This window comes from Chryseobacterium sp. HNCC26DJ238, assembly GCF_057180465.1.
Window position 1 is genome coordinate 230,686 of the sequence record NZ_JBXUGI010000001.1, and the last position, 57,671, is coordinate 288,356.

The 57,671-nt window shown below is 37.2% G+C and carries 44 protein-coding genes (2 of these 44 only partly in view); 11 read left to right on the forward strand and 33 right to left on the reverse strand.

Going from position 1 to position 57,671, the window contains the following annotated elements; translation table 11 throughout:
- The 7 genes from AC2A07_RS01035 to hflX all read right to left on the reverse strand — a co-directional run.
- A protein-coding gene (locus AC2A07_RS01035; RefSeq protein WP_484048814.1) for a hypothetical protein crosses the window boundary here: on the reverse strand, positions 1–386 show its 5' portion. Its footprint begins 850 nt before the window's first position; the window shows 386 of its 1,236 coding nt (coding positions 1–386); its start codon is at positions 384–386; its stop codon lies off the left edge, out of view.
- Positions 387–458: 72 nt separating this feature from the next.
- Complete coding sequence (locus AC2A07_RS01040; protein WP_484048815.1) at positions 459–2,513, reverse strand: hypothetical protein; 2,055 nt, start codon at positions 2,511–2,513, stop codon at positions 459–461.
- Positions 2,514–2,527: 14 nt separating this feature from the next.
- Positions 2,528–3,196, reverse strand: coding sequence for a hypothetical protein (locus tag AC2A07_RS01045; RefSeq protein ID WP_484048816.1), 669 nt, complete (start codon positions 3,194–3,196; stop codon positions 2,528–2,530).
- A 69-nt stretch (positions 3,197–3,265) separates the two neighbouring features.
- The gene (locus AC2A07_RS01050) at positions 3,266–3,985 is read right to left on the reverse strand and encodes a DNA alkylation repair protein (RefSeq protein ID WP_484048817.1); all 720 of its coding nucleotides are present in this window, start codon (positions 3,983–3,985) and stop codon (positions 3,266–3,268) included.
- Positions 3,986–3,999: 14 nt separating this feature from the next.
- On the reverse strand, positions 4,000–5,286 hold the full coding sequence (locus AC2A07_RS01055) for a cation:proton antiporter (RefSeq protein WP_484048818.1): 1,287 nt from the start codon (positions 5,284–5,286) through the stop codon (positions 4,000–4,002).
- A 12-nt stretch (positions 5,287–5,298) separates the two neighbouring features.
- Positions 5,299–5,934, reverse strand: coding sequence for a DUF4919 domain-containing protein (locus AC2A07_RS01060; protein WP_484048819.1), 636 nt, complete (start codon positions 5,932–5,934; stop codon positions 5,299–5,301).
- A complete protein-coding gene (hflX, locus tag AC2A07_RS01065) occupies positions 5,934–7,166 on the reverse strand; it encodes a GTPase HflX (protein WP_314493303.1) in 1,233 nt (410 codons plus the stop codon). Before hflX ends, AC2A07_RS01060 begins: the two co-directional genes overlap by 1 nt.
- Before the next feature lie 208 nt (positions 7,167–7,374).
- Here hflX and AC2A07_RS01070 point away from each other — a divergent pair, with 208 nt between their 5' ends.
- Genes AC2A07_RS01070 through AC2A07_RS01080 form a run of 3 tightly spaced genes read left to right on the forward strand, consistent with a single transcriptional unit; the run spans position 7,375 to position 10,818 of the window.
- Entirely contained in the window at positions 7,375–7,851 is a 477-nt protein-coding gene (locus AC2A07_RS01070; RefSeq protein WP_484048820.1) for a T9SS type A sorting domain-containing protein, read from the forward strand.
- A 5-nt stretch (positions 7,852–7,856) separates the two neighbouring features.
- Positions 7,857–10,403 carry a beta strand repeat-containing protein gene (locus tag AC2A07_RS01075; RefSeq protein ID WP_484048821.1) on the forward strand — a complete coding sequence of 849 codons (2,547 nt, stop codon included), beginning with the start codon at positions 7,857–7,859 and terminating at the stop codon, positions 10,401–10,403.
- Between the two features lie 7 nt (positions 10,404–10,410).
- Positions 10,411–10,818 (forward strand): hypothetical protein, encoded by a 408-nt coding sequence (locus AC2A07_RS01080; protein ID WP_484048822.1) that lies wholly within the window; start codon positions 10,411–10,413, stop codon positions 10,816–10,818.
- Between the two features lie 68 nt (positions 10,819–10,886).
- On the opposite strand, the gene AC2A07_RS01085 is transcribed toward AC2A07_RS01080, so the two are convergent.
- The gene (locus tag AC2A07_RS01085; protein ID WP_484048823.1) at positions 10,887–11,252 is read right to left on the reverse strand and encodes an META domain-containing protein; all 366 of its coding nucleotides are present in this window, start codon (positions 11,250–11,252) and stop codon (positions 10,887–10,889) included.
- Between the two features lie 157 nt (positions 11,253–11,409).
- Here AC2A07_RS01085 and AC2A07_RS01090 point away from each other — a divergent pair, with 157 nt between their 5' ends.
- Entirely contained in the window at positions 11,410–13,611 is a 2,202-nt protein-coding gene (locus AC2A07_RS01090; protein WP_484048824.1) for a S46 family peptidase, read from the forward strand.
- A gap of 45 nt (positions 13,612–13,656) precedes the next feature.
- Here the strand turns inward: AC2A07_RS01090 and AC2A07_RS01095 are convergent.
- The 4 genes from AC2A07_RS01095 to AC2A07_RS01110 form a co-directional block, all read right to left on the reverse strand.
- A protein-coding gene (locus AC2A07_RS01095; RefSeq protein WP_484048825.1) for an IS3 family transposase occupies positions 13,657–14,888 on the reverse strand; the annotation gives its coding sequence in 2 pieces (ribosomal slippage) (positions 13,657–14,534 and positions 14,534–14,888; 1,233 coding nt in all).
- Between the two features lie 146 nt (positions 14,889–15,034).
- On the reverse strand, positions 15,035–16,246 hold the full coding sequence (locus tag AC2A07_RS01100) for a right-handed parallel beta-helix repeat-containing protein (protein WP_484048826.1): 1,212 nt from the start codon (positions 16,244–16,246) through the stop codon (positions 15,035–15,037).
- Positions 16,247–16,494: 248 nt separating this feature from the next.
- Positions 16,495–18,030, reverse strand: coding sequence for a YifB family Mg chelatase-like AAA ATPase (locus AC2A07_RS01105; RefSeq protein ID WP_484048827.1), 1,536 nt, complete (start codon positions 18,028–18,030; stop codon positions 16,495–16,497).
- Positions 18,031–19,745: 1,715 nt separating this feature from the next.
- Entirely contained in the window at positions 19,746–20,258 is a 513-nt protein-coding gene (locus AC2A07_RS01110) for a hypothetical protein (protein WP_484048828.1), read from the reverse strand.
- A gap of 1,004 nt (positions 20,259–21,262) precedes the next feature.
- On the opposite strand from AC2A07_RS01110, the gene AC2A07_RS01115 reads away from it, so the two are divergent.
- The 3 genes from AC2A07_RS01115 to AC2A07_RS01125 are packed head-to-tail and all read left to right on the forward strand — an operon-like array spanning position 21,263 to position 22,668.
- Positions 21,263–21,610 carry a tRNA-binding protein gene (locus AC2A07_RS01115; protein WP_484048829.1) on the forward strand — a complete coding sequence of 116 codons (348 nt, stop codon included), beginning with the start codon at positions 21,263–21,265 and terminating at the stop codon, positions 21,608–21,610.
- A 26-nt stretch (positions 21,611–21,636) separates the two neighbouring features.
- Positions 21,637–22,338, forward strand: coding sequence for a 3'-5' exonuclease (locus tag AC2A07_RS01120; protein WP_484048830.1), 702 nt, complete (start codon positions 21,637–21,639; stop codon positions 22,336–22,338).
- Positions 22,339–22,341: 3 nt separating this feature from the next.
- Entirely contained in the window at positions 22,342–22,668 is a 327-nt protein-coding gene (locus AC2A07_RS01125; RefSeq protein WP_264748954.1) for an SUF system Fe-S cluster assembly protein, read from the forward strand.
- A gap of 361 nt (positions 22,669–23,029) precedes the next feature.
- On the opposite strand, the gene AC2A07_RS01130 is transcribed toward AC2A07_RS01125, so the two are convergent.
- Positions 23,030–23,326: a hypothetical protein gene (locus AC2A07_RS01130; RefSeq protein ID WP_484048831.1), complete on the reverse strand. Its 297-nt coding sequence runs from the start codon at positions 23,324–23,326 to the stop codon at positions 23,030–23,032.
- A gap of 94 nt (positions 23,327–23,420) precedes the next feature.
- A complete protein-coding gene (locus tag AC2A07_RS01135) occupies positions 23,421–23,954 on the reverse strand; it encodes a hypothetical protein (RefSeq protein ID WP_484048832.1) in 534 nt (177 codons plus the stop codon).
- 19 nt (positions 23,955–23,973) lie between these two features.
- Here AC2A07_RS01135 and AC2A07_RS01140 point away from each other — a divergent pair, with 19 nt between their 5' ends.
- Entirely contained in the window at positions 23,974–24,108 is a 135-nt protein-coding gene (locus tag AC2A07_RS01140) for a hypothetical protein (RefSeq protein WP_484048833.1), read from the forward strand.
- Between the two features lie 76 nt (positions 24,109–24,184).
- Here the strand turns inward: AC2A07_RS01140 and AC2A07_RS01145 are convergent, their stop codons facing one another.
- From AC2A07_RS01145 to AC2A07_RS01155, 3 genes are read right to left on the reverse strand one after another with little or no spacing between them, the layout of a single operon-like run.
- Positions 24,185–24,661, reverse strand: coding sequence for a hypothetical protein (locus AC2A07_RS01145; RefSeq protein WP_484048834.1), 477 nt, complete (start codon positions 24,659–24,661; stop codon positions 24,185–24,187).
- 5 nt (positions 24,662–24,666) lie between these two features.
- Entirely contained in the window at positions 24,667–34,971 is a 10,305-nt protein-coding gene (locus AC2A07_RS01150) for an RHS repeat-associated core domain-containing protein (RefSeq protein WP_484048835.1), read from the reverse strand.
- 15 nt (positions 34,972–34,986) lie between these two features.
- Entirely contained in the window at positions 34,987–36,318 is a 1,332-nt protein-coding gene (locus tag AC2A07_RS01155; protein ID WP_484048836.1) for a T9SS type A sorting domain-containing protein, read from the reverse strand.
- 481 nt (positions 36,319–36,799) lie between these two features.
- Here AC2A07_RS01155 and AC2A07_RS01160 point away from each other — a divergent pair, with 481 nt between their 5' ends.
- The gene (locus AC2A07_RS01160) at positions 36,800–37,753 is read left to right on the forward strand and encodes a transposase (protein WP_484048837.1); all 954 of its coding nucleotides are present in this window, start codon (positions 36,800–36,802) and stop codon (positions 37,751–37,753) included.
- Positions 37,710–38,018, forward strand: a complete 309-nt coding sequence (locus tag AC2A07_RS01165) for a transposase (RefSeq protein ID WP_484048838.1) — start codon at positions 37,710–37,712, stop codon at positions 38,016–38,018. The genes AC2A07_RS01160 and AC2A07_RS01165 overlap by 44 nt, the downstream gene beginning before the upstream one ends.
- 69 nt (positions 38,019–38,087) lie before the next feature.
- Here the strand turns inward: AC2A07_RS01165 and AC2A07_RS01170 are convergent, their stop codons facing one another.
- The 14 genes from AC2A07_RS01170 to AC2A07_RS01235 all read right to left on the reverse strand — a co-directional run bounded on the left by AC2A07_RS01170 (position 38,088) and on the right by AC2A07_RS01235 (position 54,622).
- Positions 38,088–38,915 (reverse strand): sulfurtransferase, encoded by an 828-nt coding sequence (locus AC2A07_RS01170; RefSeq protein WP_484048839.1) that lies wholly within the window; start codon positions 38,913–38,915, stop codon positions 38,088–38,090.
- A gap of 146 nt (positions 38,916–39,061) precedes the next feature.
- Positions 39,062–39,463 carry an OsmC family protein gene (locus AC2A07_RS01175; protein WP_484048840.1) on the reverse strand — a complete coding sequence of 134 codons (402 nt, stop codon included), beginning with the start codon at positions 39,461–39,463 and terminating at the stop codon, positions 39,062–39,064.
- Positions 39,464–39,497: 34 nt separating this feature from the next.
- The gene (locus AC2A07_RS01180; RefSeq protein WP_484048841.1) at positions 39,498–40,346 is read right to left on the reverse strand and encodes a hydroxymethylglutaryl-CoA lyase; all 849 of its coding nucleotides are present in this window, start codon (positions 40,344–40,346) and stop codon (positions 39,498–39,500) included.
- Positions 40,347–40,538: 192 nt separating this feature from the next.
- A complete protein-coding gene (locus AC2A07_RS01185; RefSeq protein ID WP_484048842.1) occupies positions 40,539–42,059 on the reverse strand; it encodes a TSUP family transporter in 1,521 nt (506 codons plus the stop codon).
- 4 nt (positions 42,060–42,063) lie between these two features.
- Positions 42,064–44,928 carry a TonB-dependent receptor gene (locus tag AC2A07_RS01190; protein WP_484048924.1) on the reverse strand — a complete coding sequence of 955 codons (2,865 nt, stop codon included), beginning with the start codon at positions 44,926–44,928 and terminating at the stop codon, positions 42,064–42,066.
- 145 nt (positions 44,929–45,073) lie between these two features.
- Positions 45,074–46,747 carry an NADPH-dependent assimilatory sulfite reductase hemoprotein subunit gene (locus AC2A07_RS01195; protein WP_484048843.1) on the reverse strand — a complete coding sequence of 558 codons (1,674 nt, stop codon included), beginning with the start codon at positions 46,745–46,747 and terminating at the stop codon, positions 45,074–45,076.
- 18 nt (positions 46,748–46,765) lie between these two features.
- Positions 46,766–48,472, reverse strand: coding sequence for a diflavin oxidoreductase (locus tag AC2A07_RS01200; RefSeq protein WP_484048844.1), 1,707 nt, complete (start codon positions 48,470–48,472; stop codon positions 46,766–46,768).
- The gene (gene cobA / locus AC2A07_RS01205; RefSeq protein ID WP_484048845.1) at positions 48,462–49,307 is read right to left on the reverse strand and encodes a uroporphyrinogen-III C-methyltransferase; all 846 of its coding nucleotides are present in this window, start codon (positions 49,305–49,307) and stop codon (positions 48,462–48,464) included. Before cobA ends, AC2A07_RS01200 begins: the two co-directional genes overlap by 11 nt.
- A gap of 24 nt (positions 49,308–49,331) precedes the next feature.
- Positions 49,332–50,243, reverse strand: a complete 912-nt coding sequence (gene cysK / locus AC2A07_RS01210) for a cysteine synthase A (protein ID WP_484048846.1) — start codon at positions 50,241–50,243, stop codon at positions 49,332–49,334.
- Positions 50,244–50,269: 26 nt separating this feature from the next.
- On the reverse strand, positions 50,270–51,100 hold the full coding sequence (gene epsC, locus AC2A07_RS01215; protein WP_484048847.1) for a serine O-acetyltransferase EpsC: 831 nt from the start codon (positions 51,098–51,100) through the stop codon (positions 50,270–50,272).
- Positions 51,101–51,103: 3 nt separating this feature from the next.
- Positions 51,104–52,342, reverse strand: coding sequence for a sulfate adenylyltransferase subunit 1 (locus AC2A07_RS01220; RefSeq protein WP_484048848.1), 1,239 nt, complete (start codon positions 52,340–52,342; stop codon positions 51,104–51,106).
- Positions 52,343–52,494: 152 nt separating this feature from the next.
- Positions 52,495–53,403: a sulfate adenylyltransferase subunit CysD gene (cysD, locus tag AC2A07_RS01225; RefSeq protein ID WP_484048849.1), complete on the reverse strand. Its 909-nt coding sequence runs from the start codon at positions 53,401–53,403 to the stop codon at positions 52,495–52,497.
- A gap of 8 nt (positions 53,404–53,411) precedes the next feature.
- Positions 53,412–54,125 carry a phosphoadenylyl-sulfate reductase gene (locus AC2A07_RS01230; protein WP_484048850.1) on the reverse strand — a complete coding sequence of 238 codons (714 nt, stop codon included), beginning with the start codon at positions 54,123–54,125 and terminating at the stop codon, positions 53,412–53,414.
- An 80-nt stretch (positions 54,126–54,205) separates the two neighbouring features.
- Positions 54,206–54,622, reverse strand: a complete 417-nt coding sequence (locus tag AC2A07_RS01235; RefSeq protein WP_484048851.1) for an RrF2 family transcriptional regulator — start codon at positions 54,620–54,622, stop codon at positions 54,206–54,208.
- Positions 54,623–54,778: 156 nt separating this feature from the next.
- Here AC2A07_RS01235 and pepT point away from each other — a divergent pair, with 156 nt between their 5' ends.
- Positions 54,779–56,026 (forward strand): peptidase T, encoded by a 1,248-nt coding sequence (gene pepT, locus AC2A07_RS01240; RefSeq protein WP_484048852.1) that lies wholly within the window; start codon positions 54,779–54,781, stop codon positions 56,024–56,026.
- 258 nt (positions 56,027–56,284) lie between these two features.
- Here pepT and thiL read toward each other — a convergent pair whose 3' ends face one another.
- Both thiL and AC2A07_RS01250 read right to left on the reverse strand, forming a co-directional pair.
- A complete protein-coding gene (gene thiL, locus AC2A07_RS01245) occupies positions 56,285–57,349 on the reverse strand; it encodes a thiamine-phosphate kinase (RefSeq protein ID WP_484048853.1) in 1,065 nt (354 codons plus the stop codon).
- A gap of 74 nt (positions 57,350–57,423) precedes the next feature.
- Positions 57,424–57,671, reverse strand: partial view of a thioesterase family protein gene (locus tag AC2A07_RS01250; protein WP_314493371.1) — the 3' portion only. 247 nt of this gene lie beyond the right edge of the window; the window shows 248 of its 495 coding nt (coding positions 248–495); its start codon lies beyond the right edge, outside the window; its stop codon occupies positions 57,424–57,426.

The window sequence follows — 57,671 nt, forward strand, 5'->3', positions numbered from 1 at the left end:
TTAAATTTATCTTTTTCGTACTTTATAAATTTTTGTCTCATTAAGAATTTGTAAAACTCTTCTTTATCCTGTATTTCTACTATAGTATACCATTCAGAAATAGGGCTATTTCTTAAATGAAAAATCTGAAAATAATCGGGTACTTTTATCCCTGACTCACTAAAATCAATCTTCTCCTGACCTTTTTTCTTTTCAGCAAACCATTCAGAGGGATATTCCAGTAAACCTTCAACATACTTCCTCTTTAACTTTTTCATATCAATCAATGCGATAACATCTGCGTTTGCAGGAATATACCGCAAGTGTTTATCTTTATAGAAAAGGAAAAAAGAAACTACCGCCAGAAGCACAACAGCACTAATTAAAACAATATATCTTTTCTTCATTACGATGCTTCAAAATTAAAATTTACCGTATAGATTGTCTGACTACAAATCAAAGAAATGACCATTAACTATTTATAATGACAGCGGCTTTTTATCGGCCTCCATACTTTTGACGATTTCATCGAAGACATCAAAAAAATACATCAGGCTGTTATCCGAAGAATTTTTAATTGTGTAATTTATTTCAGTCTGAATACTCGCGCCTTTAACTTCAGTTTTAAAATACACATCCCCAGCATTTTTTCTAATCAGATTCAATGTTTTTCTTTCAGAAGGGGTATTCAATTCTTTTTCTAACCCGGAAAGCAGTTTTTGAATGTCAAATTTTCCGGAAATAGGATATTTTGCAGCATCTTTCATCCATTTGGAAGAAGCTGAGGATTGGCTTTGTACTTTCAGATTTTCTGTAGAAGTGGTCAAATAAACCAGTCCGTCTTTTACAGTGAAAAATAACTGATCAACATATCCATTCCCTTTCCCTTCTTTAAAAGAATATACATCACCGCTTTTACTGAACTTTTTTACAAAATTTTTATTTGTGGTCAATACATCAAAAATACGTTTCCAATATTTTTCATTTTCTGTTGCAAAAGCAAATGTAAAATCAGGAACCATCACCTCTTTTGTTTTTTTAATCTCTTTTTCATTATAATCATCGTCATAATCATAGTCAGTATATTCCACTTTCTTAGATTTCAGTGTATTCAAAACAAATATTGCGTTTCCCGGCGCAATTTTAGAAATTGCTTCTTCATCCAACACAATTTTAACGGTCTCCATCATCAGCTGCAGTTCTTTCTGATACTCTTGTTCGCCTGCATCTTCAAAAAAGCTGTACATCATATCAAAACACCTGTAACTGTTAAGATTCATTGCATAATATCCGATACTTTGATCATTGATTAAAGCGGTCAGTTTTTTATTTTTCTTTCCTTTATAAACATCAGAAATATGCTTCTGCATTTCAGGATTTTTATGCTGATGATTATTCACCAGTCTTACTTTATCTTTATCGAAATAAAGATTATAGGTCGAATTTAAATTATACATACGGCTTAGATACCTTGTATAATCCAGGTGCCTGAACATTTTACCGTAAACTCCTTCGTTTAATATTTTCCCATAGTCTGTAAAAACATATACATCAGAACCCTGATCTCTGAAGGTCAACATCTCTCCGGGAACTTCTATCTCAAAATTTGAACTAAAATACTGATCAAAGTTATTTTCTGCAAACTTTCTGTTGTTTTTAAAATTCTCGATATGGATAGAATCCATTTGTTTCTGATATAAAGAATCTTCTCCATATCTATTTTCTTCACTGTAATAGTCATCCTGAGAAACAGGCGGCGGCATTACTTCTTCTTTTTTTTCAGAATAGATCGAATCTGCACCATTAACAGTTTCTTTTTTTTCTTCCGGATATCGGTGATGCTTTTCCAGATATTTTATGTCCTTTTGATATTTGACAATCTCTGCATTATTCGATTTGATGTTATCCTTTATGTATTTGATCTCATCTTTTAAATATTTAATTTCCTCGTTATAATCGAATGGTTTTTCTTCCTTCTCATCACCCGTCCAGACACTGTCAGTTTCTATAACTGTACTGTCGGTCACTACATCATCTGTCCAGATATCATCTTTTAAAGGCTTACTGTAATTAATTATCGTAAGATAGGCATGGCTTTCGTTCCAGGCAACAAAAGTATTGTCATCAATATCAATATAAGAGTAGTTTTTTTTTCTGGAAATTTCAAGTCCTTTTCTTTTGGTTGAATTAATAAATTCCTGAAATTTTTCTTTATTGTCTATAATGAAATGAGCATTATACGTTTGCAGAGAGTCATTAAATGTTCCGTAATGATACTGCTTTGCATCATACTTTATCCCCGTTGAAGAATAATCATTCCATGAAGGTTTTTTGTCTTTTTCCTTACTTCTGTTAAGTTCCTGCAAAAATGGGTTGAATTTTTCCCAAATAATTTTCTTGTTAAGCTCCTTACCATTAATTTCCATGTAGAATGCAGTATTCTGTGCAATTCTCATGCTGTTCTGTGAGAAAACAGCGACAAACCCGATGAACAAAAATGCAAGGGTTTGTGTCTTAAGTATAATTGATTTCATAGTTGATTTGGTGATTATTGAAATAAGACGGTGTTTTGTATCTGCTTTTTCTGAAGAATAAAATCCAGGATACTGCCTTCAAGTTTCATGGCTTTCTTATTTGGCGAAAGCTGGTAGGAATTATTAGATTTGGATCTTACTGTGTTTTCAAACTGTAGAACAGAAACATATTTAGCATTCGTAAAAACTTCTTTGTCTGCTGCACTGAGTTTTTCATAGTCAATTCTGAAGGTATTGATCTTATTTCTTGTAAAGCTTTTCTTCTGCAGATCCTGATTGTAAATATTGGCAGGAATCGTTTTGCCTAAAATATTTTTGCTTTTTAACTGTTCAATCCCCTTATTAATATTTTCTATTTTTTTGAAGCTGCAACTGAGTTTAATGATGTAATTATCAAAATCGGCAGATGTTTTTACATTGGAAATTCCTGAAATGCCTCTGAAAATTTTTGCAGCCTCATTAATCTTAGCTTCTACTTCATTTTTTTTGGGAATCTTTTTACCGTTTACCGTTTCCATCTTCGACAGGGAAGCTAATCGGGTTTTACTTTTACTTGCATTGAGAATAAGTGAATATTCGCCACTGCCGTCAGCCCTGATGTATACTTTATCTAAAATATCAAAACAACTTGTCAGAAATAATAATGGAAGCAGTACCAAAAGGCACCTGAAGAAAATTTTCATGATTTTGGTTTAGAAAACAAATTTAATGAAATTTAACTTCATTATCACACAACGTAGAGAATTCATTGATTAAACCCTGCCCTTGAGATAATCTTGCCGCAACTCTTCATCTAATTTCTCGATAGCGTAACGAAGGCATGTTCTTGGCATATGCCGGTAATGCTGATTGAGATATCTGATGAGCTCAGTTTCGTTTTTATTTCCCATTTCTCTTAGAAGCCAGCCATTTGCTTTATGCATCAGGTCATGCGGATGAAATAAATTTTGTGTAACAAATTGTTTTGTGAGTTCAAATGAACCCTTTTTTATGTAGTACATTGTTCCGACAACAGCAATTCTTTTGTGCCACATCTCATCAGAATCCGCAAGCTTTTTCAACAGGTTTTCTTTCTGATTTTCAAAAGCATATCGACCTAAAATCTTGTAACAGCTCGTATCAACCAAATCCCAATTATTGACGAATTGAAGATGATTTAGATAAAACTCTACGATCTCATCTTTTACATTTTGCTCTTTTGTTTTTTCAAATTTTGAAATGAGCATAAACAAAGCAGTCAATCTATGCTCGTGGATTGGTGAAGAAAGCAATTCGCTCAGTTCTTTTAGAGATATTTTTGAGAAATATTCTTTTGCAACTTTTCTTTGTTCAGGAACGATTACTCCAATAAATTGGTCGCCTTCACCATATTCTCCCTTTCCGGTTTTGAAAAATCTTGGAAAAAAAGCGGCTTTTTCCGGAATGGATAAAACAGCCAATGATTCCCGTATATCTTTAACAACCGTTCTCATTGATAGACAAACCATTAGTGAGTTTCATCTAAAGCTATATTCTCCAATTCTTTTTCTTCATCTGCAATCTTCTTAGGATTGGCTACTTTTGCTATGGTAAGTCCCTGAACGATAATGGAAAATACAACTACACAATAAGTAATACTTAAAATAGCGTTGCTGTACTCATTTTTTGGTATTGACATCGCCAATGCAATAGAAACCCCTCCACGAATTCCACCCCAAAATAAAACTTTGATTGTCTGCGGACTGAATCTTGTTCTGAAGGACATAAATTTCGTTGGTCCCCAAATAGAAATAAACCGTGCAACCAAAACAACTACAATGGCCAGAAGACCGGGAATTACATAATGATTCAGATCTTTAATCATCAATAATTCAAAGCCGATAAAAAGGAATAAGACAGCATTAAGGATTTCGTCAATCAATTCCCAGAATTTGATCAGGTAGTCCTGAGTGACGGATTTCATTTTAAATTTAACATTAAAATTACCCATAAACAATCCTGCTGCAACCATTGTCAATGGTCCGGAAACATGCATCTGTCTTGCTACCAGATACCCTCCCATTACTACAGCAAGCGTCACAAGGACTGAAATAATATAATCATCCACTTCTCTCATTAATCTCGAAGTCACCCAGCCTAAAAGAACTCCCAAAAGCAATCCTCCACCGGCTTCTTTCATCAATAGAATTGTAATATTCTCTACACCCAAATCAACTTCGCTGCCTATCGCAAGCTGTAATACTACCGTAAAAACCACAACCGCCATACCATCATTAAATAAAGATTCTCCGGCAATTTTTGTTTCTAGTGATTTTGAAATGTTAGCCTGTTTTAAAACACTCAGAACCGCAACAGGATCTGTAGGAGAAATCAGTGCTCCAAAAACAAGACAGTAGATAAAAGGAATATGTAGCCCAACCAGTGGTAACAGATAGAACATTCCGAAACCTACGATAAAAGTTGAAATAATCACACCGGCCGTAGAAAATATGAGAACCGGGCGGAATTGTTCCTTAAGATCATTAATATTAATATGAATCCCTCCTGCGAAGAGAAGAAAATTCAGCATTGCTCCCATTAAAACTTCAGTAAAATCAATGCTGTTCATAAGATCATTCAGGTGGCTGAATGTCTTGGGAAGAAAATTCTCTCCGAACAAAACCAGAATAATAGATACGACAATAGCAATAACCATGATTCCGATAGTGCTGGGAAGTTTTAAAAACCTGTAATTAATATAGGCAAAAATAGATGCCAATACGATGAGCGCTGAAAATGAATAATATAATTCCAATGAATGTGTTTTTTAAAAAATTAAGTCTAAATAAAGTACTTTGATATAAATAGTGATATCCTCCTTTTTCCAGGAGTCAATAACACCGTCTTTCAGAGGTTTGGAAACCCTGTTATAATCCTGCCCAATATTCATTACGTTGAGAAAAATATATTCATCCCCAACGCTGTTAACCTGATAAGCAGTTTTCTCTGACTTTCCGTCTCCTGAATTTTTGATTGCCTCTGTAAGAAGCCTCAACTGCGCTAAGTGATGCGTGAAATTCCCTATATCTTTCATCTGATCATAGGCACGGAGTAAAATAAGGATAATATCAAGATTGGTAGGATCTTTAGCATAGAGGATTTTTCCAAGTCTTATACATTCCGGAAAATCATTATTTTTAAAAGCTTCTGCTAAACTTTTGAATTCTTCCCCTGCCTGAGAAACTCTATCTTTTCTGAAATTTCTGCCGTAATACAAATGCTTTGCTTCTATACTGTCCAATGACTTTGGAAGACCTTTATATTTAAATATAAGTTTTTCGTAATTGTATGCAGAATCTGGGTTGCTGAGATTCTTCCCGATATTTTTTATATCGGGTTTTGTTTTCTGGCCCAACGCAAAAAACGGGAGAATAATGAGAAAGAATATGATTCCGTATCTCATTAATCTTCTTTTTCAGTTGCCTGATCCTCGTCGTTATCAAAATATTCGAAAAGAAAATCATTGTAAGGGAATCTTGAAATATGGATTTTCATCACCTCATCATAAATCAGTCTTTTCATTTCCGGGAAATTTTCTTTCGTTAAAGCGGAAATAAATACTGCAGGATGCTTGGATTTTGCCATCCATGTTCTTTTCCATTCCTCCAGGGAAACATTCTTGCTGGAGCCCGGAGTAAGATCGTCTTCGTCTTTTTTCTCATAGCTGAAATCATCGATTTTGTTGAAAACCATGATCATTGGTTTCTGATGGGCATTGATTTCCATCAGAATCTGATTGACAGATTCGATATGATCCTCAAAACTTTCGTGTGAAATATCAACCACATGAATCAAAAGATCTGCTTCGCGCACTTCATCCAGAGTAGATTTAAAAGATTCTACCAACTGAGTCGGCAATTTCCTGATAAAGCCCACCGTATCCGTCAGGAGGAAGGGCAGATTACCGATCACTACTTTTCTTACGGTTGTATCAAGCGTTGCGAAAAGTTTATTTTCAGCAAAAACATCAGATTTAGATATTGCATTCATCAATGTAGATTTCCCTACGTTGGTATATCCTACCAAAGCTGCACGTACCACCTTTCCACGGTTATTTCGCTGAGTAGCCATTTGTTTGTCAATCACTTTCAGCTTATCTTTCAACAGAGATATTCTGTCACGGATAATCCTTCTGTCGGTTTCAATTTCCGTTTCACCGGGACCACGCATCCCGATTCCCCCTTTCTGTCTTTCCAGGTGGGTCCACATTCTTGTTAATCGGGGAAGTAAGTATTGGTACTGCGCCAACTCTACCTGAGTTCTTGCATACGAAGTCTGGGCTCTTTGGGCAAAAATATCAAGGATAAGATTGGTTCTGTCCAGAATTTTCACTTCTATTTCTTTTTCAAGATTCTTAAGCTGAGAAGGAGATAACTCATCATCAAAAATAATAGTTCCTATCTCATTTTCTTTTACATATTCTTTAATTTCCTGTGCTTTTCCGCTGCCTACAAAAGTTTTCGGATCCGGTTGAGTTAAATTCTGAGTAAAGCGCCTGTCTATGGTAGCACCTGCCGTTAAAGCTAAAAACTCTAACTCGTCCATATATTCCTGTAACTTATCAGCATCCTGATTCTGGGTAACAACGCCCACCAAAACTGCCTTTTCGTAACTGTGTTGTTTCTTTTCTAACATTAAATTCTGTATAACTTATAAGATTTACAAGATAACATTTTTAATTTATAAATGCAAATCAAGTCGTCAGATCCAGTGATTTCCCCTTTTTAATTCCAGTTCTTTTCCTCTGGTTTCCAGCTATCGCTTCCTGTTACCTTTACATCACAAAACCCTCAATAACAGGAAACAACCTCAAATCCTTCAATAACCCAAATTTATGTTTATCATGAAAAGAACTTTTATCTACGTTTTATTTCTGAATGTCTGCACTGCATTTCCAGTCAATGCGCAAAAGACAGTTCTCACTGCAGGATCAGACCTGACAGGAAGCAGCGGCTCTGTCTCCTACAGTATTGGGCAGACTGACTATATCGCTAAAGGAAACAATCAAATTTTAGAAGGTGTACAGCAAGCATATGAAATCACAACCTTATCTACAGCAGAGACTGAAGATTCAGGCAAAAAAGAAATTGTTTTGTATCCGAACCCTTTCAAAGATTTTGTATTTCTGGATTTTGCTGCAAATGATTATCGAAATTCGGAATACCAACTGTATGATTCTTCTGGAAAACTTGTCCAGACAGCACCTGTAAAAGAATCAAAATCAGAATTGAATTTTTCAGCCCTTCCTTCGGCGATGTATATCATCAGAATTAATCAGAACGGAAAAAATATTAAAACTTTTAAAATCATTAAAAAATAATTCCAATGAAAAAAATTTTACTAACCGCAGGCATGATGCTGGGTCTACATTTAATTGATGCCCAGGCTCCGGAAAAGATGAGCTATCAGGCTGTGATGAGAAATGTATCAGGCCAGTTGCTTGCCAATCAGAATATAGGCGTTAAAGTCAGCATACTGCAGGGCTCCCCGGCAGGAACAGCTGTTTATTCTGAAAGATTAACCGGAACCACCAATATCAATGGACTCATCAGTATGGAAATCGGAACAGGAACTGTACTTTCAGGAACTTTTTCAGCCATTAACTGGGCTTCCGGAAATTATTATTTAAAGACCGAAACCGATCCATCAGGAGGAACAAGTTATACCATTTCCGGAACAAGTCAGTTATTAAGTGTTCCTTATGCGATGTATGCAAAAACATCAGGAAACTCCGGGGGAGGCTTTACAATACCTTACACTGCGACAGCAAACCAGACATCCAATTTATTTTCCATTACCAACGACGGAGACGGAACATCGCTGGAAGGAATCAACAATGCGACCACATCAAGCATCACTGCCGCAAAAGGCGTTGTGACGAATACAGCTCCCGGGGGTTTTTCTTCCGGTGTCCGTGGAATTAACAATGGGACGGGAGGTTTAGGAATCGGAGTCTGGGGTTCGCAGGCAGGAAGCGGATGGGGAGTATACGGCGTAACCCCTAACGGCCTGGGAGTGTATGGTAATTCTTCCGGATCAGGATACGGAGTATATGCCAACAGCACTTCAGGAACCGGATTGAACGCAACCAGTACAAATGGTACCGCTGCTAACATTTCAATATCCAATAATGCAAATAACAGTAATGTTCTCGCTGCGAACACCTTAGGAAACGGCACTGTCATTGATGTGACCACTTCGGGGTCGGGTGCCGGTGTAAAGAGTTTTACAGGATCCGGTTTTGCGATACAGGGAAATACATCCCAGCAGACTTCTGCAGGAATATATGGTGAAAATACGGGAAATGGAGAAGCTGTTGTCGGCATTACCAACAGTGGAATTGCGGGTGCTGTAGTTGGAAGAAATAATGGTGCAGGATATGGAGTCAGAGGTTTTGTTTCCGGAAATACTTCAGGAACAAGTGTCGGCGTTTTCGGACAGGCAGGCCTCAATTCAGGCACAGGGCGGGCTGGCCGGTTTGAAAACACCAATGCTGCAAATGACAGAAACACTTTTGAAGTTGAATCAAACAGTACTGGAAATATTCCTGACAATACCTTAGGAAATGTTGCCTCTTTTCTCTCAAGCAATACCAGCAGCGTAAGTGCTGCAGTTCGGGGGGAAACCAAGACCATCTTCAGAAATTTCGGAGCCGCTGGGATTTTTGGGGTCGCCTCTGGCACCGGTGGGTTCGGTGGATTATTTTATTCTTCAAACATCAATGGAAACGGAAGGGCTTTAGTGGCACTGACTGATGGTAACGGAGACGCTATTGTGGCTAACGCAGGCAAAGACGGGGATGCTATTGAAGCTAACGTTGACGGTTCCGGACGAGCCATCTATGGCTGGATTCCTACTTTCAGCAGCGGTAAAGCTGCCGAATTTAAGAACTTTAACACATCGAATACATCAACAGCTTTAAGTGCGACCACCGTAGGAAACGGAATTGCCGGAGACTTTTTCACAGACAATGCCAATGGTACTTCACCGGCTGTGAAAGGAAAAGTAAATTCCATATTTGCCAACTTCGGAACTGCCGGCGTTTATGGTGAATCCGCAGGTACAGGTGGCTTTGGTGGTCTGTTTTATGCCAGCAATGCTGCAGGTAATGGTCCGGCATTAATAGCACTGGCCAATGGGAACGGAAACGGAATCACAGCCAATGCAAAAAATGCAGGAGACGGTGTCGAAGCAACTGTAGACGGAACAGGAAGTGCCGTGTATGGCTGGGTTCCCAACTTCGGAACAGGACGGGCCGGATATTTCAGAAATTTCAATACCGCAAATTCCCAGGCTGTACTTTCGGTCACCAATGCAGGCACAGGAACCGGTTTTTTTATTAATCACACAGGAGCTTCAGGGAACATCGCCGTTTTTCAGAGTGCAGGAGCAAACGTTGCAAGAGTAAATAAAGCCGGAACAGGCTTCTTTAACGGAGGAACCCAGAACAGCGGGGCCGATGTTGCAGAAGTTTTTGATGTCGAAGGAAATATTTCAGCTTACGAAGCAGGTGACATTCTCGTTATTTCCACCACCAGCGACAGAGCTGTGGAAAAATCAGCGAAGGCCTACTCTACCCTGGTGGCTGGAGTGTACGCTACAAAACCAGGCGTTTTACTGACTGAAGAAAATGCAGATGCTGATCTCTCAGGTAAAGTTCCTATGGGTGTTATCGGAGTAATCCCGACTAAAGTCTGCCTGGAAGGAGGAATGATCAGACGGGGCGATCTGCTGGTAACCTCGTCCAGGCAAGGAGTTGCCATGAAAGCCAATCCTAAAAAAGTCAGAACAGGACAGGTCATTGGAAAAGCGCTTCAGGATTATGACCAGGACTCAACCGGAAAAATAAAAGTATTAGTTAATATTAAATAAAATTATCATGAAATCATTTTACATCATTCCTTTTTTATTCTTATGCATGATTACCTATGCACAGGAAAAAAAACCAACAGAAGTTCAGGATCAGGAAAAAGTTTTAAAAGAAGCAAAAGAATCTGAAATGAAAATGAAAAAAGAAAGCGAAACGAAAAGTCAAAAAAAAGAAAAACAAAACAGGCTGGCGTCCGAACAGGTGGAGGAGAAAAAAGAACAAACTGTAAAAACTCAGAGTCAGAATGACCCGGGAAAACTACTGCCAGACACCGCAAGTTTTGAAGAAGTCTTAGCATTGGTTCCCAACAGACAAAATATAAGGAAGCAAAAGATTTCAGCATCTGATTCTAAGGTTCGGGGATTACCGAATACCGCGACTTTAGAGGAAATCAGGAAAACAATCCCAAAAAACTAAACCTGGAATCATTGTCTGACAAAACAAGTCCGTAGCTGCTGCGGACTTATTGTTTTATATCCGGGGAATTAATCCCAGTCGGCAGCAATAAATTTCATTTTGTTCCCATCTCTGTCAGAAAGGATTAACTGGTGTCCCACAATGGTATAACGGTTCATTTTATCGAATTTTCTTAAAAAAGCATCTTCAAGACTGCTGTTCTTACAAGCCATCTCAGTACTCCCGAGACCTGAGATTTTCAACCTTCCGTTTTTTTTAAATTCTGTCACAAAAAGAATTTTATTACATCCCATTGAGGCATTACCTTTTATCTTATTATTGCCTGTTTTTTCACCTGTTAAATTAATTTCAGCTTTATTTTCAATCAATTGTTGTCTGGTAAAATTATCAAACTCAACAAGCATCCATTCCCTTTGATAATGCAGATTATTCATTGGAACAGCAGAGCAGTTTAAAACCAAACATAAGATGAAGAAGTTATAAACAAATGACAAAATGTTTTTCATACCACTCAGCCACCCATTTCCATACCAATAACTCATGGATTATCGTAAAAATTAGTAAATTAGCCCCACAAAAATTATTTTAAAAATGAAAAGAATATTTTTACTATTCACTTTCTTGTTGGGTTTTGTCCAAATGAGGGCAGACGAAGGGATGTGGCTGTTGATGCTCATCAAAAGGCTTAACGGCGTAGATATGCAGAAAGAAGGTCTGCACTTGACTCCTGAAGAGATTTATTCTGTTAATAATTCAAGCCTTAAAGATGCGATTGTAAGCTTTGGCGGATTCTGTACAGGAGAAATCGTATCAGACAAAGGATTGATCTTTACCAACCACCACTGTGGTTACGGTGCGGTTGCAGCAGCTTCCACTCCGGAAAAAGACTACCTGAAGAATGGTTTCTGGGCAATGAAAGACAAGGATGAGTTCAATGCAAAAGATCTTTATGTTAGATTTCTGGTGAGAATGGATGACGCTTCCCAGAGAATCAATTCTAAACTGAACAACAACATGACTGCAGCAGAAAGAAAAGCTGTAATCGATGCTGAAACAAAAGCAATCCAGTCAGAAAATTCTGAAAACGGAAAATACACAGTTGTTGTAAGAGATTTCTTCAACGGGAATGAATTTTATTATTTCGTTTATCAGGATTATAAAGATATCAGGCTGGTAGGTGCACCTCCATCTGCTATCGGAAAATACGGTGGTGATACAGACAACTGGGAGTGGCCGAGACATACAGGAGACTTTACTGTTTTCAGAGTGTATGCTGATGCTGCAGGAAACCCTTCAGAATTCAAGCCAACAAATGTTCCTTTAAAACCTAAGCATTTTTTACCTGTCTCTATCAAAGGAATCAAGCCAGGTGACTTCTCAATGATCTTAGGTTACCCGGGAAGAACAAACCGCTACCTTACTTCATACGGGATCAATCAGATGGTTTCAAAAGACTATCCGGCATGGGTAGAAACTTCCAAACTGGCAATGGATGTCATGAAGAAGTATATGGATAAAGACAAAACCACTCAATTGGCCTATGCTTCTCAATATGCTTCTGTAGCCAACTACTGGAAAAACAGGCAGGGAACAATCGATGCTGTGATAAAAAACGGAACGATTGGTGATAAGCAAAATATCGAGCAAAAGTTCAGACAGTGGTCTGCTCAGTCAGGAAACGAAATGTATAACGGGGTTTTAGAGCAGCTTGAAACATATTACAAGCAGGTTTCAGACAGAAATGTTGAAAGAAATTACGCTTCCCTTCTTACAAGAAATGCAAAATATATTGCTTTGGCTTATCAGCTGGCTCCGGCTCTTGATGCTTACGCAAAGCAGGATATGGCAGGAAGACTGGCCATGAAACCAAAAGTTGAAGCAGCCATTAAAGAAGCATATGACAATATCAATACTGCTTTGGAAGGAGAAATGCTTAATTCTTTAGTTAACCTTTACCAGACGAAAGTTAAAGCTGATGTAGCTTCGCCTACGATTATGGCATTAGATGCAAACACATTATCCAATGTAGCATTCTCATCTATCTTTGCTAACAAAACATCCGTAACAAACTTTGTTCTGAACCCGGACCGTTTGAAACTGGACGCAGATCCGTTGTTGAAAATAGCAAGAGGAGTTGCAGAAGACCAGAAAGCATCAGGTGAAAGATTTGTAAAAATCGATGACAATTTTGCTAAAAACAACCGTCTTTTCTTAGCCGGCCTTATGAAAGCAATGCCTGAGAAAAAATTCTACCCGGATGCCAACTCAACCATGAGATTAACTTACGGACAGATTGATACGCTTCCTATCAGAACCGACAGAAACTATTTCGGGGTGACTGATAATTACTATACAACAATGGAAGGTTTAGTAGGTAAGTACAAAGCAGGTGACGAAGAATTTGATCTTCCACAAAGGGTAATTGCTCTTCAGAATGCTAAAGACTATGGTCAATATGCTGATAAAGCAGGTTACCTTCCGGTAAACTTCCTTTCCAATAATGACATTACGGGTGGAAACTCCGGTTCTCCTGTAATTGACGGTGACGGAAACTTGATCGGTATTGCATTCGACGGCAACAGCGAAGCACTAAGCGGTGACATCGTTTTCGAAGATCAGTGGCAGAAAACCATCAGCGTAGATATCCGTTTCGTTCTCTGGACGATTGACAAATATGCAGGTGCAAGAAGAATTGTAGATGAGCTAAAATTAGTGAGAGATGAAAATACTCCTGCTGATACAGGTGCATCTAAAATCAAAACTGCAGCTCCTGCAAAAAAGAAAAAGAAGTAATCTTTTCTCTATGACTGGTCCTAAAATAGGTTTACAAGTTATTCATTAAAATACTAATCCGGAAGATGCTGATTTTCCGGATTTTTTATGGATCATTTCCGGGGTTTTCATCTTCAGACTCAAGTGTGATCTTTTGTTGTTGTAAATATAAATACTTTCTTTAACCATTTGTTTTAAATCATGAATGTTTTTGCATTTATAAATTAAAAATTCCTGTTTCAATATCCCATTTATTCTTTCTGCTAAAGCATTTTGATAACAATCATAGCCATCTGTCATGGAGGGAGTTATTTTATTCTCACTAAGCACTTTTTGATAAGTTTCAGAGCAATATTGCAAGCCTCTGTCTGAATGATGGATAAGCGGAAGACCAGTGGTTCTGCTTCTGACAGCCATTTTTAGAGCCTTTACCACATTTTCAGCATTCATGTTTTCACTCACTTCATAACCCATTATTTTTCTGCTGTAAGCATCCGTGACCAATGATAAATAACAGACCTTGGTCTTGGTTTTCACATATGTGATGTCGCTTACAAATACCTGTTCTTTTCTTTTGAGATAGGTAGTTTTCAAAAGATTGGGATGTTTTCTGAGCCAATGCTTGGAGAAAGTTGTTCTTGTATATCTTTTCTTGGGATAAATAAGAAGATTTTCTCTTCGCAGATAATCGAACAGTGCATCTCTGCCTATTTTTATATTTTCCAGCCTAAACTTGTTTTTAAGCAAATAATAAAGCTTTCGTGTCCCTATTCTTGGCTGTTCCAGACGGATTTCCTCAATGAGCTGTTTTGCCTTCTGTAATTCTTTTTCCCGAATACAAATCCTTTGACGCTGTTGGTAAATGGCCTGTCTGCTTATCCCAAACAATCTGCAGATTTTAGATAAACTCAACCCTTCTTCTTGGAGGAGTCTGACTGTTTGGGGATACACTTTTTTCGGATCTGTGTGCCGTATTGCTTATCGGAGATATCGATCATCATATTGAGAATCTTGGTTTTCAGCCTCTCATCAGCCAGTTCTTTTTCTAATCTTTTGATCTTTTCGGCAGGGGTTTCTTTGGATTGTGTCATGGTATGGATAATAGGTTTGCTCCAATCTAAATTACCATATTTTCTGAGCCAGACCAAAACCGTACTTCTGCCCTGAATACCGTAATGTTTCTGCGCCTGTCGGTAAGTAAACTCCCCTTTTTCTATCCGACTGACAAGGCCTAATTTAAAGGACATCGTATAATCTCGCTGCGTGCGTTTTGCTTTCTCTCTTTCTTGCTTTTCCATAATAAGTCTATTTTCTGTAAACTTATTTTAGGACGGGACACTATAATAGTAAAAGCCGTGGAATAAATTCCACGGCTTTTTTTATTCAAAAGCAAGATCTTTCCTTTTAAATTATTTTTTTTTAAGATGGAACATTTTAAAATTAATTAAAGACAGACTAAAACATCTGAAGATGTTTCATAATAGTTACTGTCGTTGTAATATATATTTGCGGTATTTCCAGCAATCAAGACAGCAGGTTTATCTCCACCTGGAACGAAATCCTTACCATTTAAAAAGCCATTTCCAACAAAATTAAGATACTTTTTTTCATTTGTATTAGATATGATATAAATCGATGTATAAATAGAATTATTTAATCTATTAAAATTGTTCCCAATAAAATTAGCGGTTCCTCCAGACTGTAGAGTATAGTAAACATCTACACCATTTGATGTCCCCTCGAAATAATTATTTATTAGATTTAAGCCTACCTTTCCATTAGATCCATTAAAAACAGCTTCAAGAGCGTTTCCACCATTACCTTCAAATCCACAACCATCAAATTTAACATTATGCAAATTATATAATTCAACCCCTTTTACAGAATTTGAATTGAAATGACAGTTTATAAAAGATAATAGATTTGGATTGGTAAGAGCATCAGTTGAATTTACCATTGCACTGTAGAAACCAATATCCCCCCAAGCTGCTTTTACATTTTCAAAGAGTGATGAACAATTATCCATTACCTGAATACCTATATTGTATTTAAAGGTTTCAACATCTCTTATGGTTATATCCATAAGTTTATTTATATATATACCAACACCTCCTGATGAAGAGGGTAAATCTGGTCTTCTTATTGAGAATCCAGACAAAGTTAAGTAGTAAGGACTAAAATTATCAGATAAAAATTTCAACCCTCCTGTCTGACCAATAGACTTAATAATAGTTAAATTAAGGCCTGCTCCGGTAAGATGAAATCGCCGAGAAACATTTAAATTTCTCATATCACATTCTATTGTTTTTGAAATGACAATTTCACCAATGGGCAATATTAATTTCCACCCGTTTTTTCCACAAAAATCAAAAGCTCGCTGTAGCGCATCGGAGTCATCTGTAACTCCATCTGCAACAACTCCAAATGTAGTTGCTTTTAATTCTGATTTTGATAAAATTTGAGTATTCACATAGAAATCATTTCCTTTCTTCCTATATATTATACCATCGTATTGATTAGTTATTAACGTGCCATCAATCCATGTTGATGTTTTTAAAAAATTAACGTTCTCTTTAGTAAAACTATCTACTAATTGAACTAAGTCACCATTTGGATAAGAACTGTTTGCTGTAAAAAAATCTTCTGTATAGATCATTGTTTTATTTATTTAAAATTATTATTAAGAATATTACTTCAAGTTTCATATTTTTTAAAGTTGTTATTTTAACAATAGAATTCCCAATTTACATTTCAAAGCGCTCTCGCTTTTACTTATTGCAGCAAAGATCATTATGGATTACGACAAAACTTGACGTATTATAAAAAAATATTAGTATTGAAAATAATAAGAGGTAATTATTATCTACAGTGGATAAAAAAAAATAATAAAGAAACAATAAAACCTTAAACATTCCAGAATTCGCGATCCAGGCTCCTGTACTGGATCGCTTCAGAAATATGATGAGAGTGTATTTTTTCAGACTCTTCAAGATCAGCAATGGTTCTGGCAACCTTTAAAATCCTGTCATAAGCCCTCGCTGAAAGATTTAGTTTTTCCATTGCAACTTTGATGAGGTTGAAACAGCTGCTGTCCAGTTCACAAAACTTCTCCAGTTCGCGGGAACCAATCTGAGCATTATAGCTGATTGACAAATCTTTATATCGCTCATTCTGTATCTCACGGGCAGTCAGAACCCGCTTTCTGATGTCTTCACTTTTTTCACCTTTCCTCTTTTCCGCCAGCTGTTCGAACTCGACTTTCTGCACTTCCACATGAATATCAATCCGGTCTAAAAGTGGTCCCGACAGCTTATTCATATACCGCTGCATTTCAAAGGAAGACGAAGTATTATTAGGATCATCCGGAAAATAACCGCTCGGACTTGGATTCATTGATGCAACCAGCATAAAGCTTGATGGATAATTGATGGTAAACTTTGCTCGTGAAATAGTTACCTCCCGGTCCTCCAGAGGCTGCCGCATAACTTCGAGAACCGTTCTTTTAAATTCCGGCATTTCATCTAGGAACAGGACTCCGTTATGGGCAAGAGAGATTTCTCCGGGCTGAGGGTAACTTCCTCCGCCTACAAGTGCTACATCTGAGATTGTGTGGTGAGGCGACCTGAACGGACGAACGGTCATCAGAGAAGTTTCCGTTCCCATTTTTCCGGCTACAGAATGTATTTTAGTCGTTTCTAAAGCTTCCTTTAAAGTAAGTGGGGGCAAAATACTCGGTACCCTTTTCGCCAGCATGGTTTTTCCGCTTCCCGGTGGTCCGATGAGAATAATATTATGTCCGCCTGCTGCGGCAACCTCCATTGCCCGCTTTGCCGTTTCCTGACCTTTTACTTCTGAAAAATCAAACGGAAAACTGTTAATTTTCTCCTGAAATTCTTTCCGGGTATCCAAAACAACTTTTTCAAGCGGTATTCCTTCATTGAAGAAACCGATGACTTCACTGATATTTTCAACCCCATACACATCAATATTATTCACGATGGCAGCTTCCCTTGTGTTTTGTTTCGGTAAAATAATTCCTTTAAAACCTTCTTCACGGGCCTGTATAGCGATGGGCAAAACTCCTTTGATCGGCTGCAGGCTACCGTCAAGGGACAGTTCGCCCATTATGACATAATCCTGTACATTTTCAGCCTGAATCTGATCAGAAGCAATTAAAATTCCGATGGCAATACTCAGATCATACGCAGCTCCTTCTTTTCGCAAATCTGCAGGAGCCATATTAATTGTAATTTTCTTTCCGGGAATTTTATAGCCTACGTTTTTCAGTGCAGCAGAGATTCGGTAACTGCTTTCTTTGATGGCATTGTCAGGAAGACCTACGAGATGGTATCCTACTCCGCCAGTATCAATATTTACTTCTATTGTGATGGTCTGAGCAGACACTCCAAAGATGGAACTTCCATAAATTTTAATCAGCATTGTCTTGTGTTTGAAGTAAAATTAAAAAATTTCTGCTAAATATCAAAGACTATGCATTCCTAAATTTACGAGATTTGTTTTGAATCGATATTTATACCCCTTGATTTTCAGACATTCTTTCACCTTCTCTGAACTTCTTCTAAAAAACTATTTGAATATTGCGATTATGGAAAGATTACAATAGCTACATTAAATAAAAACAGCAACCCTAAAAATTAAGAAGACATTTAAGATTAACGTTGAAATTGATTCATAAAAATATAGATGCCTGATTTGTTTCAGGAAAGTTTGTTTAATACTACTAGATTTTGAGAAAGTTAAATAATAAAATAAGATTTCAAAATACACATCTTATAAAATATCAAAATATTTCCGTTTTAGTGTAAAAGAAGGTTTCATAGCGTCTCCAAAAATTAGCAAAAGATAAAAGAGTGAAATTTTATCTTTTATATAGAATCATCTTCTGTCACAAATTTATTTTTTGCACATCAACAACACCAACTATTTTCATATATACTTTTGAAGTCAATTAGTTTTAGAGTAATTCACCAAGGTACATCCTAAGAGAATTTACTTTTTGATGATATTCAATGTGAAATAACAAAATAGTGAAAATTTATCTTTAGTACATGCACGGGGTGCGTCACAACTTTATTTTAGATAATACAATATTATTACAATCCTTTATTCATAGGGTTTACAAAGAATTGTAAAATCATGTCCTTTCAGATGAAACAATGAATTTACAAATTTGAGCTTTGATTCTTCTTCTAGTTCTGGAGAAGTAATTAAGCAAAGCGGATTTTTTTAAAGACGATAGTACTTTTGGTAAAACCGGGAATATTTATAAAGAACAACAAATAAAAATACATAAATCATGTTTCAAAAAATTAAAATTTTCAAACCCATACATGTCGTGGTTGTGGGGATAATAGCAGCAGTAGTTATGTTTGCTATTTATAACAAAAAGAACGTATCATTAGAGATACCTGAATACTTTATTTTCAGAGCAAGTGACTAAGGTTGATCTAAGCCTTTTTCTTTGCTTCGATGAAGTTGCGTTCAATTACACTTTTGATGAGTTTTTATGGATGTCCAGCTGCCTATGGTGGACATCCTTAAAGACTTTATCTCAGATTTTAAACCATTTAAAATGAATGATCAAAAAGAAAAATAATTTGATAATATTCTCAAATTAGATATAGAGGATGGTTTTTATGATTAACCTTGAATTCATTCATGGTTTTCAGATATGATTGAGATAGTTCTCCTAACTACACTGGATCAAAGTCAGAACTTTACTTGACTGTTAATGAGATCAACCAGATTCATCGGCTGAAAGATTTTAATCTTGCGGAAAAATGTGGAATGTTGAATGTTTGAAGAATGTGCTGTCAGACTACCATGGCAACTATCTTAACTAGGCAGAAACACCTGAAGCAAAACTCTGGAAAGTCCAGAACTAAACTTTACATAAACCCCGGTAATATAATAAACTTTGTGAATTGTTCTCAGAATGCCAATTCGATTACATATTTTATTAACAACTGGACATACTGTTCCTGTGTAAAAGATACTGCAGCATTGAAAAAAAATATATTTAAGGCTAAGAAATATTTCTGATAATTCAAATACCATCAAAAACACAACCCCACCGCAAAGCGGTAGGATTGATATTTATAATTGCTCACTAAGGAAATCCTCTGAAAAACGGATTAACCTAAGCCTAGTGCATTTAAGTAATACCCTAAAGAAATTTCATTTACTGCAATCTCTTTTGCTAAACGGTACCTTTCATCATCAGACAATCTTTTAATATTTGCATTGCCAATTTTTAATAAATTGTTTAAAAAATCCTCTGAAGAATTACATAATACACAAATTATTTCAAAATAACCATCAATGCAATATATTTCATTAGATTCTTTATGGATGGATATAAGTTCTCCTGATCCATCTGATCCAAATACAATAAAATTTTTGTCAGATAATAAATCATCATAATTATAAAACCCTATCATACCAATATCAAAATTATCCATTATATAATTTTTAACCAGATCGATAATAGGATCTTCATCGAAAGTGCAAGGTGCGTCTCTTCTTTCCAAAATTAAACTCATTCTTAAACTTTCTTCTGCTACTTCATTATCAGGATTTTGCTGGACTCCTTCTTTGTAAAGATTTTCTGCTGCCTCTACAAATTTTTCAGTAATAATATTTTCCATAATAACCTATTCACAATTTTTGGACTTGCAAAACTGTAAGTTTTTCATTTTTTATTTCGCCATTATACGGAATACCTGCTCCGACTCCACGATAAACACCTTTTAATAAAACCAATTATCTTTTTTACAATTTTATGTATGCTCTCCCAAAAACTATTTTTATAATAGAAATCTACAAAATTGTCCTCGATCATAACATTGCATATTATTCTACGCATGTCATGCCGCCCAAGATTTGGATTATTCTGGATTGCATAAAGTTAGTTTTTTCGTTCTTGATTGCTTGTGAGCTGAACAAGTTTACCTTTAATTTCATTAAATGTACTCATTATATAAAATTAATTTATAATATAGAGAAAAAACAATGATATATAGAAAAGTATACTTTCACTATCTAGTGCTTTTGAAATTAAACCCTAATGAAATTCAGGCAAACTAAATTAATACCCATATAAAACTTTTTATACGATATAAATATTTTCAATAAGCTAAAAAATAATTTTATACGATAAATAATTAAAACTCTTTCAGGTCATCGAGTTTAGAAAAATTATAAACGATAGTAGTGACCAAATCATTTTATAATAATTGGTGTGATCAAGATGACGAAATCTGAAAGTATTACAGGTCATCAAAGAATTTTCCGTTCACTTTTATCAGGCTACAAAATAGATTTAATAATCCCAGATTATTCAATTACGACTCCCTAATTTCATATACCATACTTTCTTCTCCTTAAAAATTTAAAAATAATTGTCGTGAGAGAACTCTACTTTAAAATAATAAACAGATCTGATAGTCCGGTAATTCGTAACTCCGAAATCCTGTACCTGTTTTAAAAATATAAGTGATCGATTTTGAAAAGAAAAAAACCACAACTTCAAATTACATTCGAGTTTCTTAATATTTTAATACATTTGTTGCACACTGATGGTGTATTGCATATTATCAGAACGCACCATAGGGGATCAATATCGAAAACAGCACTTCATAATGAAATGACAATGAACGTAAAACCTGAAATATCCTGGACAGATTTTGAAAAATTAGACATCCGATGTGGAACCATTATTTCCGTTAATGATTTTGAAAAAGCAAGAAACCCTTCTTATCAGCTTGAAATCGATTTTGGAGATTTGGGAATCAGAAAATCAGCAGCCCAGATTACTACGCTTTATAACAAGGAAGAATTGATTGGAAAGCAGATTTTAGCCGTGGTGAATTTTCCTAAAAAACAGATTGCCAACTTTTTTAGCGAATGTCTGGTTTTGGGGGTCTATGGTGAAGATGCGAAAGATGTTACGCTTGTATCACCTTCTCTTCCTACAAAAAACGGACTGCAGGTTGGATAATTTAATGAAAAAATTCAAACACAAATATGATACAAAATATTCCTTTCGAAAAAGTTTTATTCCTTGATATTGAAACGGTTCCGCAGTACGAAAACTGGGAAGAAATTTCAGAAACAGAGCAAAAACTTTGGGATAAAAAGACAAGATATCAACGCAAAGATGAAATTTCTGCTGAAGATTTTTATGATAGAGCAGGAATTATGGCCGAGTTTGGAAAAATCATCTGCATCAGCATTGGAATGCTTGAAAAAAATGAAACTTTAAGAATAAAAAGTTTTGCCAATGATGATGAGAAAAAACTGTTGCAGGAATTTGGCGAACTGTTCAACAGCCCAAGGCTTCGTGATGTGATTCTTTGTGCCCACAATGGAAAAGAGTTTGACTTTCCATGGATTGCAAGACGTTTTCTAATTAACGGAATGCAGCCCCCGTCTCCTTTCCAGATGTTTGGAAAAAAACCATGGGAAATTCCACATCTTGACACGATGGAATTATGGAAATTCGGAGACTATAAAAGCTTTATTTCTCTGGAATTATTAGCTCATGTTTTCGGAATTCCAACGCCAAAAGATGACATCGACGGCTCAATGGTTTCATCAATCTACTACATAGAAAAAGACTTGCAGCGAATAGTTAACTATTGTGAAAAAGATGTCTTAACTTTGGCAAACATTTTCCGACGAATGCGTCAGGAAGATTTATTGCACAGAAATATCAATTTAGATTAACAGATGAACTTTACAGACGATCAGATTGCCGACATCGGTGAAGAAATTATAAGAGTACTGAAAACCGTTTATGACCCGGAAATTCCGGTGGATATTTACGAATTGGGATTGATTTATGACGTTCAGATTTCGGAAGAAGCCGATGTGAAAATCATTATGACCCTAACAAGTCCTAACTGTCCCGTTGCGGAAAGTCTTCCGCAAGAGGTAAAGGACAAAGTAAAAGAAGTGGAAAACGTTAAAGAAGTGGAGTTGGAACTTACTTTCGAACCGACCTGGAACAAAGATATGATGAGTGAAGAGGCGAAGTTTGAACTGGGAATGCTTTAAGATTTAAAATTTATAAGTAAATCCGGCTGTCTAAAGACAGTCGGATTTATTTTGGTATTCTAAGATCAAATGAAGTATCCAGAAATCTCAATACTATTAATCCGTATAAAATTTTCTTTTGATTTCTTCAAGTTGGTTAATCAAATTTTTTATTAATTATAAATATTTTAAATTGAAAGCAAATTATGTGATTTAGCATCAAAATAATATTCTCTTTCTCGGTAAAGTCTTCTTCATTATTCTCCAATAATCAAAAATTATGATTAATACCGGTTTAAATTTTCATTGTGATATATCTTATTTCAAAATCAGAAGATTGTAAATAAAGTTCCCGCCTAGTGGCGGGAACTTTATTTGTATACTATTTTATTTTATTTGTAAGGATTAGCAAATATTTTCGAAGATTTTCATCAACAAAATATCTTTTACCATCTATTTCAATAACTCCAATACCTGAACAAAAATCTATTTTTTTTGAACCATTATAGACTGAACCGTACACTCTTGCATCTATATCCAAACTTCCTTTTATTGTTTTTAATTTAGTAAAAAGTTTAACCAATTGATTATTTTTTTCTTCAGATAAAATAAGTTGTTTCTTATTTGGATGAAGTTTTAAATCATCACAATCTATAGACCTGATGGGGCTAATTGCCAAATTAATATAATCTATTTTACCTTGTTACTTCTGACAACTGAAGAATACCGAAAACATAATAATGAGAAAGATTGTTTTATGTAAATTTTTCATATTATTTCTTCTTTTTTACTGTAATTATTACTTCTTTTATTTCGGTTGCCGGTTCTTTTGTAGTATTGACACCCGCAGTATCATACATTTCACCTCTGTGATCTGTTCTGGTAATTTCTTTTCCTTTAATTAACCCCAGTTTTCTAGCTGTTGACTGCTCACTTCCTTGGATTACTCTCATTTCTTCAGCATTGTCATAGCTATCCCCTGTAGGTTTAAGAACATTAAGTATATGTTTGTCTGGATCTTTAAAATAATTTTCTGCATGGTCGAATTCATGATCCAAAACGGCAGTTGGAGTTAATTCCTTCCCATTTGTAGTCCTTAATCCTCTTGTTGGCTTCCATTGAATTCTATCTACATTATCGAAGTTAGCTTCGTCCTTACTATTATACCCTTTATCTGTTACATACACTTTCTCTTTTCTTGCATCTAATGCTTTAAGATTTCCTCCTGCACCAGATTTTATTAGAGCATTAGCTGCTCTATAAAACGCAATCAAATATTTATTTCTACCCGTATAAGCTCTTGACAAAATCGCTAAACTTTTCTCAATGACTATTGACCAAATTGTAAATTATGAGGGCGATGTCACAACCGAAGTAACGATTGAAAACAAAGATTTGAACGAACGATTAAAACTTATTGACCAGCTGGAAAAGATAAAACGCCATCTACCGCATTATTAATGGGATGCTCACTAAATCTAAATTTAAAGACTTCTTTAATAAAAATGTGGCAGCGTTATAAAAACAAAAAACCAACTCAATGAGTTGGTTTTTTGTTTAAACTTTCTTCGTATTTCTTAACGATGTAATCATAACCATTTGATTTTTGGAAAATACTATCTAAATATTTTTCATCTCCTACAAAATAGCTAGAATGTTTTAGCATTTTTTTATTGGGCAATTCTAAAGTCCCACTGCTTCCTCCGTCAAGATATATTTTATTCTCTTTATCCAAATATTTCGTGATAAAAATCTTTTCATTATTATCCGTATATTGCTCCAAATCTATAATCTTATCTGGTCTATATTTGCTGTAAATAATTCCATCTTTCGGAACATAGAATGTGATTTTACCCCATTCTTTTTTAAATTCCCCTCTGTTATAATCTTGGTCATAAAAAATCCAGATTTCTCCTCTGTAGGATTTTGGAATAATTAAAACCTGCTTACTAAACTTATTAGAACTGCAAGAACTTAAGAGTAATAGAACTCCAATGATTAATATCTTTTTCATCTTCATTACTTTTTAAAATTAGCCTGAACTTGTTTATTCCAATCATTTACAGGGACTACTTTATTTCCCTGTCTTACTCCAGTAAAGTTTCCGTTTTTATCAAACTTTACATTCATATTAACTTGGAAAATGTTTACATCTGCTCCTCCATATAATGTTCCTACATTACCTTGCTCCTTGCTTGCTCCTAAAAACAATCTCGTTCCAGATTGGTCTTGTATAAAAGCTTCAGTAGAAGGAAAGTTATCGCCCATAAAACTGGCATTGATGGAAAGATTGTCTCCTGTTTCTTTCATATCGAAAGATGCCCATATGTCAAGAGCGGGAGTTCCAATTTTTGGCGTTAACGGGTCTTTAGCTGTATAAGAGAATTCTAATTGACCAGCCTTATCATTCTTATCATAATTGAGGATTTCATAGGATGGTTCTGGGTTTTTTTGTGCTGCAACTTTACCCTCACTATTATATCTAATTGTTGCATCCGCTCCAATATTAAACTTACTATACTCTCTCGTATCTCCATCATAAGTAAAATTAAATTTGGTTCTGGAACTGGAAGAAAGATTACGACCGACATCAGCAGTAGAAGGTCCCCTATTGTCGCCTCTGAAATTTTTTCCTAAAGGGTCGCTTCCTGCTCTTGATGCAGAGATAAAACTCCTTACCCAAACTGGCCAAGGCCAAGCTCCGTCTGGGTCAACAAATCCAATAGGATTATTGAACGCATAACTGTATGGAGAATATTGTGGACCTTTCTCCGCTAGTGGGTCAACCCCAAACCAAATACTTAACCTCGGATTATAATACCTTGCACCATAATAATACAGTCCGGTCTCTTCATCCAGTTCCTTGGCATTGAATTTATATGGATTATTATAAACTCCGGTCATTTGCTCTGCCATAGTTTCCCCGAAAGGTAAATTTAGGAAAAATTGTGTTGCTTCTCCATGATGTTCAGTAACAAATGTTGCTGTTCCCAAATGGTCACTATGCATATAGTATACACCATCCTGTTGCTGCGGGCCTTTTGCTAATTCGGTTGTTAGCTGACTTAAATCGATTCCTGCTTTCTCAAGGTATAATTTCAGATCCCTTTTGTTTTCGTCTTTCTGTTTGTTGCCCAGACCAGAACCTGCCTGCTTCATTACAGAAAAATCAAAATCCATGATTCTGCTTGCTACTCTCTGAGTACCCGCATAGTAATGTTTTGTCAGTTTATTATCCGAGTTCTCTACATGATAGGCATTAGGATATACTTTATAGTTGCTTACGTAAATCGATCCCGGATCCATCACCTGACCATTTTGATAAAGCTGTGCTCCCTGCTCAATGTTTGACTTTATAATTCTTTCACCAGCATCATCATACACATAGTATTGGAAGATCCCCGCACTTTCTTTATTTACTGCCTTCAAACGGTCTGCCTCATCCCAGTAAAGCTGGTCAATTTCTCCGTTTCTATCGTTATGAATAACATTTCCATTAAAATCATAGCTAAACTTTTCGTAATAACCGGTAGCCGGATCATCAATATAATTTACCTGGTGTGTCCCAGCATTGTATTGATAGGTATTATAATATGTATTCAGACTGTTGGAACCACCATTTTGGTTATGAATCTGATTTTTTTCAACAATTCCACCAGCCTTATTGTAGCCCATATTCATATCATAAACAGAGGAAGTATCTCCGTAAGGAGAATTAGAATCCCCTATAAAATTTCCTGATGAACTGGATAATCTGTTCATACGGTCATAATCATAACTGAAATTATAACTTCCACCCAACTTATTGTATGCACCCGCAGCATTTTCAAATCCTACAATATTTCCTACATAATCATACGTATAGTTATTATTAAGAAGATGTGTTCCTGAACCGTCTTTAAGAATATGGTTGTTCAGCTTTCTGTCTGCCGGAGCATACGTAAATTCAGACCTCATATTGTTTCCGAAATCAATAGATGTTCTTTGCTCATAATGGTCATACGCAATGTTTTTAACATATTCATAGCCATCTTTACTATAAATTCTTACGAGATTTCCACCTAAATCGTAATCGTAGCTGATCAGTTCTCCGTCTGCATAAATAAGTTTCTGAATCCTGTTCCAGCTGTCGTATTCGAACTGGGTTGTAAACTGCATAGTCGGAATTCCGTATCCGGAAACGGTTTTTGTCTCTCTGACCACTTCACCCATATTTCCATACTCATATTGGGTTTTTCCGGCATTATCGGTTTTATGGATAATTTTTCCTGAATTATTTCCCACCCCTGGTCCTTCATAATCATAATGTACATTAGACGGGTTATTGCCATTCTGCAAATCAGGGAATACGATATCAGTCAATCTGTTGATATTATACACATAGTGGATATATTTCTGATTAGGACTCGTATTTTCCATATTGGCAGAAAATAATCTGATCAGATTTCCTGCCGGATCATATTCGTATCTATCTAAACCATGATCCGGATGCTCTCTACGAAGTCTCCTTCCCGCCAGATCATATGAATAATAGGTTTTAATCCCTTCAGGATCTGTACTGTTTAGAAGTTCTCCAATGGTATTAAATTGGAATTTGGTTGTCAAGACCTGTCCCGAAAGATAATTATTCACCTGTATTGTTCTTCCTTCAATACTTTTAAATGTTTCTGTTTTAAGCATCGTACTGCTGTTCTGAAGAAGTTCCTCAATACTTTTTATCATATTATTTTCTATAGTATATGATGTAAAAGCAGTGTGGAATAGCTCATCTGTAGTAGTCTTTACTCTGTCTTTAACGTCTTTTTCTACAGATGAGTAATAAGTGGAGAAAGAAGTGTTGTTCAAAATTCTATTGGAATGATTTGGGTCGTTAGGCAGATATTTATCTTCAAACATCGGATGATACTGTGAAATTGCCCTTCCGATAACATCATGAACCGCTCTTCCTGATACAGACATTTTTTCTATACCGTTCAGTAAGATATCTTTTTTTGTCTGAACCACTTTCCCCCAACCGTCGGCTATGTTAATTGTTTCTATCGGATTGGAAGGATCCTGCGGATTGTAATTCTCCGTTACACTTACATAATTATTACTCGTATGCTGTGTAAGAATATGAGGCGTACCGTGCGTATGATAAGAATATCTTACCGTATATTCCGCACCGGCCTCTTTTTCTTTTGGTGCCAAAATCTTAATGATACGTCCTTTATGATCATATTCATATTCTGTTGTATTTCCTGAAACATCTGTTGCACGTGTTACAACATCAAACTTGGGATCGTATTCAGCTGATGATTCATACCCGAATATATCATTGGTATGCACGACGTACTTTTGAGTATCCGGATCGTACTTATAGTTTAAAGAATATCGATCTCCACTTTCATTCTCCGGGTAGGTCACCGTTGTTAAATTACCTATGACATCATAACCAAAATCAGTATTTGCAAACTCAGACCCATTCAATTTCACGGATATTTTGTTCACCAGACCTGTTACAGGATCTATTTTTGTATACCTTTCACGGATAGGGGTTGAGGTTGACAGTCCTTCATAAACCTTAACGGATTCTGGTGAAGTTATAATGTTATTCGGAGACGGATAATCATGATAATCAATCGTAGTATTATAGTTGGAGGTAGGACTCAGGTGCATAAATCTTGTCACAAGACCTTTTTCATTATAAGTAAATGCCTCTGCCACCTGGATATATCCACTCGCTTCAATTTCTCTTTTTCTTGTTATTCCTAAAAGAGCAATCCCCATTTTTCTACCCTCTTTTCCGCCGGTATCATAATCTTCTCCTACAGGATTGTCAATATCAATTTTTGTATTGTTATCCTTGTATTTGCATACACTATATTCAAAGTCTGTTGAGCCGTTCAGAACACTGGTTCCCGTATAAGATTCTGATCTTTTCGGCTTACCGTTTAAGAAGTAGCTTTTGTTGTGATAATAGGTGATCTGCGAACGGTATACAGCATTACTGTACCACATATCGTTGCTGGTTACTTTTCCGTATCCGAAAAACTCACGCTCACGTCTGTCAAATCTTCCTTGCTCATATTTAAATGTTTTTACGACATCCACATTATTTGTCGGAGAAAGGTAGGTTGGTGAAAAAATATCCGGATTTACAATTCTTACTTCCTTCATGACCAATCTTCCATGTGCATCGTCATAAGTTGGTTTTGTAAATTCATAATCTAAACTGAATACGCTGAACGGTGCTTTATCTTTGAAATTGATAACCGATTTCAATTTATTTGTTCTGCCAACAGTTGAATAATTGACTTCGAATCCGTCATTTTTAGAAACAATCAAATCCGGGAAACCATCTCCGTTCATATCTTTAAAAGACTTGTCCACTTCAGCAATCGAAAGTCCGATACTTCCTGATACCTGGCCTCCGATCTTCAGATAAATCAAAGGGATTGGAGGGAATGGCCACCAGACGATTGGAAACGTATAGTAATACCCTCCTCCCACTGAGATTCCTCCTCTATATGTTTTTGCTTCATTATTATAGTCTAATCCACTACCGTTTTTGAAAAGTTCTACAGGATCAGAGAATCGGTTTCCGAGATTATATTTTACGTAGGTATTAGAACTTCCAACAATTAAAATATCCGACAAACCATCAGCATTAATGTCTTCAAAAGTTGTTTTTGATGACCCTAAAGCTGCCGATGCATTAGCACTTACACTAACTGCAAGCCCACTGCTTCCGCCAAAGTCGAACCCTCCACTTAATCCAACAGATCCTACTGGGCCAGAAGCAAAAGTTTCAGCATTTTTATAGCTGTAGCCATCATCTAAACGGTACCCCAGATTAAGCTGATATTTCATATTGTTTGTACCGCCTCCTGTCACTCTGTCTGCTAATCCATCCCCGTTAACATCCATCCAATAAGATTCTCCTGTATCTTTAGAATCATAATTCACAGAAGCCTGACCGGACCATGAAGCAGAAGTTTCGATTCCGCTGTTCATGGCAACATTAGGAGAATAAGAATACATGTTGGTATTGCTTCTCACTTCGCCGTTTCTGGATGAAGCACCTGTCTGAATAAAGGCCGCTGCTGAATATTGCGGAGATAACGATTTCGAATAACTATCAGTATTAGAGATATAAGCGTTTACAAAAGGATTACGAAGTCCTCCGTGACCCCCTGTTGAGTTGGTAAGCTGTACCGCATCCTTATAAACTGCATCCGGATAGCCATCACCATTCATATCTAAAAAGTCCTGAAGAGCAATATTACCATCTCCTACTAACACAGAACTTGCATTTTGAATTCCAAAATTGAATAAGCTTCCGCTTAATGTATTCGTTCTTGATTTGCTGTAATATTTTTTGTTGATCGAGAACATTTTGGTATCTACATTACCCTGAAGAAGAAGACTGTCGGGCACATCAGGATTGGCAGTCTGCGGATCGAAGAAACCAGTTGACGATTCATTATCTTTAAATGAATCTGCTTTTGCGTACTGTTCCGGACCAATACCAATCCACTTTTCGTTATAATCTGTATATGGATTATCTTTTGGACCATTTGTTTTGTAGATCGCCGGGGTTAATAACGTAATCGGCTTAGGAGCGAAATTGGCCGGATTCTGGTAGAAGCCGGTATTGCTAATCTGCTGGGCAATACATTGAGCCGTTTCATCCTGTGTAGGAAGGTTATTGCACATCGGAAAATTAAGATTCACCGGAATGTTTACTTCTTCCATAGAGCTAAGGTTGATCACACGACCATAATTATCAGCAGGTGTTGCCGTATTCAGCATAAAGCCTTCCGGCCCGCCTGTAGGTACTACATCAGCATATTCATTATAGAGGAACTGTCCCCAGTTTTTATAAAACTGGCTTACATTCTCTAAAGATGCCGAGTTGATTGAGGTATGCTTTACAGAAGTCCAATAAGTATCAGCTCCGTAATAAATATTAAATGGCTGATCCTGGAATACAGCACTGTATGCCTTATAAAAGTCGTAATCTGCTTTAGTTTTACAATATACCTGGATATTAATTTTGCCCATAAATATTGTATTATCAGACAAATCTCCTGTATAGAATGCTGCAGGAGAAACACCGTTGATTGTCTGGTTGTTTGCCATGTTGACTTCCACTATACCTCCCGAACTATTAATCGGAGCAATAATTCTTCTTTTGGTTACAACCCTTCCGTTTTTCTTTACGATATAATAAAAACTACCGGTAGGAAGCCCTGAGTTCGCAGGAATATTTTTGTTGATTCCTACTTTATAGGTTAAATTACCGGTTGGTGCACCAGAAAATTGCTTTATATCCACAATTTGGCTGAACTCGGTGATAAAATGAGATGGATAATCTGCTACAGCTGTGTAATTCTGAGCATTTCCACCTGTTGGATAATAATTGACATTAATTCTGTTCCAGTTGCTGTCCTTAAATGCGGTATGAGAGTCTGACTCCACAACAAATTTTAGAACGGACGGTACATCATTCGCAGTAAAAGACAGATTAGTAACATTTGCAATACCGGATAATGCAGTTGTAGTAAATGCATTATCATTCTGAGGATAAGTTTGTGAATATACTATATTTTCAGCACCCGTATTGGTGTTGATCCTAACAATTTTAAAAGTAATATCATCATGTGAATTGGGAAAACTTACGCTTGGAACCGTAATATTTACCGTTCCGGGAAGATCAATTGAAATAGGTTTTGCATGATTGTTTAAAAGGAAATTATCCCCATATGAACCATTATTGAACCTGAATCCATCCTGATACAGTCCTACTCCTACTGGTTTAGGAATTCCTACGTAATTTATGACAGGATTAGACAGTACTTTAAAACTGTAATTTTCATTTTTATGTAACCTGACGAATACTTTCTCTCCAGACTTTACATATAAACCTCCCGGATTATTTATCGCTAAATGATCAGTTGTAGTAGGTGTAAGACCCTGTATCTGCGAGTAATAACTGTTGAAATTAGTAATAATTATGTTCTCAGGGGCCATCCCGGCCGTAAATTCCTTCAGATATATTCTTCCGTTTTTGTCGGTTGTTGTCGGATTTTTTATTTCCACAGAATACTGTGCTTTTGCATTGGGAAGATTTTCTACCTGGACGGTATCTACAAAATTGATATATCCATCCATTGGAGCGACCCATACTTTAACGACATCATTTTTGGAAACATCCTGCCAGCTGCCTTCCAGCGGAGAGAAATGTTCCATCATCGTATCTGCAACAATCACCATATTCTCGGTATTATCGCTGTATTGGGTCATTTCAACATTTCCGTTGGTCGGGTTGATTCTTCCAAAAAGCACTTGCCCGTCCTGAGCAACATCCATCACTCCATCGGAGTTCGCATCCAAAATAAAAGATGAGGTTTCACTTTTACTGTTGGTCCACATCTGGGAGAAATTGAACCCAATATTGAACACCTTTATACCGGCATCATATCCAATATTCTGTGTTTTTGTCTTTGTAAGGGAAAAGTTACTGTTCAGATACTGAATTTTTCTTTCCGGTCCGAAGTTGATGTTTCCACTTGCCAGAGATCCTGAGCGAAGGTAGAGGCCGCTGCTTGGTCTTCTGTAAATCAGATCAGGGATTCCGTCTCCATCAAAGTCCATCAGTTCCTGAGCTTTCTTCGCTTCAGCTTCTGAGTGACCAATATTAAAGGAAGCCATTACATGCCCGTATGATCTTGTAGGGCCAGGAAGCAGAAAATCGAGACCTACTCCAGGCACTCTTCCGTTTACACCCCATTCAAATGTATTATTGGCTGAAATTTTTGAAGGCTTAAGAAAATTAGGAAGTATAGGAAATGCATCACCTCCCCCTGCACCATTGATATTTACCGTATTACCAAAATTTACCGGAGAGCTGGTTGGTGTGCTTTTGATATCATCAAAATATTCAAAATTAAATTCTTCTGTTAATAAGTTATTATATGCAATATCATTGGAAGTATCTGTATGTTTTACATTGCTAAGCAATGTTTTAAAAAATTGTCCTTCTTTATATGAAAAGGTATACGTTCTGATCAGTTTATCATCATACTTTACATATATTTTTGAGAGTTTATACGGCTCTACTTCCTTTACCCCTCTTTTCGCATTGATGCTTATATCCTGTCTGGTGATCCTGCCTTCTTTTTCGAACTCTACCGTATAATATTTGAGATTTTGCCCTTCCGCTTTGGTGTAGTTAATTTTCCTGATATGGAAGTAATTCCCTCCGTTTAAATTATCATTTTCACCGGTAAGCCCCTGAACTCTGAAATTTTCATATTCGTATTCAATATAATTTTTGTGAACATCCTCTTCTTTCCATACTCCCCATTGAATAATGTTGTCATTGTCATCTTTTATGACGGTATTGTCTATAACACCAGATTCATTACCACCATAATATACCTTTCCTCCTCCGGTATTCGTGACAATCCATCTGTAATCTTTAGTCGTAGTTCCATATCTTTCAATTTTTGAAAAGTTATGTCCCTTTCTCAGGAAGAAAACTTTTTTATTATCAGTTAAAAGGGTATCTCTTTTTTGTTTTCTTGTAGTAAATATGGTGCTGGTTTCGCTGATATCATTATGTCTGTGAGGCAAATAATTACCATCATAAACCAACATTTCGCCATTTAATGAATACAGCTCTGTTTCTGTATGGGGATCAAAACTTGGAGATCCCCAACGAACATCTATACTGATCGAAGACACACCACTTATATCCCATCCTTCACCCAACCAGCCGTTAGACTTATTACTGTCATAGGAAACACTGATCCCTGGCTGCATTCCTTTTCTTCCGGAAGGGATGACAATAGGATAAGAAACATTCGCAGATCCTCTCTGATTAACAGATGGTGGAGAAATAAAATTCCTTGCTGCCGCAGCATCACCAGCTTTCAAACCACTTATTCCGGTAGGATTAGAAGCTCCCAGCTGAGGAGATTCCGGTACAGAAATAACTCCGTTGATGTAATCATTATCTCCGTTACTTTCAACAGTTACCGTTTTAGTCTCCGTATTTACTGCCGAAGTCGGGTCTGCAATCCACTTTTTTGAAGTATAATCAAAATAGAAAGCTTTAATTTCTTTAGGGGATTTTGTTCCAAGCTTCTTCTCATCATAAGGAATGGATAATTTTACCTTTTTTGTAAAGTTGCCAAATTTAGTATCTAAACGGTATGCTCCTGAATTGATGGTAAGATTTTTAACTTCTCCCGAAACCGCAGGAAAATCTTTCTTTCTGAGTTTTACGATCTGAATCTGCCCAGCATCTGCCACTGAGTTTTTTTCAATACCTACGATCGCATTTTCATACTTTTGATTGTATTCAGAATCTTTTGAAATATTTACCGTCAAAGGAGTGAACTTAGATTCGTTTAAAACTTTAAAAGCAGAGGTGTTTTTAGAAAAAGAATATTGTTTTACCCCTTCAGAAGATGAAATGGAAATAAATCCTCTTTTTTTATCTTCTGCGGTAAGTTTAACAGTAGTTTCAAACTCTCCCCTAACCGTTGCTACTGTTAAACCGTTTATATTCACATTTTGAAGGTCTGAATGATTATCAGCCCCTTTAACATACAAATTATCACCGGAAAGAAGCGTAGAAACACTTGTCTGGTGACCAAAGTTTTTTTCAAATACAATCCTTACATTTTTTATTCTGTATTTTATACCGTTTAATGAAGAAGTAAATAGAATACTGTTTTTACCTTGTTGTAATGATTGTAAACTGATTTCTTCTTTCTGTGCAGTCCATTTATTGCCAGGAACGATAACATCTCCTCCAAAGGCTACATTTTTATTGATAGACCGGGAAACAGATTGGTAAGAATCAAGGCCAAATAAATCATACTGCAAATAAGCTGTAACATTTTGGGTTTTAATTTCCGGAATATTTATAGTAAAAAAGTTATCCGCAGCATCATCAGATTCATCATCTGAGAACTCACCTATAACTCCTTGTTTTTCTATTGATTCAAATATATTTGAAGGATTTTCAATACCCGTAGAAATTATTCTATTGGATTCTTTCTCATCAACAGCAAGAGCTTCAGTACTTTTGGTATAATTACCAAAAGACAGATTTTCCAAGAATCTTGTTGAACGACCTGTATTGCTTGGTGATGAAGTCATAGTATTATCATCATTGATGTGATAATACTTTTCCATTAATTTTAGTTTGAAAGCACGTACTTTCTGTCTGTCCTCTTTTGTAAAGCTTGCAAAAGTAAATATTGAAGCAAAGAATACTAAGGTAAGAAGATCTTTTCTTCTTATCCTGATGTTTAATCTGTTTTTCATGGTAAAGAAATAGGACTAGTTAACAATTACTTTAAAAGCCTTGATTAATTTTTTGTTTTGAGTAAGTACGACCAGATATGTACCTTGTATACTGAGTTTGTGCTGATATACCACAGCTTTTGAATTTATTTTTTCACTAGAAAGAATACGACCGCCTCCATCATATATTGATATTTCCAAATCTTTTGTTTCCGGGAATTTCACAGTAAACAAATTATTCATTTTAACAGGATTAGGATACAGTAAATACTGGAAGTCTGAAGTAGCATCTCCCGGTCCATTTGTCTTTACAGGATGATCATTTTTAGCTGGTGTTTCTTTATCTCCCGTTATGTTGGTAGCGAAGGTAAAGATTGAAGAGCTTCTTTCTTCAGCAAAATCCACAGCATATTCTATCACATGATTTTTATCTTTCCCTTCTATTTTCTGAAAAGTTCCGTCATTATTTTTAATAAGAAGCCAATAATGTACAAGTGAATTTTCCGGATTCATAAGATTTTTAGCTATTTGCAAAACATATCCTTTTTTAGGAATAGAATTTCCTATAAAATTGATCTCCCAATTTCTCTTCATTATCTTCAAATCCTTTTTTTCTTCGAAACTGAGGTCTTTATCATTATCAGACCATATGGCAAACATATAATTGTCTAACTGAGAATTGTTATCAAAATTCGTTCTTGCAATACTTTCTCTTCCGATACTCACGATTTTATCCTCCTGATTACTGGATTGTTTTTGATAAAGCTCATTTCCATCATCCCTTCCTATACCTGTAGGCCTTTTTTGAAAATCTTTATGCTTTTCGGGATCCCAGATAACATCTCCTTTGCTGTTAAAATATTTTACCCCCTCCAAAGAAATTCCATACTTTAATGATAGATAAGAATGTACTTTTTCGAGATCGTTTTTTTTAATCTTTCTGGGAATAAAAACGGCTTCATAAAGATTTTTATCTTCTAAATTAACATTCAGATGGTCTTTAGTGGTTTTAGAATTTTGTCTCGATCCCAGATATGAGAAAATACTGGGCTTTTTCTTAAGTTCAATAGATTGATTATTACCATTGCCTCTAAATGAATTGCTGTTAAGCTCTGCAATAATATCTTTATTATTCCAGATATTTTCATCTTCCCGAGAATTATGCACGACAACCAGAGACTGCCCTTCGTTTTTACCGTAGGTGATGGGAGCTCGAAAATGTTCCCTTATGTTACAATGAAAGTTGAGTAATGTTCCGTTATCACATTTTTGGATATCTCGTGATGTTTCCGGTTTTGCTTTTTCCCAGGTTTTATTTTTGTAATCAATAATTTGTGCGTTACTGTAGAATGTTCCTAAGTATAACATTATACAAAAGCTCACCTTTAAAGGATAGCCTGTTTTCATTCTCATATGAAGTATTTGGTTTTTTAGTTTTATTCACCGGTAAAATTAACACATTTTATGACATTATTCTTAAAAAATAATGAATTATTTTTCACCTGTTTACAAAAACACCCTTATGATTTGTGAATTATTTATTAAATGCTATACTGATAAGTATCACCTATAAAACTGACAATGAGATATATCCCTCAATATTGTATTAATCATCAAACATTATTTTTTTGAAAATTTATATGACACAAAAAATATTTTTTTCCCAATATATTTTTTAGATTTAATAAAAAAAGGCAGCTTGTTTGGCTAGTCATGGTCGGAAGATTTTTTCTTCCGATTTTTTTTGTTTTTTTTAGAAAAAAAACAGTGTTAATCAATTGATTTCCAATATATTAATTTGTTTATTTGTATTGGTTTTTGTATCTTTATAACTGGTAATCAAATAGTTATGTCTGTTTTTAAAGATCACAAAATCTCACTCAAGCAAGTCCTGGAATTTATCCCCGAAGCGCTTTTAAGTCATCTTTCCGCAAGTACAAAAGTGGATTACTACAGCAAGGTGCTTCACGGAAAGAAAATGTTTTATCTGCTCCTGTTCTGTATTTTCGATAATGAAAAATTAAGCCAGAGAACTTTGGAAGACACCTTTAATAGTAGCGGTTTCAAGGCTTTATTTGGCTTAGGTGAAGACGAAAAAGTGCGAAGAAGTTCGATCTCTGAAAGGCTTTCCAAAATCGATTCTAATTATTTTAAAGAAATCTACGAGCAGATGTACGCAAGATTTTCGGAACTTTATTCCAACACCGAAATCGAAAAATACAATTTGATAAGGGTTGACAGCACCATTGTTGCCGATACCTGCTCGAAACTCAAAGAAGGTATCGACCAGAAAAGTGGGAAGAAACTGGTAAAATTCAGTTTTTCTTTTGATGGCATTTTACCTTCCGGAGTGGAAGTTTTTACGGATCAAAAATATTCGTCAGAGGAAAATGCGCTTCCAGAAGCCATTCTTAAACAAGTGAAAAAAGAGGAGCATCATGGCAATATTTATGTGATAGACAGAGGTCTGCAATCTACAAGGGTGATGAAAGATTTTGATGAAAAGTCAGTGAAATTCATCATCCGAAGTAAAGAAAACCGAAAGTTTGAAGAAGCAGAATCTTTCCTTGATGAAAAAAAATCTCAAAAATGGAATGATTGGAAAGTGGTAAAAGACAAAAAAATAAAGCTTTACACCGGAAAGCCCATCCAAAACAAGCGTGGAAATCTGCATTATAGTGAAGAAAAAGTAGAAACTTATTTTCGTTTGGTGGTCATCAAAAACGAAAAAACAAATAATGAGTTTTGGTTTTTGACCAATGAATTTGATCTCTCTGCAAAGGAAAATTTCAGATTATTATAGAAAAAGATGGGATATCGAAGTGTTTTTCAGGTTTCTTAAGCAGGAACTCAATCTAAGCCATCTTGTTTCTGTCAATCAAAACGGCATTGAGGTAATGGTTTACATGACGATGATTGCATCGATGTTACTTTTGATCTATAAAAAAGCAAACGAATTGGGTTATAAAACTTCCAAAAGACGCATTGCAATGGAGCTTCGAGACATGATTACCGCTATTCTGATTGTTTTCGCAGGCGGAGATCCTGCTAAAGTCTTTAAAACATAAAAATGGTCGGAATTTTCTTCCGACCATGACTACTTGTTTGGCTACCTCTTTCAGATTTCATAATTATTTTTACTTTTTTCTATTTCTTTTCCTTCTGCTCCACTCACTCCATGATCCTACGTAAAGATTTGGAATTTCAAACCCCACATATGCTAATGCCAAAACTGTATGACATGCTGTAACTCCGGAACCGCAGTGAATAATTAATTTCTCAGGTAAGTTTTCTAAAAGTTTTAAATATTTCTTGTGCAAAATTTCCGGTTTCAGGAAATTACCATTTTCATCTAAATTTTCAGAAAAAGGAATATTAATTGCTCCCGGAATATGACCTGCAACCAGATCAATGGGTTCAGATTCGCCATTGTATCGATAAGAATCTCTTACATCAATAACAGTTGCAGAATCGTTAGTTATTTCATCTTCAACATCTTCCAAAGTTGAAATTGGAAGAAGCCAAGCTTTTCCTTTAATGATTTCAGCTTTTTCAAATTTTTCTTCAATTGATGAAAATTCTAAACCTTCTTTTTCAGCTTCCTGAAATCCATCATCTAAAACCTGTACGTTTTTTAACCCAAAAGCTTTTAGCATCCACCAAGTTCTTGCTGCCGCATTTGCGCCATTTTTATCATCATAAATTATAATGTGAGAATCTTCAGCAATTCCAAGATTTGAAAGTGTTTTACTAAACTTTTCAATACTTGGAAGCGGATGCCTTCCTCCAAAAGCAACATCTTCTCCAATTTCAGCCAAATCTTTATCTAAATCAATAAATCGTGCATTTTTAATGTGTTTATTGAGGTAACTTCCGTATGCACCTTTTCCTGTCCTTGAATCAAGAATGATTAGATTTTCAGTTGAAAGACTCTTTAATTGTTTTGATGAAATGATGGGAAGCATATGTAAAATAAATTTTTCTCACTGATTTTGCAGATTGCATTGATTTATTTAGAATTTTAAAATCTGCTAAATCAGTAAAATCTGCGAGAGATAATAATGTTTAAAATCTTAAATAAAAAAACCGCAGAAAAACTGCGGCAATTATTTTATTGATAAATGAAAATCATCGTCTGAATCAACTCCGGATGAAGACTTCTCGCTACGGGACAATTATGAGCTGTTTCTTCGATGAATGCTTTTTCCTTATCTGAATAAGAATCAGGAAAAATAAAATTACAAACGATTTCCCCAATTCTTCTTGGTTCGGTTTTCATAATTTTCTGCAATGTGCAATACGCTCCGTCGATATTGATATTTTTGTCTTTGCCTAAAATGGCAATGGTTGTCAACGCACATTCAGCTAAAGAAGTCGCACAAAGATCAGTCGGTGAAAACTTTTCTCCTTTTCCGTGATTGTCGGTTGGTGCATCACTTTCAATGATGGTTCCGGACTGTAAATGTTCTGCTGAACACCTTAACCCGCCGATATATGTTATTTTTGAAGTCATAATTTTTTAAATTAAAAATAAAAGAGACGATGTCTCAAAAATGAAAAATATCTTTCGCTCTGTTATACGAACTTTCGAAATTCAGTAAATTTAATTTGTGTTCCGCTTTTTCTACGCTCATAAAGTTAATGACCTGTTCTGTAGGCATATTTCCCACCAAATCATCTTTCGCCATTGGGCAGCCACCAATTCCTTTGATGGCAGAATCAAATCTTCGGCAGCCTTTATCATAAGCAGATTTTAATTTAGAATAAGAATCTTCGTAACGGTTATGGAAATGCGCGCCAAAATCAATATCTGGATATTTGGAAGGGATTTTTTCAAATAAAACAGAGATCGTTTCAGTCGTAGCAACTCCCGTAGTATCAGATAACAAGATATTTTTAATTCCAATTTCAGAAAATCGGTTTGCCCAGAAATCTACGTCTTCCCATTTCCACATTTCACCGTAAGGATTTCCAAACGCCATTGAGAAATAAAGATTCAGTTCTTTGCCTTCACTTTTGGTCAGCTCAAGCATTTTAACAACATCATTAAAAGCTTCTTCCTGGTTTTTATTGGTATTTCTGTGCTGAAAAGTTTCAGAAATCGAAAAGGGAAAGCCCAATATATCCACTGACTGATGCTTCAGTGCTTTTTCAGCTCCCCTGTAATTTCCAATAATTGCAGAAACTTTTGTTCCGGACAAAGATTTGTCAATATTTTCAGCCACCTCAGCAGAATCAGCCATCTGCGGAATAGCTTTGGGTGAAACAAAACTCAGGCAATCCAATACATCAAAGCCAACCTCCATCAGAGAATTGATATAATCTATTTTTTTTGCTGTAGGGATAAATTCTCCCCAGCCCTGCATGGCATCTCTTGGACATTCTGTAAGAAACATTTTCACTTTTGATTTTATCAAATATAACAAAACTAAATAAGTTTATAAATAATCGCGACAAAACTAAAATTATTCTGATTTTCAAATACTTATATCATATTTTCATTTTCTGTCAACTATAAATGATTCCTGATATACCCTTGAAAACCATTAAAATTGTTATTAACGGTAAAAAAGCAGTATTTAAGGGAGTCAGGTTAATGATTTCACGATGGTGACCAGACTCATCACAATCACTACGAAACCTACAACAGCAAACATTTTTCTGGCAGGAAGCCTGGATGTAAACATTGCCGAAAAAGGAGCGGTGAATACTCCACCAAGAAGAAGTCCCAATACGATATTCCAGTGATGAATCCCTATCGTAAATATAAAGGTCAGCGCACTTACAACAGTTAGTAAAAATTTTGCCATGGTTGAGGTGCCCACAACATATCTTGGTGTTCTTCCTTCTTTGATCAATGTTCCGGTAACCAGCGGTCCCCAGCCTCCTCCGGCAAAAGAATCGATAAATCCTCCTGCCAGTCCCAATATTCTGAGATTGGTTCTCTTTTTCTTGACATTTCCTGATCTTTTACTCTTTCCCCTGAAAGCATTTTTAAGAATATTAATTCCCAGATATAAGGTATAGCATGCAATCACAGGTTTTACGATATGGGCATAATATTCTCCGAAATGCGAAAGAGCAATGGCACCGGTAAAAGCTCCGACTGCGGCTACAGGAAATAAAATCCATACCATTTTTTTGTTGACATTCCCTAATTTGTAATGACTGATGCTTCCTGCTGCAGACGTAAATGATTCTGCAGAATGAATGCTTGCGCTGACGACAGGCGGAGGAACATTAAGCAGCAGGAGAATGGTGGTACAGATTACTCCGTACCCCATCCCCATTGATCCGGCTACAACCTCAGCCAGAAATCCGGCCAACAGCATCCAGTAAAAAATGTATCCGTCTTTACTGAGAAAATCCTGAATCTCTCCGGACAGGTTAAATTGATGAATGGTGAATCCTAATATTCCTATAAGGATCATTACCCCTATAATTCCCAGATAGATATTGGCCCGCCTCTGTACTGTTTTCGTGACCGTAATCAATTTTTCAGTCTCTTTTGAGGCAGCATTCAGACTGCTGTTTTCATCCAGATAGTCTGTTGTCAGCCTGTTCAGCTCTTTAACTTTATAAGTAAAATCACCCTTCAACTGATTTCGGATGTTATGCATATTATTCAGAAGTCCTTCCATATCTTCATCTGGAATCGTTTCCGTTAAAATTTCACGTAATCTTTTGGCTACCGTTGGAGATTTTCCATTGGTAGATACTGCAATTTTAAGATCTCCTTTCCTGACGATTGAGCCCAGATAGAAATCACACAATTCGGGTTTATCAGCAATATTGACCAGGAGATTATGTTGATGCGCCCTTACACGGATACGCTCTGCTAAAGAAATATCATTGACCGCGACGATGGCAAGATCCGCACAGTTAAAATCATTATCCGTGTAAGATCTTTCATGCAGGGTAAGATTGGGATAACCCTGCTTCATTTCTTTTACCTGCTGGCTGATTTCCGTGGCAACCAACTTGATCCTTGCCTTTGGAGAATTGGCAAGAACCGATTCCAGTTTTTCCAAAGCAATGTTTCCTCCGCCAATGATCAGCAGTGATAATTCTTCAAGCTTTAAAAATATGGGATATAAAGAGTTACTCATTAAATTAAAGTTTTAAATCATAGGTAAAAGCTAAATAATAGAGTCCTCCGATCTCAGGCCCGGCTGCATATTGAAAATAGCGTCTGTTGAGCAGGTTTGTCGCTCCTATTTTGACGCTTGCCTTTATTTGAGGAATCCGCCATGTTGCCTGTGCATCAACGGTATAGTAGGCAGGGATATTTCCTGAAGCTAAAGGACTTTCCCATAAGAATCCGTCCTGCCATCTTGCTGAAACCGTAAATCCTATATTTTTGATAATTTCTCTGTTTCCTATACCAACATTGACTGCCCATCTGGGTGTATTGAAAGCTGTAATAAAGAGATCCGAAGTATTGGCTGAAACCAGGTCATTATAAGAAACGTTTGCATTCACATTAAAATTCTTTACAAGGTTATAACGGATTCCGACCGATGTTCCCAGACTGTTATATTTACTCGTGCTGTTGGTATAAACCCGGTATCGATCCTGTTTGCTTCTGTCAAGCATTGCCAGAACTGCATTATCAGTTCCTATATTTTCACTTTTAGGAACCGCAACTTCTACCTGTCCCAGAAAACCGCTGTAGATATTGTAATAAAAATCCCAGTCGATCACCAGTCTGTTGTTAAACAATGCTGATTTGTAACCTATTTCAAAAGAGGTTACTTTTTCAGGCTGCAACTTCGGAAGATTCGCAGCTTCCAGCAGGTTCCTGTTATTAAGTGCTGCAAGATTCTGGCTGACTCCATTATCTACATCCCTGTTGACAGCAGAAGTAAACCGGTCTATAGAAGCCAGCGTATATGAATTTTCCAGATAGCCCAGCCCTTCATTGGCTCTGGATAGTCCTCCTACCCTTCTTACGTTCCCGTTATTAACAAATGACAGTGCTTCAAACAGGGAAGGAAAACGATAACCGTTCTGAAAAGATATCCTGAAATTATGCTCATTAACAGGAGAGTACACAACGCTTAATCTTGGATTTAATTTTGTTTCAAATTCAGGGTTTCTGTCTGCCCGAAGCGCCAGATTTACCTTTAATTTATCCCCGAAGAAAAGTTTGGTAACCTGAGCAAAAGCTCCATATTTACGATAAATTACATTATTTCCAAAAGTTCCGTCAGACAGAGGGATATTTCTCTCACTTACCGGTCTTTCAAAATCAACAAAATTGTTTCCGTCAGGCGTAATGCTGTAAAGACGGTAATCAGCTCCGACAAGAAGATCAAAAATCTTTACAAATCTTGTAAGGTCATAGGTAAACTCTCCCTGATAAAAGCGGGATTTCTGTTCAAGTTTAGCTCCACCGGTAGCAGGTGCTCCGGCAATTCCTGAGTTTGCGGAATCCCAGTTATTAATACCTGTTATCGTATTTTTAAGCTGTTCGAAAGCCGCCGTTCCCGGAATCACCCTGTTCTTATCCGCTTCCTGTCTGGCAAGAACAAATGCATCATTCAGATTTACCCCTGAATTAAGCCTGTCCTGAAGTGTTGTCTGAAAAATATTCCGCCAGTTGTTGTTGGAAAGGTTTGTAAGATCCAGGTTATCCGCCAAAGGCTTAAGGTTATAAGAATCTCCTGTATTTTCTATGGACATATATGCCCTGAAGGTAAGTTCCCTTCCTGTAAGTTCTACTTTGTGATTCTGAACTGTCGCATTCTGAAGGCGGATCTTGTTTCCCCTCTGAAAGGTACCATCCAGTAATCCATAGCGGTAGACGTATGAGGTTCTCCACTGATCTCCAAAGCGGTAATACAATCCTGCATCGAATTTTATATTTTTCACTTCGGGACTGATCAGATCTTTTTCATTATAACCGGTTCTTGAAACATTGAAGGTTGTCGGCTTTCCGTTATAATTCACCTGTACGGAAGTACGGTTATTCCTTTCGTCACCATATTTATTCCAAAGATCTTCAGCAGGATTTCTGCTCAGTGAAAAATTAGGGTTGGCAGTCACTGATGAATTCGGATTCTGATCCGTACGGTTGTCAGAAATCCAGTCGACACCGCTCAGATAAGAAGCATTCACTTTTACCGCAAAGTTTTTATTAAATACTTTAGCAATCCTGAAAGCACTTTCTCCAAGAGTAGATGTCTGATAATTCTGACGGTCTACATGATTCACACCACCCTTGAAATAAACACTTATTCCTTCTGACGTGAACGGATCTTTTGTCTGAAGGCTGGCCAATCCGTTGACTGCATTCATTCCGTACAGTGCAGAAGCAGCTCCGGGGGTAATTTCCATAGATTGAATATCCAGCTCTGTGGGACCTATCGCATTTCCCAAAGGAACGCCAAGAGTGGCAGACTGCACATCAACACCGTCTACTAACTGCATAAAGCGGAAGTTATTGGGAGAATTGAAGCCTCTTGAATTGGGAACCTTCAATGTAAGGCTTGAAGTCAGCAGCTGCAGCCCCTTGACATTTTCCAGTGTTTCATAAAAGGAGGCGGCAGGACTCTCCCGAATTGCTTTTATATCAATTTTTTCGATGGCAATTGGCGACCTCAGTATTTTTTCAGGAACACGGGAAGCAGAAATAACAACTTCGTCAATAATCGTGTTCTGAGGATTCAGGTCAACCGCAACCTTATTGGACAGTGACAGGATCTCGGTAGTCTGACTGACAAAGCCTGCTTTGGTGATCACCAGCCTGAATGGCAGCTTTACTCTTGTGCGTAAAATAAAGTTTCCTTCCTGATCAGTAACCGCTGCATCATGGGTATTTTCTGAAAGAACTTTTGCTCCTGCAACGCCCTGATGAGTATCTGTATGCCTGATTATTCCGGTCACTTCAACCAGCTGTTGTGCCTGAAGAAAACCGGTAAATAAAAAAGTAATCAGTATAAAATATATTTTTTGCCTGATGTTTTTATGTTGTATAAAATTCACTTGTGTATAATTTTAGGGTTGAATAATGATTTGTGGGTGGTCAGCAGATGAACAGCACATACACATTCGTATTCCTAAAAGATGATGATAATGTTTCCTGGCTTTTCTTTGCCTGTAGAGAAGATTGATCATATTTTTATTTTAAGGTTTGTAAATAGCGGTAAGAAAAATCACCAAAGGTTTCCTGTCCATTTCTTCCTTTTGAATAGTTCCCGAAAAGGGTATCAAGAGTTTCAAGGATTTCTTCTTCTCCAATGTTTTCTTTAAATTTTGTATTAAGACGCATTCCCAGCCTGTCCCCTCCGATATGAAGATTATATTTTCCGTAAGCAGTACCTACAAGACCGATCTCTGCATTTGGTGATCTTCCGCAGCCGTTCGGACATCCCGTCATCCTGATTGTAATATCTTCATTCTGGAGTCCGTATTTTTCAAGCACCGGCTCTATTTTAGTGACTAAAACAGGTAAATACCGCTGGCCTTCAGCCAAAGCCAGTGAACAGGTATTGAATGCCACGCATGCTACAGAATTCTTACGAAGTGCACTTGCTTCATCCGTATAAGCAGAAATTCCATATTCTCCGAGGAGATCTTCGATTTCAGCTTTATCATTTTCTTCAATATCTGAAAGAATAAGATTCTGATTACAGGTGAAGCGGAAATTGACTTTTCCTGTTTCGGCAATTTTCAGCAATCCTGATTTTAAAGGATATGCTTCTGTATCAAGGATTCTCCCATGCTCTGCAAAAACCGTATAAAACCATCTGCCTTCAACGTTCTGCATCCATCCGTAACGGTCTTTTCTCTGTTCAAAATTAAATTCCCGGGCTGGTTCAAAATCAAATCCGCATCTTTTTTCGACTTCAGCCCTGTATCCTTCGACACCAAGCCTGTCAATCGTATATTTCAGCCTGGATAATTTTCTTTCACTTCTGTTTCCGAAATCACGCTGTACGGTAATAATTTCATAGACTGCTTTCAGGGCTTTTTCTTCTGAATCTACAAAACCTAAAACAGATGCCAGACGTGCATAGGTTGCGTCATTTCCATGGGTTGCACCCAGCCCGCCTCCTGCGGCAATATTGTAGCCTGCAATTTTATCATTCTCAATAATGGCAATCAGAGCAATATCATTGATAAAAACATCCACATCATTATTGGGAGGAATGGCAATCCCAATTTTAAGTTTTCTCGGAAGGTACCGGTCCTGATACAGAGGATCTTCCTCTGTTTTTCTGTCGATTATCAATTCGTCATCGATCCAGAGATCATAATATGATTTTGTCTTCGGAAGGCACATTTCGCTGATTTTCCCTGCTAATTCAAAAACCTCCTGATGCAATGGTGATTCTGAAGGATTTGAGGTACAGGTGACGTTTCTGTTTACATCACCACATGCTGCAATAGAGTCAAGATGCTGCAGATTAAAATTCTGGATGGTCGGCTTAACGTGAGATTTTAAAATTCCATGCAGCTGAATGGTCTGCCTGGTGGTAATTTTGATCACACCGGTTGAATGATCTTCTGCAATTGCATGAAGACCTTTCCATTGTCCGGATGTTAAAAAGCCTCCGGGAAGCCTCAGCCGGATCATATAAGAATACAGCCATTCCAATTTTTTTGCGACCCTTTCCTCACGCCTGTCCCTGTCATCCTGCTGATACATTCCATGAAACTTGATCAGGGTCTGGTCATCTTCCCTGATGGCTCCGGTGAAATCATCCAGAAGACTTTCCTTCAGAGTTCCTCTGAGACCATTACTGTCGGTTTTTATTCTTTCTACCGGCGAAAGATTATTTTTATCTGTCATATCCTATCCGTTTTATGATTAATACACATCTTTTACATATCGTCCATTGAGTTCAAGTTCTTCAAGATACCCCCTGGCTTCTTCCGGGCTTTGTTTTCCCTGATCCTGAATGATGTCCAGGATAGTTTTCTCAACATCTTTACTCATGGGTTCCCTGGCTCCGCAGACATAGAGTGATGCTCCGCTTTCCAGCCAGTGATAGAATTCCACAGCTTTCTGTTCCAGTTTGTGCTGCACGTATACTTTTTCGGCGGTATCTCTTGAAAAAGCAAGATCAAGATGGGTCAGGGTTCCTGTTTTCAGGAAGTCCTGAAGTTCTGCCTGATAAAGGAAATCAGAAACGAAGGTCCTGTCACCAAAGAAAAGCCAGTTTCTGCCTTCGGCGCCCAAAGCGTCTCTTTCATAAAGAAATGACCTGAAGGGTGCTATTCCTGTTCCGGGTCCTATCATAATGATGTCATGATCCGGTTTGGGAAGTCTGAAATGCTTAGCTTCCTGGATATAAAATTCTATGTCTTCACCTTCTTTAAACCCTGCCAAAAATCCGCTGCATAATCCGTTCTGTTTTCTGTCATTGATCAGAAAGTCAGATTTCGCTACCGTAATATGAATTTCACTATCCCCGTGAGCCTCCGGTGATGAGGATACAGAATACAAACGCGGTGACTGGCCTGTCAATACAGGAATAATCTGTTCAAATTCTTCTGCATTTTTTACCGGATAGATTATCAGCAGATCAAGAAGACCCAACCGTACCTCCGGAATCTTATGTCCTGTAATCTGCGCATATCTGGCAACGGTTGTTGTAAGCAGATAACTGATATTGAGATGCCTGTAGAGAAGTTCCTTTGCACCGGCAGTCAATTTAGCAGTTGTAATCTGCTTTTCAGGATCAATTCCAGTCAGGCGGATAATTTCATTCACTTCCTTTTCCGGATTGAGAGCAATGACGCCCAATGCATCCCCAGGATTATAAACAAGAGGTTCTTCGGTTTCTATTTCTATATGATACGTCTCTTTATCAGAGTAAATATCATTGAGATTGATAATGGTTGCAATTTTTCCGCGGTATTTTCTCCTACCTGTGGATTCTTTAGCAGCCGTCCCTGTTTTCTGGCTTTTTTCTGCAGTTTTGTAAACAACATCAAGAATGTGGTCTGCCCATTGATGAGCCTCCTTTTCATAATCGATATCACATTTTTTCAAAGGAAGAACTCTTTGCGCACCCAATACTTCAAAGCGGAAATCGATATCTTCACCTGTTTTACAGAACATTGGATAACTGCTGTCTCCCAGAGCCAGGACTCCATACTGCAAAGCATTTATATTCAGTTCATTTTCATGAATGAAGTCGTAAAATTTCTTTGCAAGAACCGGAGGATCTCCCTCTCCCTGGGTACTGATAATGATAAAGAAAAGATTTTCTTTGACGAGGTCTTTCGGTTTATACTGGGAAAGGTCTGCCAGTTTTACCTTCACTCCTTTTTTCTTGATGATTCCTGCCAGCTCTACAGCCAGTTTCTTACTGTTTCCTGTCTCAGTCCCGTAAGCCAGGGTAATCTTCCCGGGAGAACTATTTTCTGTATCGATTCCGGAAGAAAAAGGCAGTGAAGAAGAAGACTTTTCCGCTAATCCAGCAAGGAAACCACTTGCCCAAAGGGCTTCATCTCTTGAAAAACCACCTGATATCTCTTTCAGAGCTTTTAATTTTATTTCAGACAGCATATTCTAATGTATTTTGAAGGTTTGTCACTAAAGTTCCATTGGATACCGATTTAAAATAAATCCCTTCCTGATCAGCGTTTTCGAGCCATGAAAATTCTTCGTGAAGATCAATTACTTTTCCGATGACAACCAGTGACGGAGAAAGAAAATCTTTAGTTCCCAAATTTTCATGAAAGCCTTTCAGGGAAGAAGTATATACTTTCTGATAAGGCGTTGTTGCCTGCTCTATCACCGCTATCTTTTTATCATCTGACGTGCCTGATGATAAAAATTTCTCAACCAGACCATTCAGATTCCCTTTTGACATATAAAAAACAAGGGTATCATCTGAGGTGCTTAATTCTTCCCAATATGCATTACTAAGTATTTCTGTTTTATAATAGGTCAGAAAACGAACAGCGGTTGCATATCCTCTGGCAGTTAAAGGGATTCCTGCATAAGCGGCAGCTCCTGAAGCGGCAGTAATTCCGGGAATGATTTCAAATGCGATCCCGTGTTTTTTCAGAGTTTTCAGCTCATCCAGAACATTGGAAAAAAAAGAAATATCTCCTCCTTTCAGCCTTACCACTTTTTTTCCCTGAGAGGCATAATCCACAATCAGTGTATTGATAAGGGACTGCGGTGTAGATGCATTTTTACTGCATTCTTTACCCACATAGATGATCTCTGCATTTTGATCTGCATAACGATCTATAATTTCAGGACTTACAAGACGGTCACATAGGATGACATCAGCATTTCCGATGACTTTTACTGCTTTTACAGTGATCAGATCTGGGTCGCCGGGTCCTGCACCTACAAGGTAAACCTTGGGTGTATTATTTATTTTTTTCATTTTAAAATCTTCTTAGGTGGGTATTCAGAAAAGCCCTTCGATGGATAAGTATCTTTCTCCGGTATCGTAATTTATCGTCAGGATAGTAGATCCTGGTGGAATTTCAGACAGCTTTTTCGCAACTGCAGCCAGAGAAGCTCCCGTAGAAATTCCTACAAACAGTCCCTCTTTTTTGGCAGCTTCCTTTGTAAACTCAAAAGCTTCATCCTTACTGATCTTAACAATTTCGTCCAGGATTGCTGTATCCAGGATTGAAGGAATAAATCCTGCTCCCAGTCCCTGAAGAGGATGCGGAGCGGGAGATCCGCCACTCAGCACCGGAGATAACTCAGGCTCTACTGCAATGACTTTTATACCGGGAAATTTCTGTTTCAGCACCTTTGCTATTCCTGTAATATGCCCTCCGGTTCCTACACCTGTGATCAGATAATCCAACCCATCCGGAAAGTCTTTGAGAATCTCCTGAGCTGTGGTTTCCGCATGCACCTTGACGTTGGCAGGATTGTCAAACTGTCTGGGGATCCATGAATCCGGAGTTTCCTTTGCCAGTTCCTCTGCTTTTTCAATAGCGCCTTTCATACCCTTTTCCCGTGGAGTCAGGACAAACTCTGCTCCATAAGATTCCATAATTTTCCGGCGTTCCAAACTCATACTTTCCGGCATCACGAGAATCAGCTTATAATTTTTTACCGCGGCTACAAGCGCAAGCCCGATACCTGTATTCCCACTTGTAGGCTCTATAATAGTACTGTCTCTGTTAATTAATCCTCTGTTTTCAGCATCTTCAATCATGGATAAAGCAATCCTGTCTTTAATGCTTCCGCCGGGATTAGACTTCTCCAGTTTGATCCATACTTCATGTTCTGTATCAAAAAGCTTGTTAATTTTTACGACCGGGGTATTTCCGATGGTTTCTAATGTGTTTTGGAACTTCATACCTATTCAATTAATTTTGTTTTTTTTTATATCACAAATGTTAAAGATTCGGGAAGAGTCCCGCTATCTTTTATTTTTATCTCACTTTTATGATAGACCAGAGAACCGGAAGGGACATTCTGTGTGATCCAGACATTTCCTCCTATAATACTGTCTCTTCCTATGGTCGTATTTCCTCCCAAAATAGTCGCTCCGGAATAGATAATAACATGATCTTCAATATTGGGATGCCTCTTCTCATTGGCCTTATCTTTTGAAACATATAGAGCTCCCAGCGTCACGCCCTGATAGAGTTTTACATGATTTCCGATGACAGCAGTTTCACCGATGACAACGCCTGTCCCATGATCAATAAAAAAATATTCCCCGATCACAGCGCCTGGATGGATATCGATTCCGGTTCTGCTGTGTGCATATTCTGAGATCACCCGCGGCAGAATTTTCACGTCCTGAATCCAGAGCTGATGAGAGATCCTGTATACATAGGTCGCAAAAAAGCCGGGATAGGACAGTAAGATTTCGTCAAAAGACTCCGTTGCAGGATCAAATTCTAAAACAGATTCAGCATCCAGGATCAGTGTATTGTAGATCTCAGGAAGTACGGAAAAGAAATCATCGGTCTGCTTTTCAGCGAAAACCTCATCTTCAGAAGTATTTCTGATCAGATCATAAAGAACATCCCGCAGTACTTCAAATTCAATATGAATCTGATTATCAGCATCAAAATCCTGTGAAAGGAACAGAAGATCATACAGCTGAATGACAAACCCCTCCATCTTATTTTTATCAAAGAATCTTCGGGAACCGCTTTGCTTTTTTTCAAGGATTTTCCTGATAAACTGATCTGACACTTTCATTGTTTACTGAATTATACAGGCTGCAACGGTGGCATTAGAGGTTTCATCTACCAAAATCGCTGATCCTGTTTTTTTATTGTTTATAAAATAATCAAATACCAGAGGTTGGGCAGTCCGTATCATCACTTTTGCAATCTCGTTCAGCTTTACGCCTCCTTCAGAACTTTCTCTTTCAAGACTGTTCACATTGATCTTGTATTCCACATGCTTTACAACTGCTTTCAGCTGTCTGCTGTGATGCTGTAAAAGATACTTATTACCCGGCTGCAGAGACTTTTGGTCCAGCCAGCAGAGCAATACCTCCACTTCTTTTTCAACTTTGGGGAGTTCATCTGCCAGGGCGAAGAGATCTCCCCTGCTGATGTCAAGATCATCGGTAATCCGGATTAAGACCGGCTGACCTTCAAGTGCTTCATGTACCTCAATTCCATTCACTTCAAGTGATGCAATTTCAGTAATTATACCGGCAGGAAGTATAGCTATTTTATCGCTTTTCTGAAGACGTCCGCTGATAATCTGTCCTGCATAACCGCGATAATCATGAAGCGCTTCAGTCTGTGGACGGATCACATACTGCACCTGAAAGCGGCTGCCTTTGTTGTGCTGCTCATTAATCTCCGCTTTTTCAAGATATTCCAAAAGGGAACTTCCCTGATACCATCCTGTGGCTGAAGAAACGGAAACAATGTTGTATCCCTTCAGTGCAGAAATCGGAAAATAGGTAACATCAGTAAGCCCCAAATCCTCTGCAATCTGCGCATAGTCTGCTTTTATCTTTTCAAAAACATCCTGTGAATAGCTGACCATGTCCATTTTATTAATGGCAACGGCAACTTTTTTAAGTTTAAGAAGCGAAGCGATAATAGAATGCCTTCTGGTCTGTTCTATAACTCCTTTGCGGGCATCGATCAGGATGACCATCAGATCAGAATTGGAAGCCCCGGTAATCATATTACGGGTATATTGTAGATGTCCCGGAGCATCTGCAATAATAAATTTTCTTTTTGATGTCGAAAAGTACCGGTAAGCAACATCAATGGTGATTCCCTGCTCTCTTTCTGCACGGAGTCCATCCGTCAGAAGAGCAAGATCTACTCCATCTTCATTTTTGTTTTTAGAATGTTTTTCAAGTACTTCCAGCTGATCCTGTAAAATACTTTTGCTGTCGTACAGCAGTCTTCCGATGAGGGTGCTTTTCCCGTCATCTACACTTCCTGCTGTTATAAATCTTAATAAATCCACGTCTTTTTTTTATGGGTAATGGGTAATAGGTAATGGGCAATAAATGATAAATGATAAATGATAATTGATAAATGACAGGTAATAATTAATTTATGTACTAGTGATGTTTTACACACTGCATCATTACTCATTACCCATTACTGATTGCTCATTCAAAAGTAGCCTCCTTTTTTTCGGTCTTCCATAGCCGCTTCGGTAACCCGGTCATCAATTCTGGTTTCTCCTCTTTCTGATATTCTTGTGGCTGTAATTTCTTCAATCACCTGATCCAGGGTTGCTGCCTGAGATTCTACGGCTGCTGTGCAGGTCATATCCCCTACCGTACGATAACGTATTCTTTTGATGGTCACGGTATCTTCTTTCTCCAGAACAGCATGCTCAGAATTGGCAATCCACTGTCCGTTAAGGTCTACTACTTCCCTTTCGTGAGAAAAGTAAATAGAGGGCAACTGTATATTTTCTCTCCGGATATAATTCCATATATCCAGCTCTGTCCAGTTGCTGATCGGGAAAACCCTGACATTTTCGCCTTTATGAATTCTGCCGTTGAAGATATTCCACAACTCAGGACGCTGAAGTTTAGGGTCCCACTGTCCGAATTCATCTCTCACCGAAAAAATTCTTTCTTTAGCGCGGGCTTTTTCTTCATCTCTCCTTGCCCCTCCAATGCACGCATCAAATTCGAATTCTTCAATCGTATCAAGAAGAGTAAAGGTCTGCAGCCAGTTTCTGCTAGGAAATTTACCTTTAGGTTCTGTCAGTTTTCTGCTGTTAATTGTATCTTCTACCTTTCGTACTACCAGATCAACATCCAGCTCTTTGGTCAGATGATCCCTGAACTCTAAAACTTCAGGAAAATTATGACCCGTATCCACATGAACAAATTTGAATGGAATCTTCCCGTAAGGAAAAGCTTTCGCCGCAAGGCGGGCAAGTACAATACTGTCTTTTCCTCCACTGAAAAGCAGAGCCGGACGCTCAAACTGCCCTGCGACCTCTCTTAAGATATAGATCGATTCCGCTTCCAGCTGATCTAAATAATTTAAATGATATAATGACATATTTTATTTTATTGATGAACGTGTAAACCGCATTCTTTTTTATCGGCATCTTCCCACCACCACCGGCCGGCTCTGAAATCTTCTCCTTCTTTAATCGCTCTGGTACAGGGCTCACAGCCGATGCTCACAAATCCTTTTTTATGAAGGTGATTATAGGGAAGATGATTTGTTTTGACATAGTCTGTCACCTGCTCTGTGGTCCAGTGAAGGATCGGATGAAATTTTATGACCTGGTGATCGGGATCCCATTCCAGCTGAGGCATCTCTTTTCTTCCTGCTGAATGTTCGGATCTTAAACCCGTGATCCAGACCTTGTATCCCTGAAGTGCTTTTTTTAAAGGAATCACTTTCCTGATATTACAGCAGGCTTTTCTCTGTTCCACAGACTGATAAAAGGAGTCAGGCCCGTTTTCTGAAACAAATTGCTGCAGTGATTCCGGATCCGGATAATAGGCTTTTATTGTTTTTTTAAAGAATGCTCTGGATGACGTCCAGGTCTCATAGGTCTGTTCAAAAAGTCTTCCTGTATCAAGTGTAAAAATATCAATATTCAGGTTTTTTATAAGGTGAGTGACTACCTGATCTTCATAACTGAAGCTTGTTGAAAAGATAACTTCACCTGAAAACCTGTCGGCAAGAATTTTAAGAAAACCATCATCATAAGTACCTGGGGAGGCCTTTTCTGTTAATATATCGAATTCTTTTTTCAGGATATTTTCCATTTTTAATTGAAATTATTCCTGCAAATATATATAAATCCTATTTATCCTACCAAATTAGTAGGATATAAAAATAAAAAATTTTATCTTTTTTTAATAAAGGAAGTTAGGGTTGCCTCCATCATGCTTTTTCTCGTTTTCTCTCTTACCACCATCAATTCATTTCTGAGATAGCACGTTGCCTCATCAACGCAGTCGTCGCAGGATTCGTAAAAATTCAGTGAAATACAGGGAGTTAAAGCTATAGGGCCATCAAAAATGCGGTAAATATCTGCCAGTGACACTTCATCGGGAGACAACAGAAGATAGTAGCCGCCGGCACTCCCTTGCTTACTGTTGACCAGCTTGGCTCTTTTGAGTTCGAGGAGAATCTGTTCTAAAAATTTTTTGGAAATATTTTCATCATGTGCAATTACAGCTGTTGACAAAAATCCCTGATTGTAGTTTCTTGCCAATCTGACCATTGCCTTTAAAGCATATTTGCAACGTTTGGACATCATAATTCATGCAATTTAGGATAAATTATCCGATTGGCGAAATTGCATTTTCCGATTACCACATAATCATGATTTATGGTTGAAAAAGGGTGACAAACATCTCCCAAATTCTGAATTTGAAAAATTTACATTGTATATTTGTCATAAATTTTATCATTCATGAGTACAATTGAATTCAACGAAATGTGGAGAGAAAAATTACTGAACCGTTTTCTCAGCTACGTAAAGATATATTCTACAAGTGATGCAGAAAGTGAGGCTACTCCTTCTACAGAACGCCAGTGGGATATCGCCAATTATATCGTAGAAGAACTGAAAACGATCGGCCTGGAAAATGTGTCTATTGATGAACACGGATACATTATGGCCTATGTACCTTCTAATCTGGAGAATGACAGCAAGCCGACCATCGGATTTATTTCCCATTACGATACTTCTCCTGATTTTAACGGTGAGAATGTAAGACCTCAGATCTGGAAAAATTATCAGGGTGAAGATTTAGTTTTAAATAAAGAAACAGAATTTACATTATCCCCTTCAAAATTTGAAAGTTTAAAAAATTACATTGGTCAGACCTTGATTACAACAGACGGAAACACCCTTCTGGGAGCAGATGACAAAGCTGGCTGTGCAGAAATTGTCACTGCTGCGGAGTATCTGATTGCACACCCTGAAATCAAGCATGGAAGAGTCGCCATTGGTTTCACTCCGGATGAGGAAATAGGACGGGGAGCCCACAAATTTGATGTGGCTAAATTCGGAGCAGAGTTTGCCTACACGATGGATGGCAGCGAAGTGGGAGAACTGGAATATGAAAACTTTAATGCTGCAGGAGCAGTTGTAAAAATCCATGGACTGAGTGTTCACCCGGGATATGCTTTCGGTAAAATGATCAATGCGGGTCTTCTGGCAGCAGAATTTATACAAATGCTTCCCGCAAATGAAACTCCGGCAACAACTAAAGGCTTTGACGGATTTTATCATTTAATGGATATTACAGCAGATATTTCTGAGGCAAAACTACAATATATCATCCGTGACCATGATGAGGAAAAGTTTGAAGCCAGAAAAAAAATCATGGAAGAGAAAGTTGCAGAATTCAACCGGAAATATGGGGAAGGAACAGCAGAGGTTGAAATCAAGGAACAGTACCGTAACATGAAACAGCAGTTTGAAGGAAAAATGCATATCATTGACCTTGCTGCTAAAGCTATGAAAGAAGCGTCTATTGAACCGAAAATCAAAGCAATCCGTGGAGGAACAGATGGTGCTCAGCTATCCTATATGGGACTTCCGTGTCCGAATATTTTTGCAGGAGGAATGAATTTCCACGGACCGTATGAATATGTCGCGCTCGAAAGTATGGAGAAGGCACTTGAAGTAATTGTGAATATTGTCAAGGAATAAAATCTTCTTTAAGTATTTTATAAAAGAAATGCTTAGACATACTATTGACTAAAAACAGAAGCCAGCTTTACGCTGGCTTTTTTAATATCTTACATTTATTTTGGTCTTATTCTTCCCGGATTATTTATTCCTATTCATGATACGCATAATCTTTTTATGTATTAAGATGTGAAATATAAAAACAAAATCAATCAAAATTATTTGATAAAAAAAACCATTACAAAAATGCAATGGCTTCACAATATTTAAAATTAAATTTTAATCATTTTGTTGATTGCTTAAAAAAGCATCCCAACCTTGGGCGGTCAAAGCAACCAACTGGTTAGAACCTCTTGCCACCATAAAATTACCTTCTTCATGATCAACGGCATGACCGATGATGGTGAAATCCGGATGGTTTTTCATTTTGTCAAAATCATTCGGAGAAATAGTGAAGAGCAATTCGTAATCTTCACCACCACTCAACGCTGTCATTACAGGGTTAAGATTCAGATCATCGGCTGTTGTAATCGTAAGGTTGTCCATCGGGATTTTCTCCTCATACAGCCTGAAACCTACTTTGGACTGGTCTGAAAGATGCAGTATCTCAGAAGCAAGACCATCTGAAATATCAATCATTGAACTTGGTCTGATATCCAACTCTGCTAAAATTCCTTTCACATCAGTCCTTGCCTCAGGTTTCAGCTGTCTCTCCAGGATATAATCAAATCCTTCCATTTCAGGCTGCATATTGGGATCAGCAAGGAAAACAGAATGTTCTCTTTCCAAAATCTGAAGCCCCATGTAAGCCCCTCCCAGATCTCCGCTTACAACAAGCAGGTCATTAGGCTGTGCACCGCTTCTTTTAACGATATTTTCTTCATCTTCAATTCCTACTGCTGTAATACTCATTACCAGTCCTGCGTTAGAACTCGTTGTATCACCACCAATCAGATCCACTTTATATCTTCCACAGGCTGCCTGAATACCTGCATACAATTCTTCCAGAGCTTCTACCGGAAAACGGTTGGATACCGCAAGGGAAACCAAAATCTGTGTAGGCGTCGCATTCATCGCTGCAATATCACTCAGGTTAACGACAACCGCTTTATAGCCTAAATGTTTCAGCGGAACGTATCCTAAATTGAAATGTACACCCTCTGCCAAAACATCCGTAGTCAGAATGACTTTTTTGTTTCCGGGATTGATAACGGCTGCATCATCTCCTACTCCAAGCTCCGAAGATTCATTGGATAAAGGAAAAAATTCCGTTAAATGCTTTATGAGTCCAAATTCACCCAATTTCGAAATAGGTGTTAATTCAGGTTCTTTATCTTCAAACATAAATTCTTATATAATTGATGGTTGATAATTGATAAATGATGACAAAAAATCAATCAACATTTATCGATTATCATTTATTTAGTAAAAATTGCCGGGTCTACATTGTCAGGACGGAAAGGAAGTTTTTTGAAATCATCCCTTGTCATCAATACAGTCTCCGGTGTCTTATATTTATTCATTGCTTCGATTACGTCATCAGGCGGTGTTGTCATTTTTCTCAGCATGGTATCGATCCACACCCCTGTTGCCTCAGAAGTAGCACAGTGTGCTCCGTCCGGAAGATAAAATTTATGTACAAAACGGTAGATAGAAGAATCTTCCG

Bases quoted from the DNA above. Each gene is read 5' to 3' on its own strand.
- AC2A07_RS01040 (WP_484048815.1), bottom strand. From the start codon at position 2,513: ATGAAATCAATTATACTTAAGACACAAACCCTTGCATTTTTGTTCATC.
- AC2A07_RS01045 (WP_484048816.1), bottom strand. From the start codon at position 3,196: ATGAAAATTTTCTTCAGGTGCCTTTTGGTACTGCTTCCATTATTATTT.
- AC2A07_RS01050 (WP_484048817.1), bottom strand. From the start codon at position 3,985: ATGAGAACGGTTGTTAAAGATATACGGGAATCATTGGCTGTTTTATCC.
- AC2A07_RS01060 (WP_484048819.1), bottom strand. From the start codon at position 5,934: ATGAGATACGGAATCATATTCTTTCTCATTATTCTCCCGTTTTTTGCG.
- hflX (WP_314493303.1), bottom strand. From the start codon at position 7,166: ATGTTAGAAAAGAAACAACACAGTTACGAAAAGGCAGTTTTGGTGGGC.
- AC2A07_RS01070 (WP_484048820.1), top strand. From the start codon at position 7,375: ATGAAAAGAACTTTTATCTACGTTTTATTTCTGAATGTCTGCACTGCA.
- AC2A07_RS01075 (WP_484048821.1), top strand. From the start codon at position 7,857: ATGAAAAAAATTTTACTAACCGCAGGCATGATGCTGGGTCTACATTTA.
- AC2A07_RS01080 (WP_484048822.1), top strand. From the start codon at position 10,411: ATGAAATCATTTTACATCATTCCTTTTTTATTCTTATGCATGATTACC.
- AC2A07_RS01085 (WP_484048823.1), bottom strand. From the start codon at position 11,252: ATGAATAATCTGCATTATCAAAGGGAATGGATGCTTGTTGAGTTTGAT.
- AC2A07_RS01090 (WP_484048824.1), top strand. From the start codon at position 11,410: ATGAAAAGAATATTTTTACTATTCACTTTCTTGTTGGGTTTTGTCCAA.
- AC2A07_RS01100 (WP_484048826.1), bottom strand. From the start codon at position 16,246: ATGATCTATACAGAAGATTTTTTTACAGCAAACAGTTCTTATCCAAAT.
- AC2A07_RS01105 (WP_484048827.1), bottom strand. From the start codon at position 18,030: ATGCTGATTAAAATTTATGGAAGTTCCATCTTTGGAGTGTCTGCTCAG.
- AC2A07_RS01110 (WP_484048828.1), bottom strand. From the start codon at position 20,258: ATGGAAAATATTATTACTGAAAAATTTGTAGAGGCAGCAGAAAATCTT.
- AC2A07_RS01115 (WP_484048829.1), top strand. From the start codon at position 21,263: ATGAACGTAAAACCTGAAATATCCTGGACAGATTTTGAAAAATTAGAC.
- AC2A07_RS01120 (WP_484048830.1), top strand. From the start codon at position 21,637: ATGATACAAAATATTCCTTTCGAAAAAGTTTTATTCCTTGATATTGAA.
- AC2A07_RS01125 (WP_264748954.1), top strand. From the start codon at position 22,342: ATGAACTTTACAGACGATCAGATTGCCGACATCGGTGAAGAAATTATA.
- AC2A07_RS01140 (WP_484048833.1), top strand. From the start codon at position 23,974: ATGACTATTGACCAAATTGTAAATTATGAGGGCGATGTCACAACCGAA.
- AC2A07_RS01145 (WP_484048834.1), bottom strand. From the start codon at position 24,661: ATGAAAAAGATATTAATCATTGGAGTTCTATTACTCTTAAGTTCTTGC.
- AC2A07_RS01150 (WP_484048835.1), bottom strand. From the start codon at position 34,971: ATGAAAAACAGATTAAACATCAGGATAAGAAGAAAAGATCTTCTTACC.
- AC2A07_RS01155 (WP_484048836.1), bottom strand. From the start codon at position 36,318: ATGTTATACTTAGGAACATTCTACAGTAACGCACAAATTATTGATTAC.
- AC2A07_RS01160 (WP_484048837.1), top strand. From the start codon at position 36,800: ATGTCTGTTTTTAAAGATCACAAAATCTCACTCAAGCAAGTCCTGGAA.
- AC2A07_RS01165 (WP_484048838.1), top strand. From the start codon at position 37,710: ATGAATTTGATCTCTCTGCAAAGGAAAATTTCAGATTATTATAGAAAA.
- AC2A07_RS01170 (WP_484048839.1), bottom strand. From the start codon at position 38,915: ATGCTTCCCATCATTTCATCAAAACAATTAAAGAGTCTTTCAACTGAA.
- AC2A07_RS01175 (WP_484048840.1), bottom strand. From the start codon at position 39,463: ATGACTTCAAAAATAACATATATCGGCGGGTTAAGGTGTTCAGCAGAA.
- AC2A07_RS01180 (WP_484048841.1), bottom strand. From the start codon at position 40,346: ATGTTTCTTACAGAATGTCCAAGAGATGCCATGCAGGGCTGGGGAGAA.
- AC2A07_RS01185 (WP_484048842.1), bottom strand. From the start codon at position 42,059: ATGAGTAACTCTTTATATCCCATATTTTTAAAGCTTGAAGAATTATCA.
- AC2A07_RS01195 (WP_484048843.1), bottom strand. From the start codon at position 46,747: ATGACAGATAAAAATAATCTTTCGCCGGTAGAAAGAATAAAAACCGAC.
- AC2A07_RS01200 (WP_484048844.1), bottom strand. From the start codon at position 48,472: ATGCTGTCTGAAATAAAATTAAAAGCTCTGAAAGAGATATCAGGTGGT.
- cobA (WP_484048845.1), bottom strand. From the start codon at position 49,307: ATGAAAAAAATAAATAATACACCCAAGGTTTACCTTGTAGGTGCAGGA.
- cysK (WP_484048846.1), bottom strand. From the start codon at position 50,243: ATGAAGTTCCAAAACACATTAGAAACCATCGGAAATACCCCGGTCGTA.
- epsC (WP_484048847.1), bottom strand. From the start codon at position 51,100: ATGAAAGTGTCAGATCAGTTTATCAGGAAAATCCTTGAAAAAAAGCAA.
- cysD (WP_484048849.1), bottom strand. From the start codon at position 53,403: ATGTCATTATATCATTTAAATTATTTAGATCAGCTGGAAGCGGAATCG.
- AC2A07_RS01230 (WP_484048850.1), bottom strand. From the start codon at position 54,125: ATGGAAAATATCCTGAAAAAAGAATTCGATATATTAACAGAAAAGGCC.
- AC2A07_RS01235 (WP_484048851.1), bottom strand. From the start codon at position 54,622: ATGATGTCCAAACGTTGCAAATATGCTTTAAAGGCAATGGTCAGATTG.
- pepT (WP_484048852.1), top strand. From the start codon at position 54,779: ATGAGTACAATTGAATTCAACGAAATGTGGAGAGAAAAATTACTGAAC.
- thiL (WP_484048853.1), bottom strand. From the start codon at position 57,349: ATGTTTGAAGATAAAGAACCTGAATTAACACCTATTTCGAAATTGGGT.